We start from the raw sequence: 57,671 nt of genomic DNA, 5'->3' as shown, positions 1-57,671 counted from the left end.
AGTACTCCCAGGTCACCAGGTCGTCGGACACGTGGTGCAGGATGTGCCGCTCGTGGCCCGGCCAGCGGTCCGGCACGCCGGTGATGTAGCTGACGAACATGTGGAACCGGCCCTCGGCGAACACGACCTCAGGCGCCCAGAGGGTGTTCCGGCCCTCACCAGGGTCCAGTCCGTCGACGATCCCCCGGTGCGTCCAGGTCAGCCCGCCGTCGTCACTCGTCGCGACCGCGATGTCCGTCCCGTGCACCCAGGTCACGCCGGGGCCGTCGTCGTCGACCCGCCGCTGCGTCGCGAACAGCCACCAGGTCCCGTCGGGCCCCTCGACCAGGGTCGGGTCGGTGGGCGCGCCGAGGGGGTCGCTGAACAGCGGATCGGGCGCGATGCGGACGTCCGCACTCGTGCGGGCAGGAACCCCCTCGAGTGCGGACGTTGCGAGAGAAGGGTGGGTTGCGTCCGCACTCGTGCGGGTCGGAACCCCCTCGAGTGCGGACGTGGGGACGTGGTGGGTCATGCCGGCGTCGGGCGGAGATCTTCGATGCCGTGCAGGAAGCCGTTGCGGAGCTCGCTGCCGGGGGCCAGGTCGGCCTTGGTGACCGGGCGGCCCAGGGAGGCCGACGCGTAGATCGCGGTGACCAGCTCGAGCGAGCGGTGCGGCTCGGCGGCGACGGGGGGCAGCGGCTCGCCCGCGCGCAGCGCCGCGTAGACCGCGCGGAGCAACGGGGTGTGGCCGGACGGCTCGTCGTCGGCGGGCAGGGTCCACGACGACGGAGCCTCCGACGGCTCTCCGCCGGTCCGATCAGGCGCGGGGGTGAGCCGCCACGCGCGGGCGTCGTGCCCGTACAGGTGCTCGACCTCGACCGTGCCGAGCGTCGTGTCGACCCGCACGTAGCTGGTCTGCCGGGGGGCGAGCGCGGTGGTCAGCACCGACACGATCGCGTCGTTGGCGAAGCGGATCACCGCCGTCGACGTGTCCTCGGTCTCCAGGTCCCGGTCCAGGCGGAAGGCGCGGGCGTCGACCTCGGCCCACTCGCCGAGCAGGAACCCGAGCAGGTCGAGCTGGTGGATGCCCAGCCCGAGCAGCGGCCCGCCGCCCTCCGTCGCCCACTTCCCGCGCCACGGCACCGCGTAGTAGTCCTCCTGCTTGCGGTACCAGAGCGTGTGGCAGACGCCGACGAGCGGGCGCCCGAGCGTGCCGTCCGCCAGCAGCTTCTGCACGTGACCGACGGCCGTCCCGGTGCGCTGCTGGAACACCACCGCGTACTCGCGACCGACCTCCCGGGCGACCTCGAGCACCGCGTCCAGGTCCGCCAGCGACAGGACCGGCGGCTTCTCGCAGACCACGTGGGCCCCGGCGCGCAGGGCGGCGATCGCCTGGTCCTTGTGCAGGCCGGGCGGGGTGCACAGGTGCACGACGTCGACCGACTCGGCCGCGAGCAGGTCGTCGAGGCTGTCGTACCGGCCGGGCACCTCGAACTTGTCGGCGAACGCGTCCCGGACGGCGGGGCTGGGGTCGGCGACGGCGACGACCGACGCCAGCGGGTCGGCGGCGAGCACCGTGGCGTGCGCGTGCGCGATCGCCCCCGTCCCGACGATGGCGACCTTCATCCGGCCCTGCGACGACTCCGTCACGTCAGCTCCTTTGCGTGGTGAGGCTGCCACGGTAAGCGCTTGCCTGCCGATCCGTCCATCACCCGCCGGCTGCGTCGTCGCCGGCCGTCGGTCGAGATCGTGACTTTGCGTCGAAGTCGGCAGCTGCAACTCACGATCTCGGCGGAGACTGCCGATCTCGGCGCGGCGAGCGGGAGGCCGCCGTCAGGCCGACGGGTCCGACGAGCCGCGGACGACCAGCTCCGGCTGGAACTGGACGCGCTGGTGCAGGAACGACGCGCCCTCCGACCGCTGCCGCAGGAGCAGGTCCGCGGCGGTCCAGCCCAGCTGGTGGGTCGGCTGCCGGACGGACGTCAGGGGCACGGTGAGCATCGACGCGAAGACGACGTCGTCGTAGCCGACCACCGCCATCTCGCCGGGGATGGCCACGCCGTGGGCCCGGAGCGCGCGCAGGGCGCCCAGTGCGGTGAGGTCGTTGACGCAGAACAGCGCGGTCGGGCGGTCGCCGGGCAGCGCGAACAGCTCGTTGATGCCGGCCTCGCCGCCGTCGGCGTTCAGCGACCCGATCGTGATCTCGACGAGCGCCTCGGCGGGCTCCAGGCCGGCGTCCGCCAGCGCGGAGAGCACGCCTTCCCGGCGGTCCTGGCACTGCTTGATGGTGAGCGGACCGTTGATGAACGCGATCCGGGTGTGCCCGAGGCTGACCAGGTGCTCGATCGCGAGCGCGCCGCCCCGGACGTCGTCGACCGCGACCGACGAGATGTCGTCGACCGGGGACGTGGTGTCGAGCAGGACGACGTCGATCCCGCGGTCGCGCAGGGCCAGCAGGGTGTCCAGCGAGCCCGCCGACGGGGTGACCATGACGCCCTGCACGCCATGCTCCTCGAACAGCCGCAGGTACCGGGCCTCGCGCTCGGGGTCCTCGTCGGACGAGCTGAGCATGAGGGTGTACTCGTCGGCGGCCAGCCGGTCCTCGACCCCGCGCGCGACCTCCGTGAAGAACGGGTTCGCGATGTCGAGCACGATGGCGCCGACCGTCTGGATCGTCCCGGCACGCAGCTGCCGCGCCGAGGCGTTGCGGACGAACTGGAGCTCCTCGATGGCCACCAGGACGCGGTCGCGCGTGGCGTCGCTGACCTGGTCGGGGCGGTTGAGCACGTTGGACACCGTGCCGACCGAGACTCCTGCCCGTTTGGCGACGTCCGTGATGGACGGGCGCCGCTCCGCGCGTCCCCGTGTCGTCGTCGACATCGACCGTCCCTCCCTGGCGCACCGAGTGTGCGGCCCGATGCTAGTTGCCCCCGCCGGGGTCGTCGTGGTGCCTCGCTGCATCACGATGCCGTCACGACTCTTGTGGGCTGGAAGCCGGACGCGTACCGTGCAGCGTAGTGAATCGATTCACAGACCTCAAGGGAGAGGCCGTGCCCGAATCGCACCCCACGCTCGTCGTCCACGGGCTCGTCAAGCACTTCGGCCCGGTGATCGCCCTCGCCCGCGCGGAGCTCGAGGTCCGCCCCGGCGAGATCCATGCTCTCGTCGGGGAGAACGGCGCCGGCAAGTCGACGCTGGTCAAGCTCCTGGCGGGCGTCTACCAGCCGACCGCCGGCGAGATGATCCTCGACCGGCAGCCGTTCGAGCCGCGCACCCCGGCCGACGCCCGCGACGCCGGCATCGCGGTGATCTACCAGGAGCCGACCCTCTTCCCGGACCTGTCCGTGGCGGAGAACGTGTTCATGGGCCGCCTGCTCACCGGCCGGGGCGGTCTGGTGTCCCGCAGGGCGATGCGCGACCGGACCCGGGAGCTGCTGGCCACGCTCGGCGTCGAGATCGACCCCGACCGGCCGGCCCTCGGGCTGTCGATCGCGGACCAGCAGCTGGTGGAGATCGTCAAGGCCGTGAGCCTGGACGCCAAGCTGCTGGTGATGGACGAGCCGACGGCCGCCCTGTCCGGGGTCGAGGTGGACCGGCTGTTCGCGGTGGCCCGCCAGCTGCGGGACCGGGGCGCCGCGGTGGTGTTCATCTCGCACCGGTTCGACGAGATCTTCGCGCTCTGCGACCGGATCACGGTGATGCGCGACGGCGAGCACGTGAGCACGCAGGACACCGCCGCCACGGACGTGGGCACGATCGTCAAGCAGATGGTCGGGCGGTCCGTCGACACGATGTTCCCGCACACCGACCGGACGCCCGGCGACGTGGTGCTCGAGGTCGAGGGGCTCACGCGCGCCGGCACGTTCGACGGCATCGACCTGCACGTACGCGCGGGCGAGATCCTCGGGATCGCCGGACTGGTCGGCTCGGGCCGCAGCGAGGTGGTCCGGGCGGTGTTCGGCATCGACCCCTACGACTCGGGGAGCGTGCGGATCGACGGGCGGGTCCTGCACGCCGGTGACCCCGAGGCCGCCATGCGCCGGGGCCTCGCGCTCGTGCCGGAGGACCGCCGGAAGCAGGGGCTGCACACCGACCTCTCGGTGGCGCGGAACATCGCGCTGACCCTGCGACGACGGCTGTCCCGCGGTGGCATCCTCACCAGCTCGGCCGAGTACGGCGTCGCGCACGAGTGGGCGGCGATCCTCCAGGTCAAGGCGCGGGACCTGGACACGGTCGCGGGGACCCTGTCCGGCGGCAACCAGCAGAAGGTCGTGCTGGCCAAGTGGCTGTCCACCAGGCCGCGCGTGCTCATCATCGACGAGCCCACCCGCGGCATCGACGTCGGCACCAAGGCAGAGGTGCACCGGCTCTTGGACCGGCTGGCCGACGAGGGCGTCGCGGTCGTGATGATCAGCTCGGAGCTGCCCGAGGTGCTGGGCATGAGCGACCGGGTGCTGGTGATGCACGAGGGCCGGGTGACCGCGGTGCTCGACCGCGCCGACGCCGACGCGGAGACCGTGATGGCCGCGGCGACCGGTTCATCGGGGGTGGTCGCATGATCGGGCGCCTGCTCCGTCGTCGCGAGACCAGCATCGCGCTCGCGCTCGTGCTGGTGATCGTCGTCGCGACCGCCAAGAACGACAGCTTCCTGCTGAGCACCGACGGCTTCCGCGACCTGCTGCTGGCGCCGTCGCTGCTGGTCCTGCTGGCGGTCGGGCAGGCCGCGGTGATCATCACGCGGAACGTCGACCTGTCGGTGAGCAGCACGCTCGGGCTGGTGGCGTTCGCGACGGGGTCGATGTTCGTCGCCGGGCTGCCCGTCCCGGTGGTCATCGTGCTGGGGATCGGCCTCGGCGCGGTGCTCGGGGCGGTCAACGGCGTGCTGGTCACCAGCGCGCGGGTGCCGTCGCTGGTCATCACGCTGGGCACCCTCTACGCCTTCCGCGGCATCACCGTGATCTGGGCGGGCAGCGACCGGATCAACGCCGGGGACATGCCGCGCAGCTTCCTGGCGCTGGGCACCGCCCGCTGGGGCGGCATCCCGGTGCTGGCGATCGTCGCGCTGCTGGTGGTCGTCGGCGTCGGCGTGTACCTCGGCTACGCGCGGTCCGGCCGGGAGTTCTACGCGATCGGCTCCGAGCCCGACGCGGCCCTGCTCAGCGGGCTGTCCGTCGGCCGTCGCGTGTTCTTCGCGTTCGTCCTGTCCGGCACCCTCGCCGGCCTCGCCGGCGTCCTGTTCGCCGCCCGCTACGCGACGATCGCGTCCAACGCCGGCACGGGTCTCGAGCTGCAAGCGGTGGCCGCCGCGGTGATCGGCGGCGTGGCCATCTTCGGCGGCAGCGGCACGGTCGCAGGGGCGGCCCTGGGCGCGATCCTGCTGGCGACGATCGACCGGGCGCTGCCCATCCTCGGCATCCCCGACTTCTGGCAGCAGGCCGTGGTCGGCGTGCTGATCATCGGTGCGATCGTCCTCGACCGGGTGCTGGCCCTGCGCACCGCGAGACGGCTGCGGTCCACCGGCGTCGCGGAGATCGTCAGACCCTTGCCTCCCGAGCGGGTGATCGCGTCATGACCGTCGACCAGGTCCGGACCGTCCCGGCCGCACCCACGACGCAGGCCCGCCTGCGCAAGCTCCTGCTGGGTCGCGACGCCGCGATCATCGGACTCTTCCTCGTCGTCGTGCTCGTCGCGTCCTTCTCGGTCGACAACTTCTCGACGTCGACCACCTGGTACTTCCTGTTCCTCGACGTGTTCCCGATCCTGCTCATCGCCCTGCCGATGACCCTCATCATCATCGCGGCGCAGATCGACCTGTCGGTGGCCAGCATGCTGGGGCTGAGCAGCGTCCTGGTCGGGGCGCTGTACGAGCAGGGCTGGTCGCTGGGCGCGGCCGCGCTGGCTGCGCTGGTGGTCGGGGCGCTCGGCGGGGCGCTCAACGGGTTCCTGGTCACGGTGGTCGGGCTGCCGTCGCTGGCGGTCACCATCGGCACGCTCGCCCTGTTCCGCGGGCTCGCGGTCGGCATCCTGGGCACCCGGGCCGTGACGGGCTTCCCCTCGGGCGCACAGGACCTGGTCAGCGCGCGGTTCGCCGGCACCGGCATCCCCGTCGTCATGGCCGTGTTCGTCGTCGCCGCGCTGGGGTTCGGCGTCGTGCTGCACGCCACCGCGACCGGCCGCCTCGTCTACGCCGCGGGGCTGAACGCCGAGGCTGCCCGGTTCGCCGGGGGCCGCGTGAACCGCCTGACGTTCTGGCTGTTCGTCGCCAGCGGCGTGATGTCCGCGCTGGCGGGCGTGTACTGGACGCTGCGCTACGGCTCGGCCCGCGGCGACAACGCGGTCGGCCTGGAGCTGTCGGTCGTGGCGGCCGTGCTGGTCGGCGGCGTCTCCATCTTCGGCGGCCGCGGCGCTCTGCCCGGCGTGATCGCCGGGGTCCTGCTCATCGGGGCGCTGCGCAGCGCCCTGCGCCTCGCGGACGTGTCGTCCGACGTGATCAACGTCGTCACGGGCGTCCTGCTCATCGCGACCGTGGTCGGTCCCGGCCTCGTCGCCCGCGCCCGGGGGGCCACCCGCCGCCCGGGCACCCGCTCGTCGGTCGGCGCCGTCGACTGACACCCGTGCACCGCCTCGAAAGGAGCCCCACGATGACGTGGTTCTCGCGTCGTTCCCTCCGTACGGCCACCGCCGCCACGGCCCTGGTCCTCGCCCTCGCCGCCTGCACGTCCGGCTCCCCGGACGACTCCGGCACCTCCGACGCCGCCGGGGGAGACGACGGGGGCGACCTCTCGATCACGTTCCTGCCCAAGAACCTCGGCAACCCGTACTTCGACACCTCCAGCAAGGGCGGCGCCGCGGCCGTCGAGGAGCTGGGCGGCACGTTCAAGGAGGTCGGCCCGACGGAGCCCACCGCCGACGGCCAGGTGAGCTTCATCAACACGCTCACGCAGCAGGGCGTGAGCGCGATCGTGCTCTCCGCCAACGACACGTCGGCGCTGTGCAGCTCGCTCGACTCGGCCCGCGAGGCGGACATCAAGATCGTCACGTTCGACTCGGACGTCGACGCCGAGTGCCGCGACCTGTTCATCAACCAGGCCACGGCCGAGGGCATCGCCAAGGTGCAGATCGACCTGATCGCGGAGCAGATCGGCGACGCCGGCCAGATCGCCATCCTGTCCGCGACGGCCAACGCCACCAACCAGAACGCGTGGATCGAGATGATGAAGGAGGACCTGGCGGCCAACCACCCGAACATCGAGCTGGTGGACACGGTGTACGGCGACGACGACGACCAGACGTCGTTCGACAAGACCGCCGCGCTGCTCCAGTCGTACCCGGAGCTCAAGGGCATCATCTCGCCGACCACCGTCGGCATCGCCGCCGCGGCCCGGTACCTGTCGACGTCGACGTTCAAGGGCAAGGTCGCGCTCACCGGCCTGGGCACCCCGAACGACATGCGCGACTACGTGGAGGACGGCACGGTCACGGCGTTCGCGCTCTGGAACCCGGAGGACCTGGGCTACCTGGCCGCGTACGCGGCGGCCGCCATGGTCGACGGCACGATCACGGGCGCCGAGGGGGACACGTTCGAGGCCGGCAAGCTCGGCGACTACACCGTGGATGCTGACGCGACCGTGCTGCTCGGAGACCCGTACGTGTTCGACGCGGACAACATCGGCGACTTCGACTTCTGAGATGTCGGAGACCGGGCGTGCGCGCACGCCCGGTCTCTTGACACACTGGTAAACGCTTACATAGAGTGCGTGAATCGTTTCAAAGGCGATGCGACGAAAGGCAGCCGCATGACCCGTGTGTGCTTCATCTCCCGCGTCCGGCCGGACCGGCTGGACGAGTACCGGTCCCGGCACGCCGCCGTGTGGCCCGAGATGCTCGAGGCGCTGCGCGACACCGGCTGGCGTGACTACTCGCTGTTCCTCGCCCCGGACGGGCTGCTCGTCGGCTACCTCGAGACCGACGACTACGCCGCCGCCCAGGACGCCATGACCCGCACGGCGGTCAACCCGCGCTGGCAGGCCGAGATGAGCGAGTTCTTCGTCGCCGACGGCAGCCCCGACGAGGGCTTCCACGTCCTCGACGAGGTGTTCCACCTGGAGGACCAGCTGAGCGCAGCCGGCCTCCCCACCCACCCACAGGAGCTCCGCGCATGACCATCTTCGACCAGCTGGCGCAGCAGACCATCGAGCTCCCCTCGTGGGCGTTCGGGAACTCGGGCACCCGGTTCAAGGTGTTCGCGCAGCAGGGCGTCCCCCGCGACCCGTACGAGAAGATCGCCGACGCCGCACAGGTGCACCGCTACACGGGCGTCGCACCGCGGGTGAGCCTGCACATCCCGTGGGACCTGGTCGACGACTACGACGCCCTGGCCGCGCACGCCGCCGGGCTCGGGGTGTCCATCGGGGCGATCAACTCGAACCTGTTCCAGGACGACGACTACATGCTTGGCTCGCTGACGCACCCGTCGGCGGACGTGCGCAAGAAGGCGATCGCGCACCACCTCCAGTGCGTCGACGTCATGCGCGCCACGGGGTCGACGGACCTGAAGATCTGGCTGCCCGACGGCCTGAACTACCCCGGCCAGGACTCGCTGCGCGCCCGCCAGGACCGGCTCGCCGACTCGCTGGCCGAGATCTACGCGGCCCTGGATCCGAACCACCGGCTGATCCTCGAGTACAAGTTCTTCGAGCCCGCGTTCTACTCGATGGACATCCCCGACTGGGGCACGTCCCTGCTGCACTGCCTCGCGCTGGGTGACCGCGCGTTCGTCGTGCTGGACACCGGGCACCACGCGCCGGGCACCAACATCGAGTTCATCGTCGCGCAGCTGCTGCGCGCCGGACGCCTGGGCGCGTTCGACTTCAACTCCCGGTTCTACGCCGACGACGACCTCATGGTCGGCTCGGCGGACCCGTTCCAGCTGTTCCGGATCATGCACGAGATCGTGCAGTCGGGGGCCCTGGCGCCGGACTCGGGCGTGAACTTCATGCTCGACCAGTGCCACAACATCGAGCCGAAGATCCCGGGGCAGATCCGCTCGGTCATGAACGTGCAGGAGGCCACCGCCAAGGCGCTGCTGGTCGACGCCGACGCCCTGCTCGAGGCGCAGACGGCCGGTGACGTGCTCGGCGCCAACGGCCTGGTCATGGACGCGTACAACACCGACGTGCGGCCGCTCCTGGCCGAGCTGCGGGAGTCGCAGGGGCTCGACCCCGACCCGATCCGGGCGTACAAGGCCTCGGGCTACGCGGAGACGATCGTCGCCGAGCGAGTCGGCGGCACCCAGGCGGGGTGGGGAGCATGAGCACGGTGGCGCAGGAGCTGGTCGCACGGTCGAACCGGTTGGGTGCGGATCCGCGCACGACGAACTACGCGGGTGGGAACACCTCGGCCAAGGGCACCGCGACCGACCCGGTGACGGGTGAGGACGTGGAGCTGCTGTGGGTGAAGGGGTCCGGGGGTGATCTGGGCACGTTGACGCAGAAGAACCTCGCGGTGCTGCGCCTGGACCGCCTGCGCGCGCTGGTCGACGTCTACCCGGGCGTGGAGCGTGAGGACGAGATGGTCGCCGCGTTCGACTACTGCCTGCACGGCAAGGGCGGGGCGGCGCCGTCGATCGACACGGCGATGCACGCGCTGGTCGACGCTGCGCACGTGGACCACCTGCACCCGGACTCGGGGATCGCGTTCGCGACGGCCGCGGACGGTGAGGCGCTGACGCGTGAGGTGTTCGGGGACTCGGTGGTGTGGGTGCCGTGGCGTCGGCCCGGGTTCCAGCTGGGGCTGGACATCGCCGCGATCAAGGGCGCGAACCCGCAGGCCATCGGCTGCATCCTGGGCGGGCACGGCATCACGGCCTGGGGTTCTACCTCGGCCGAGGCGGAGGAGCGGTCGCTGCAGATCGTCCGGACCGCCGAGGAGTTCATCGCGTCCCACACAGGTCCGCACCCGTTCGGTGACGTGGTGCAGAGCCCGCTTCCCGACGACGAGCGTCGCGCCCGCGCGGCCGCGCTCGCGCCGGTGATCCGCGGGCTGGCCTCGACGGACAAGCCGCAGGTCGGCCACTACACCGACTCGGACGTGGTGCTGGACTTCGTGTCCCGCGCGGAGCTGGGCCGCCTGGCGGAGCTGGGCACGTCGTGCCCGGACCACTTCCTGCGCACGAAGGTCAAGCCTCTGGTGGTGGACCTGCCCGCCGACGCGCCGCTCGAGGAGGTCGTGGGCCGGCTCAAGGAGCTGCACGCGCTGTACCGCGCCGACTACCAGGGCTACTACGACCGCAACGCCACCCCGGACAGCCCGCCGATCCGTGGTGCCGACCCGGCGATCGTTCTGGTCCCGGGCGTGGGGATGTTCTCGTTCGGCAAGGACAAGCAGACCGCCCGTGTCGCGGGGGAGTTCTACGTCAACGCGATCAACGTGATGCGCGGCGCCGAGGCGATCAGCACGTACGTGCCGATCGACGAGGCGGAGAAGTTCCGCATCGAGTACTGGGCGCTGGAGGAGGCCAAGCTCTCGCGCATGCCCAAGCCCAAGCCGCTGGCCACCCGGGTCGCCCTGGTCACCGGGGCCGGGTCGGGCATCGGCCGGGCGATCGCCGAGCGCCTCGCCGCCGAGGGCGCGTGCGTGGTGATCGCGGACCTCAACCTCGAAGGCGCTCAGGAGGTTGCCGACAGCCTGGGCGGTCCGGACGTGGCGATCGCGGTCAAGGCGGACGTGACCTCCGAGGAGGACATCGCCCGGCTGATCGCCGAGACGGTGCTCGCGTTCGGCGGGATCGACCTGGTGGTGAACAACGCCGGGCTGTCGATCTCCAAGCCGCTGCTGGAGACCACCGCGCGCGACTGGGACCTGCAGCACGACGTGATGGCCCGCGGGTCGTTCCTGGTCGCCCGCGAGGCGGCCCGGGCGATGATCGCCCAGGACATGGGCGGCGACATCGTGTACATCGCGTCGAAGAACTCCCTGTTCGCCGGTCCGAACAACATCGCCTACTCGGCGACCAAGGCCGACCAGGCCCACCAGGTGCGCCTCCTGGCCGCCGAGCTGGGCGCGCACGGGATCCGGGTCAACGGGGTCAACCCCGACGGCGTCGTGCGCGGCTCGGGCATCTTCGCCGGCGGCTGGGGCGCCCAGCGCGCCGCCACCTACGGCGTGCCCGAGTCCGAGCTGGGTGCGTACTACGCCCAGCGCACCCTGCTCAAGCGCGAGGTCCTGCCCGAGCACGTGGCCGCGGCGGTGTTCGCCCTGACCGGCCCCGACCTCGTGCAGACCACCGGCCTGCACATCCCGGTCGACTCCGGCGTCGCCGCAGCCTTCCTGCGATGACGCACCCGGTCGGGTGGGGCCGGCGATGAGCGCGTTCGCCGCCGTCGACCTCGGAGCCTCGTCGGGACGGGTGATCGTCGGGACCATCGAGGGTGGAGGCGACGCCCACGTCGACCTGCACGAGGTCAACCGGTTCCCCAACGGGCCGGTCCGGGTGGGCGGCGCGCTGCACTGGGACGTGCTCGGCCTGTACCGGGGGATCCTCGACGGGCTGCGCGCGGCCACGCGTGAGGTCGGGGCGCTGGACGGCGTCGGCATCGACTCGTGGGCGGTCGACTACGGGCTGCTCGACGCCGACGGCGAGCTGCTCGGGAACCCGTTCCACTACCGGGACGCGCGGACCGACGGGGTGCCGGACAAGGTCTTCGCGACGATCCCCGCACCCGACCTCTACGCCCGCACGGGCCTTCAGGTGCAGCCGTTCAACACCGTGTTCCAGCTGGTCGCCGCGCAGGGCACGGCTGCGCTGGCGTCGGCCCGCGGGCTGCTGCTGATCCCGGACCTGCTCGGGTACTGGCTGACCGGCGTGCGGGCGGCCGAGGTGACCAACGCGTCGACCACCGGCCTGCTCGATGCGACCACCCGGGAGTGGGCCCTCGACGTGGCGGCTGCCCTCGGCATCTCGGAGGGCCTGCTGCCCCCGCTGCGCGACGCCGGTGAGCTGCTGGGACACACGACGCTGCTCGGGGAGGTCCCGGTCTGGACGGTGGGCTCGCACGACACCGCGTCGGCCGTCGTCGCCGTCCCCGCGACCGGCACGGACTTCGCGTACATCTCCTGCGGCACCTGGTCGCTGGTCGGCCTGGAGCTGGACCGTCCGGTGCTCACCGAGCAGAGCCGCGCGGCGAACTTCACCAACGAGGCCGGCGTCGACGGCACGGTCCGGTACCTGCGCAACGTCATGGGCCTGTGGGTGCTCCAGGAGTCGATCCGCACGTGGAACGACGCCGGTCTGCCCGCCGACCTCCCGGACCTGCTCGCGGCCGCCGCCCGCGTCCCGGCGCTGACCACGGTGGTCGACCTCGACGGACCCGCGTTCCTGCCGCCCGGCGACATGCCCTCCCGCATCGCGGCCGAGGCCGCCCGGACGGGTCAGACGCCCCCGCAGTCCCAGGCCGAGACCGTGCGCTGCATCCTCGACTCGCTCGCGCTGGCGTACCGGCGGGCGGTCCGGCAGGCGGCCGACCTGTCGGGGCGGTCCGTCGACGTGGTGCACGTGGTCGGCGGGGGAGTCCGCAACGAGCTGCTCTGCCAGCTCACCGCCGACGCGACCGGGCTGCCGGTGGTCGCGGGCCCGGTCGAGGGCGCCGCGCTGGGCAACGTCCTGGTGCAGGCGCGGGCCGCGGGCGTGCTGTCCGGGAGCCTCGCGGACCTGCGGGCGGTGGGCGCCCGGGGGCTGGATCTGCGGCGCTACGAGCCGGGCGCCACCGGGGGTCCGAGCGACCGCCAGTGGGCTGCGGCCGAGGGCAGGGTCGACGGTCCGTAGTCGCGCGACCCGGCCTCAGAGGTTGAGAGCGGCGCACACGGCGTCGGCGTCGGGCATGGCGGCGATCTCGTCGCGGACCCGCTCGGCCGCCGCCCGGAACGCCGTGTCGTGGGTGACGGCCGCGACGGCCGCCGCGATCGACTCCACCGCGTACTCGTCCGGGGCGACGACGGTCCCGGCGCCCGCACGCTCCAGCAGCGCGGCGTTCTCCGGCTGGTCGGTCCCGCGCGGGAGGGCGACCTGGGGCACGCCGTGCTCGAGCCCGCCGAGCATCGTGCCCGACCCGCAGTGGGAGACCAGCAGGTCGACCCGATCGAGCAGGGAGGCTTGAGGCACGAACTCGGCGACCATCGCGTTCGTGGGTATCGGTCCCAGGGCGTCGCGATCGAGCTGGCGTCCTGTGGTGGCCACCACCAGACCGTCGTACTCGGACAGGGCCTGCAGCCCGATCCTGAAGTCAGAGGCGTCGTCGTTCTTGACGGTGCCCAGGGTGAAGTAGGCGACGGGCTGGTCGGTGGCGAGCACCTCGGCCAGGGCGGGCGGCAGCGGTTGGCGTTCGCCGGCACTCGGCCGCAGCGGGGTGGTGTCGGACCAGGGTGACGGGCCTGACGGCTGCAACGAGGGTGGGCAGAGGTCCAGCGCGTGCTCGGTGGAGGCCTGCGCCCAGAGCTGGGGCTCGCCGATGACCGCGCCGGCGGCGTCGATGAGCGGGGCGTAGAACGGGAACATCGGGCCGATGCCGTGAACGACGCCGGGGACCCCAAGCTGGTGGGCCAACAGCGATCCGGCTTCCTCCAGGACCTCGTGGACGACGAGGTCGGGGCGCCACGTCGAGGTCATCGCGACCAGGTCGTCGAGGCGGTGGAGCGCGGGAGTGCCGAACAGCGCGACGACGCCGTCCATCATCTTCCGCTCCTCCGGCGCGTCCGGGTTCGCCCACGCGGCTTCGTGCGCGGACCACGCCGCGTCCCAGCTGGGCCCTACGGCGTGGACGTCCAGTCCGCGACTGGCCAGGACGCGCGCCAGGTCCGGGCCCGTGGCGACCCGCACGTCGTGGCCGGCGCGCTCCGCCGCACGGATCATGGGCAGCATCGGCAGGGCGTGTCCGTACGCGGGGCACGAGGTGAACAGGACGTTGGCCACTGCTCCATCTGACACCCGCCTCCGCCGACCGTCCAGACTGGTGATGCGGGGAGTGCCAGTGTCGGCGCGCGGGACCGCTGCGGACGAGCCCGCGCGCCGACATCCGCCATCGTCCAGTGCGCGTTCGTCGGCACGCGGGGACCAAGGTCCCTCGCCGCGGAGGGTCGGTCACGGAATCCTGATGAAAGGATTCAATCGATCAGTGGAGAGGGTGTCATGAGCATCGACACGTCAGTCCGTTCGCTCGCGAGCGTGCAGCTGCGAGAGGAGATCCTCTACTACTGCCGCGAGTCTGTCCGCTGCGGACTGAACTTCAACACGCAGGGCAACATCAGCGTGCGGATCACCGCCGACGACGGCACCGAGGCGATCGTCATCACCCCGTCCGACGTGCGCTACGACGTGCTGCGGCCCGAGGACATGCTCGTCGTCGCCATGGACGGCACGGTGCTCGAGGGCGACCTGCTCCCGTCCACCGAGCTGCCGGTGCACCTGGCCCACTACCGCCGCCGCCCCGACGCCCGCGCGATCGTGCACACCGAGTCGACGTTCGTGAACGTCCTCGGCGTCCTGGGCAAGCAGATCGACCCGGTCCTGCTCAACATGGTCCTGTACGCCAAGGGCACCATCCCGGTCATGCCGTTCGAGTTCTCCACCAACGCCGACTTCGGCCGGCGCAGCGCCGAGCTGATGGGCGACGCCGTCAACGCGGTCGTCTGGGCCAACCACGGCCTGCTCGCGGTGGGCGTCTCGCTCAAGCTCGCGTTCAAGGTGGCCGTCGCGGTCGAGGAGAACGCCGAGGTGCTCCACCACGCGACCCTGTCGGGCGGCGTGCCGAACGTGCTGGCCTACGACCGCATCGAGATCCCCGAGGGCGCGCGCCTGCCCTGACGGTCAGCCGAGCGTGCCCGCGACGACCAGCAGCACGGGCACGCACAGGATCGTGGTGATCAGCCCGGCGTCGCGCGCGAGCGCCTCGCCGTGCCGGTACTGCATCGCGTAGACGAGGACGTTCTGCGCGGTCGGCAGCGCCGCCATCGCGACGACCGCGAGCAGCGCGTGCGCGGGCAGGCCGAGCGCGGTGCCTAGCCCCCACGCGAGCAGCGGGTGCGCCACCGTGCGCAGGCCGACGGCGAGCGCGAGGTCCCGGCGGGGGGCCGCCGAGTCCACGGTGCGGGGGACGGCGAGCGACATGCCGAAGGTCAGCAGCGCGAGCGGCGCCGCGGCGGCACCGATCAGGCGGAACGGCTCGTAGACGACCTCGGGCAGGTCCCACGGCAGCGCGGCCAGGACCAGGCCGACGAGCGTGCCGACGATGATCGGGTTGCTCAGGGTGCGGCGCACGACGGCCCGCCCCTGCAACGGTCCCGATCGCGCGTCGAGCACCGCGAACGCGACCGGCGCGAGGACCAGCAGCTGGAACAGGAGCGTCGGGACCACCGCGACCGCGTCGTCGAGCAGGTACACCGCCAGCGGCAGCCCGATGTTGCCGGCGTTCACGTACGAGGAGGCCAACGTGCCGACCGTGACGTCCGCGGCCGGCCGGCGCCAAGCGAGCCGCAGGACGAGGATCGCGACGAGGGCGATCACCGCCGTGGACGTCCAGGTGACGACCGCCGTCCGCGAGAGCAGCAGGTGCAGGTCGGCGTGCGCGACCGTGGTGACCAGCAGCGCGGGCGTCGCGACGGTGAACACCACGCGGGCGAGCACGGAGGCCGCACGCTCCCCGAGCACCTGGCGCCGGGCGAGCAGCCAGCCGAGCGCGACGACGACCCCCATGGTGCCGAGCGCGGTGACGACGGCACCCATCAGGCCACCGGCGGGCGTCGGGAGATCACGGGCCTGATCCTCGCACGGGGGGCGAGCGCCGGAAAGCGCTTGCCCTCAACGCCGTGCGCATGGCACGATCGAGTCCAGAACGCGCGTCCCGCACACGGAAGTAGGCAACGATGCCCGCAGTCGCACTGGTCACCGGGGGTAATCGAGGGATCGGCCTCGGCATCACGCAGCGGCTGCTCGCCGACGGGTTCGCGGTGTCGATCCTGGCCACCCGCGAGGAGCCGACCGAGCTGCTGGAGTCGCTCGACGCCCCCGGCCGGGTCCGCTACGTGCGCGGCTCGGTGGCCGACCTCGACGACCACGCCCGGTTCGTCGACGACGCCGTCCAGGCCTGGGGTCGCCTCGACCTGCTGGTGAACAACGCCGGGGTCGCGCCGAGCGTGCGGGCCGACCTGCTCGAGGCCGGAGCCGAGAGCTTCGACCGCGTGCTCGGCATCAACCTGCGCGGGCCGTACTTCCTCACGCAGACCTTCGCCAACCGCGTGATCTCCCTGGGCAGTGACACCCTCCCGCGGGCCACGGTCATCAACGTCTCCTCCATCTCCGCCACCGCCGTCTCCACCAACCGCGGCGAGTACTGCGTCTCCAAGGCCGGGGTCGCCATGGCCACCCAGCTGTTCGCGGTCCGCCTGGCCCCCGAGGGGATCGTCGTCTACGAGGTCCGCCCGGGCGTCATCGCGACCGACATGACCGCGGGCGTGACCGAGAAGTACGACGCGCTCATCGCCGACGGGCTCGCGCCCATCAACCGGTGGGGCCGACCGTCCGACGTCGCCGGCGCGGTGTCGATCCTGGCCTCCGGTCAGACCCCGTACTCCACCGGCGAGGTCTTCCACGTCGACGGTGGCATGCACATCCCGGTGCTCTGATGACGTTCCTGCAGGGTGTCCCCGTCGTCACCGTGAACACCGTGGTCGTCGGCACCGGCTCCGCCGGGTTCTGCGCCGCCGACCGGCTGTGGGAGCTCGGCCAGACAGATGTCGTCATGGTCGCCGACAAGGTCAACGCCGGCTCGTCGCGCAATGCGGGCTCCGACAAGCAGACCTACTACAAGCTGACGCTCTCGGGCGGCGACGGCGACTCCGTGCGGGAGATGGCCCAGACGCTCTACTCCGGCGGCGCGATGGACGGCGACAACGCGCTGGCCGAGGCCGCCCTGAGCGCCCGCGGGTTCCTGCGCCTGTGCGACCTGGGCGTGCCGTTCCCGCAGAACCGGTACGGGGAGTTCATCGGCTACAAGACCGACCACGACCCTCGTCGTCGCGCCACGTCCGTGGGCCCGTACACCAGCCGGTCGATGGTCGAGCAGCTGGAGAAGAAGGTCCACCGCAACGGCACGACGATCTACGACGAGTGCCGCGTGGTCGACGTGATCGTCGAGGACGGCGCGGTCGCGGGGCTGCTGGTCCTGCGCACCGACGTGCCGCACGACGGCGCCGAGTCCCCGTTCCTGCTGTTCCGCTGCACCAACCTCGTCTACGCGACCGGCGGTCCGGCCGGGATGTACGCGACGCGCGTGTTCCCCCACGGGCAGTGGGGGGCGTCCGGGGCGGCCTACCGCGCCGGCGTGCACGGCAAGAACCTCACCGAGTGGCAGTTCGGGCTGGCCTCGACGCACCCGCGCTGGAACGTGTCGGGGACGTACATGCAGGTCATCCCGACGTTCATCTCGACGGACGCCTCTGGCGAGGACCCGCGGGAGTTCCTGACCGAGGCCCTGGGTGACTACGGGCAGCTCATGTCGCTGGTGTTCCTCAAGGGCTACCAGTGGCCGTTCGACATCCGGAAGGCGCTCGACGGCTCGTCGCTGATCGACCTGCTGGTCTACCGCGAGACGGTGCTTCGCGGGCGGCGGGTGTTCCTCGACTTCCGTCGCAACCCGGTCCAGGAGTCCTTCGACCCCTCCGCGCTGAGCCCCGAGGCGTACGAGTACCTCGATCGGGCGGGCGTCCTGTTCGGCACGCCCATCGAGCGGCTGCGGCGCATGAACGAGCCCGCGTACCAGTTCTACCTGGGCAAGAACCCGTACGTGGACCTCGAGACGACGATGCTCGAGGTGGACGTGTGCGCCCAGCACAACAACGGCGGGCTCGTGGTCGACGCCTGGTGGCAGTCGAACGTCGAGGGCTTCTTCCCGGTCGGCGAGGCCGGCGGAGCGCACGGGGTCTACCGGCCCGGTGGCGCGGCGCTGAACAGCGGGCAGGTGGGCGCGACGAGGGCGGCGCAGTTCATCGCGGCGCGACGAACCGGGGATCCGCGTCCCTTCGAGTCGTCGGCAACCCGCGTGGTGGACGCCGCGCTCGCGCTGGTCGCGGCGGCATCGGCGCGGGCCGCATCCGGCATCCCCGACAACACCGGCGACCTCCTCGACGAGGTGCAGGTGCTCATGAGCGCCAAGGCGGGCCCGGTGCGCTCGGCGCAGTCGATCGAGGAGGCCCTGGAGCAGGTGCACGCGTGGCTGGCGTCGTACGAGGCGACCGTCTCCGCCGACGCCTCGTCGCGCCGCTCCATCAACCGCACGTTCCTGGTGCGCGACATCCTCACCAGCGCGTACGTGTACCTGTCCGCGATGGCCGACTACGTCGGGCACGGCGGCCGGTCCCGCGGGTCGGTGCTCTACACCGACCCGGCCGGTGCGATCCCGCACGGCCTCACGGAGCTGCCCGACGTCTTCAGGTTCACGCTGGACGGCGGCGCGCTGGACGACGAGGTGCAGGAGACCTCCTGGGAGCCGTCCGGCGACGACCCCGCCGGCCGGATGAGCTTCCGCTGGCGCCCGCGCCGGCCGATCCCCGAGGACGACGACTTCTTCGAGAACGTCTGGCGCGAGTTCCGCGAGACCGGGAACGTCTTCTGATGCGTCTGGACCTGCCGGATCCGCGAGTGGAGATCCGCGGGGCCTCGTGGCTGGAGGACGGGCTCCCGCACCGTCTCCCCGCGTGGACGCGGCCGCAGTTCCCCGACGACTTCATGGCGATGGTCGAGGCGCAGCCGTCCGGCGTCCGGTTGCGGCTGCGGACCGCCGCGCGCTCGGTGCGGCTCGACGTCCAGGTGCTCCGCGTCGCCGTCGACCCGGCACCGCCGGCGGAACCGCAGCCGTACGACGTGCTCGTCGACGGGGTCGTCGTGCCGCAGCCGTCGGCCGTGGCCTCCGCGGCCGGTGTCTTCCTGCTCGAGCCCCTCACCGGGACGACCGCCACGAAGCCCGGTCCCGCCGGCGTCGTGGACCTCGCGCTCGGCGGCGACGGCACCGTCGAGCGGGACGTCGAGATCTGGCTGCCGCCGGGGGAGACCACCCGGCTCGTCGCGCTCACCACCGACGCCCCCGTGTCCGCACCCGTGCCGGTCCGAGAACCGCGCTGGGTGCACCACGGCTCGTCGATCAGCCACGGCGCCGGTGCCGCATCCGCCCTCGGTGCCTGGCCGATGGTGGCCGCGCGCGCGGCCGGGCTCGACCTGGTCAACCTCGGGTTCTCCGGCAACGCGGTGCTCGACCCGTTCGTCGCCCGCGCCGTCCGCGACCAGCCCGCCGACGTCATCACGCTCAAGCTCGGCATCAACGTGGTGAACCACGACGCGATCCACCTGCGCGCGTTCGCCCCCGCGGTGCACGGCTTCCTCGACACCGTCCGCGACGGCCACCCGACCACGCCGCTCGTCGTCATCTCGCCGCTCCTGTGCCCGTTGGTCGAGACCACCCCCGGGCCGACGTCCCTCGATCCGGCCGACCCGTCGGTGTTCCGTACCACCGGGCAGCCCTCCGAGGTCGCCGACGGCAAGCTGACCCTGACGGTCATCCGGTCCGCGCTGCGCTCGATCGTCGAGGCCCGCGGGGACAGCGCCCTGACCTACGTCGACGGCACGACCCTCTACGGCTGGCCCGACTGGGACGACCTGCCGATGCGCGACCAGATGCACCCGGACGCGGACGCCCACCGGCTGATCGGGACCCGGTTCGCGGCGGTGCTACGGGCCCTCCAGCGCGGCTAGCTGCTCCCGCCAGAGGGCGTCCATCGCGGTGTGGTCGCGCATCAGCTCGACGGACACCAGCAGTCGACGCGGGGTGAGCGCGAGCGACCACGACCCGCCGACCGGGACGACCTCGGTGACACACCGGCCCCGCGCGGAGCTCGCCCCGATCCACGGCGGCAGCCAGTGCGGTCGGTAGCCGCGGATGGCCTCCGACGACTCCGGGTGCTGGCCCTGCACCCAGCGGACCTGTTCCTCCCGCACGCCGCGGTACAGATCAGCCAGCGCCGAGCCCGGTGGCGGCGCGACGGGGCTGGCCGGAGCGGACTCGACGAGCAGGCGCCACCAGCCGTCCCAGTCCTCGTCGGGTACGCGGGTCTGGATCGCCCTCGTCGTGATCGTCGGCGCCAGCGCCGGGATGTGGGTCCAGGCCGGGAGGCCGAAGCGGTCACGGAGGTAGAGGGCGCCCGCGAAACCGACCCCGTCCGACAGCTCGACGACGAGGTGTCGCTCCTGACCCGGGCCGACCATGGTGCGAGTCAGACCTCGCCCAGGATGCGCTGCCGCAGCTCGCCCAGCTCGTCGGTGGTGATCAGTCCGCGCTGGTGCAGGTCGATGGCCTCGGCGAGCCGCGTCTCGGCCGACCGCGGCGGCGCGAGCAGCTGGCTCTGGTGCGCCTGTGCCAGCACCTGGGACGTCGCGGTCGCCGGGTCGAGCCCGGCCTCGCGGAGCACGCTCCGGTTGCGGGACGCCCGCACTGCCGACGCGATGATGAGCACCACGATGGTGACGGTGACGAGGAAGAACACCACGCCGAACGCCGTGTCGGACGCGGCCGGCGCCAAGGGGTCAGGCATGGCCGTCACGCTAGCGCTGGCGGCGTGCGCCCGTCAGAGGAACGGCTGCACCAACCGGAGGTAGCGCTCGGCGAGCGTCGCCACCGTCTCGTCGCCGGGGGTGTCCCAGATCGTCTCGTTGAAGATCTCCACCTCGACGTCCCCGGTGTAGCCGGTCTCGGCCACCCAGCGCGTGATCGTCGCGAAGTCGATGTAGCCGTCGCCCACGTGCCCGCGTGAGAGGAGCGGGTCGGCGGCCAGCGGGAGGATCCAGTCGCACACCTGGTAGCTCGCGATCCTTCCCGCGGCGCCGGCGCGGGCGATCTGACGCTGCAGGTCCGGGTCCCACCACACGTGATAGGTGTCGATGACGACGCCGACGACGTCCGCGGGGAACGGCTCGGCGATGTCCAGCGACTGGCCGAGCGTCGAGATCACCGCGCGGTCGGCGGCGAAGATCGGGTGCAGCGGCTCGAGCACGAGCCGGACGCCGTGCCCGGCCGCGAACGGCGCGAGCTCGCCGATCCGGTCGGCAACCCGCTGCCGGGCGCCGACGAGGTCGCGGCCCGTGGTGCCCGTTCTTGCAGGGCCGCCCGGTGCGGTCGCCGCGGGCAGCCCGCCGACGACCATGATCAGCTCGCGCGTGCCGAGCGTGGCGGCCTCGACGATCGCGCGGCGGTTGTCGTCGAGCGCCGCCGTGGCGTCACCCTCGTCCTCCGCCGTGAGGAACCCGCCGCGGCACAGGGACGAGACGCGCAGGCCGGCGTCGGCGACGATCTTCGCGGCCTCGGCGACGCCGGCCTCCTGGACGCGGTCGCGCCAGACGCCGATCGCGGGCAGCCCCGCTCGGACGGCTCCGTCGACCGCCTCCTGGAGGGTCCAGCGCTTGGTCGTCGCGGTGTTCAGCGACAGCCGGTCGAGGCTCACAGCGCGATCGTCGGGACGTCGAGACGTCGGCCCTCCGCCGACGAGCGCAGGCCCAGCTCGGCCAGCTGCACGCCGCGCGCGGCCGACAGCAGGTCGAACCGGTGGGTGCGCCCGGCGACGACGTCGCGCAGGAACTCCTCCCACTGCAGCTTGAAGCCGTTGTCCAGGTCACCGTTGGCGGGGACCTCGAGCCACTGGTCGCGGAACGACTCGGTGACGGGCAGGTCCGGGTTCCACACGGGCTTCGGGGTGTGCGCGCGCTGCTGGGCGACGCACTTGTTCAGCCCCGCGACCGCCGAGCCGTGCGTGCCGTCGATCTGGAACTCGACCAGCTCGTCGCGGTAGACCCGGACCGTCCAGGACGAGTTGATCTGCGCGACGACGGGGTCGCCACCGGGGGTCTCGATCTCGAAGATGCCGTAGGCGGCGTCGTCGGCCGTGGCGTCGTACGCCGTGCCCTGCTCGTCCCAGCGCGTCGGGATGTGCGTCGCGGTCTGCGCGTTCACCGTCTTGACCGTGCCGAGGATGCCCTCCAGCACGTAGTTCCAGTGGCAGAACATGTCGACGACGATGCCGCCGCCGTCCTCCTTGCGGTAGTTCCAGCTGGGGCGCTGGGCCTCCTGGCCGTCGCCCTCGAACACCCAGTAGCCGAACTCGCCGCGCAGCGACAGGATCCGGCCGAAGAAGCCCTCGTCCACCAGGCGGCGCAGCTTGACCAGGCCCGGCAGGTACAGCTTGTCGTGCACGACGCCCGCCGTGACGCCCGTGCTCTCGCGCAGCCGGGCCAGGTCGATCGCCTCGGCAAGCGTCTCGGCCGTCGGCTTCTCGGTGAAGATGTGCTTGCCGGCCTTCATCGCCGCGGTGAGCGCGCTGTAGCGGCGGCTGGTCACCTGGGCGTCGAAGTAGATGTCGACCGTCGGGTCGTTGATGACCGCGTCCGCGTCCGTGGTCCAGTGCTCGATCCCGTGCAGCTCCGCCAGCTCGCGCACCTTGTCGGCGTTGCGGCCGACGAGGATCGGCTCCACCTGGACGCGGGTGCCGTCCTCGAGCGTGACGCCGCCCTGGTCGCGGATCGACAGGATCGAACGGACCAGGTGCTGGCGGTAGCCCATCCGGCCGGTGATGCCGTTCATCCCGATGCGCAGGGTGCGAGTCGTCATGAGTGCTCCGAGTGTTCTGGACCGCGGTGTCGGTCGGAGTGGGAATGCGCTTTCCACTGTAGCGCATGGCGCTGCGTCCTAGTCAAGACTCAGGCACCCGGCGCTCTGACCCGCTCGACCCCGCTGTGCCCCTTCGCGCTGCCGACGCGGATCTCCACGCCGGCGATGTGCGAAGAGTTCGTTACGCCGGGTGCAACAAAGTCGTCACGCGAGCGGTCCTCGGGCCGGCGGCGCAACGACTGGTTCGTCTGCGCGCGTCAGTGCCGACCGCCGCGAGACGACGCGTCGTCAGACCCGCGCGGTCACCAGGCTCGCGACGGCGGCGCGCACGGCGGACCGGAACGCGGCCGAGTCGGGCAGGTCGTCCCCGAACACCGCGCCGACGTCGAGCATCCGGTCCGCGAGCGTGTCGAGCGGCCCGGCGGCGGCGGCGGCCAGAGCGGGCGCGAGCGGATCGTCCAGGGCGATCCGGCGACCGTCCACCACGAGCTCGCCCTGGGTCGTCGCGCGCACGTACGCGATCCACGCGGCCACGGTCAGGGCGGCGGCGGTCGGGGCGGCGCCCTCCGCGAGCCGGTCGCGGACCGTGCCGAGCAGGCGCGGCGAGAGCTTCTGCGACCCGTCCATCGCGACCTGCACGGTGGTGTGCCCGGTGTTCGGGTTGGCGAACCGCGCCAGGACGTCGTCCCGGTATCGCGCCAGGTCCATGCCGTCCGGCGCGATCAGGGTGGGCAGCACGTCCTCGTCGACCAGTGCCCGCACCGCGGCGGCCAGGTCCGGGTCGGCCACCGCCTGGGCGATCGTGGCGTGCCCGCGCAGCGCGCCCAGGTAGGCGAGCGTCGAGTGGCTGGCGTTGAGGACCCGCAGCTTGGCGCGCTCGTACGGTGCGACGTCGGACGTCAGGGTCGCGCCGGCGCACTCCCACGCGGGCCGCGGACCGGCGAAGTCGTCCTCGATGACCCACTGCGTGAAGGGCTCGCCCACCACCAGTCCGGCGTCCGTCAGCCCGAGGAGCGCAGCCGCCTCGGCCCGGTGGGCGTCCGCGGTGGCGGGCACGATCCGGTCGACCATCGTCCCCGGGAAGCGGACCGAGGCGTCGATCCACTCCCGCAGCCGCGCGCCGTCGGGCACCGCGTCGAGGGCGGCCCCGACGAGCGCTGCCAGGACGGCGCCGTTGTTCGCCAGGTTGTCGCAGCAGACGACCGTGAGGGGTCCCGCGTCAGCCCGCTCGCGCGCGGCGAGCCCGCGCAGCAGCAGCCCGAGCGGGGAGCGTGCGGGTGCGTCGGCCCGGCCGCCGCGCACCTCGACGGCCAGGGCGCCCAGGTCGGTGGCCAGGTCGGGATCGGTCAGGTCCGGGCCGCCGTCAGCTCCGCGGCGATAGCCCTTCTCCGTGACGGTGAGGGTCACGACGTGGGTGGTCGGTGCCGCCATCGTGGTGAGCACCCGCGCCGTGTCGGTCCCGGGGAACGCGACGTCCCGCAGGGATCCGACGAGCCGGAGCGACGTCTCGTCCGTGCCCTTGGTCAGCACGCCGTAGAGGCCGTCCTGCGGCGCCAGCTGCTCGACCACGCGCGCGCTGCGCTGCGTCACGCCGAGGATGCCCCAGCCGTTCTCGCCGGTCGCCGCGGCGGCGTCCTCGGTGAAGACCGCCTGGTGCGCCCGGTGGAATGCCCCGAGGCCGAGGTGCACCAGGCCCACGGTGACGTCCGCCGGATCCACGGCCGGCAGCCGGACAGGCGAACCGGCCGGGTCGAGGCCTGCGAGGGTCGTGCGCGAGAGCCGGTTGCCCGTCATCCGTCGGCCACCGACGCCTGCGCGCTGGCCACGCCGGTGGACGCGCGGACCACCAGCTCGACTCCGATGAGGACCGACGGAGGCGTCCCCGAGCCCGCGTCGAGCCCGCCGTCCGCCGCGCTCAGGGCCGTGGCCAGCGCGGACTCGGTCGGCGTCGGCACCGGGCCGGCCTCGACGAGCAGGTCCACGGCCGCGCGGCCCAGCCGGGCCAGCGGGACGGTGACGGTGGTGAGGGCCGGCGACACGAGCGTCGCGGCCGGGATGTCGTCGTACCCGACGACCGAGACGTCCTCCGGCACCCGCACGCCCCGCGCGCGCAGCCTGCTGAGGATGCCGAGCGCGAGCAGGTCGTTGTGCGCCAGCACTGCGGTGACCCCGCTGGCTGCCACGAGGTCTCCGGCAGCGACGCCGCCGCCGAACAGGGGAGGGAAGTGCCCGAGGTCGGTCACCTCGACGTTGCGCAACCCGTGCGACGCGTGCTCGAGCCCGTACCGCCGCTGGGTGTCCGACCACGAGCCGACCGGGCCGCCGGCGTACCCGATGCGGCGGTGCCCGAGCGCGTACAGGTGCCGGACGGCCTGGCGGATGCCGTCGGCGTTGTCGATCACCACGGACGGCAGGCCGCCGTGCCGCCGGTTGACGAGGACGAGGGGGACGTCCTCGTCGAGGACGTCCCGGCTGAGGCGGTCGAGCTCGACGTCGGACATCCGCGGCGACGACAGGATGACCCCGTCCACCTGCGCGCCCAGGTGTCCGACCAGCTCGGCCTCCAGGCGGGGGTCCTCCTCGGCGTCGGCGACCAGGAGCGCGAACCCGAGGGCGCGGGCGCGCGCCTGCACGCCCTTGGCGACCGCCGCGAAGAACGGGCTCTCCAGGTCCGGCACCACCAGGCACAGGTTCCCCGTGCGGCCGGTGATGAGCTCCCGCGCGGCGCGGTTGGGCCGGTACCCGAGCTCCCGAGCGACCTGCTGGACGAGCTCACGCCGCGCCGGTGCCACGAGGTCGGGCGCGCTGAGCGCACGGGACGCGGTGGCCGGGGAGACGCCGGCGGCGCGCGCGACGTCGCGCAGGGTGACCACCACGATCCCTCCCTGGTCGACTCGGCGTGCGGATGAATGCGATTTCAGCACGTGCGGTCCGGTGCTGGCAACAGCCGTCCCGGGATGCGGGACGACGCGCCGACGGCCCTTGTGGTCGGCGCGATCACCTGGTTGGCTGCGATGAATGCGTTTGCACCGCGGGTCATCCTGTGCCCGGTGGGCGCCGAGGAGGTTCCGATGGTGAGCGAGACCGGGTGGTCGTTGCACCCTGACCGGGCGTTGCCCAGCGACCCCGGCGTGCGGCCGATCGCGCGGGAGATCCTGGGGGCGACGGCGACGCTCCCGATCGTCTCCATGCACGGGCACGTGGACGCCGGGGTGCTGGCGCGTGACGAGCCGTTCCCGGACCCCGCCTCGCTGCTGGTCACCCCCGACCACTACCTGGTGCGGATGCTGGTGTCCCAGGGCGTGCCGCACGACGCCCTCGGGGTGCCGCGCGCCGACCGCCCGGGAGTCACCGCCGATCCGCGCGAGGTCTGGCGCACGTTCGCCACGCACTGGCCGCTGTTCCGGGGGACGCCCACGCGCTACTGGCTCGAGCACGTGCTGGTCGAGGTGTTCGGGCTGGACGAGCGCCCGTCCGCCGACTCCGCCGACCGCCTGTACGACCTGCTCGCCGAGCGCCTGGAGAAGCCGGCGTTCCGGCCGCTGGCGCTGTTCGACACGTTCGGGATCGAGATCCTGGCCACCACCGACGCGGCGACCGCGACCCTCGCCGACCACGCGGACCTGGCCGACCGGGGCTGGCGCGACCGGATCGTGCCGACGTTCCGCCCCGACGCCCTCCTGCACGTCGACCGCCCCGGCTGGCGCGCGGACGTCGCCCTGCTCGAGCAGCGGTCGGGGGTCGCGGTCGCGGGGTACCGCGACCTGCTGCGCGCGCTCGAGGAGCGGAGGCGCGTGTTCATCGAGGCGGGCGCGCGGGCGACCGACCACGGGCACCTCTCCGCGGACACCACGCCGCTGAGCGAGCCGGAGGCGGAGCGGATCGTCTCGGCAGCGCTGCGCGGCCAGGTCGACCCGGCGGACGCGCAGGCGTTCTCGGGTCACATGCTGTTCGAGATGGCGCGCATGTCCGCCGAGGACGGCCTGGTCATGCAGCTGCACCCGGGCGTCCTGCGCGACCACGACCCGGCGGTCGCGGCCCTGCGCGGTCCGGACGTCGGCTACGACATCCCGGTGCCGACCGAGTACGTGCGCGGGCTCCGCCCGGTGCTGGAGGCCTTCGGTCACCACCCGGGCCTGCGGCTCGTGCTCTTCACCGTCGACGAGGACACGTTCAGCCGCGAGCTCGCCCCGATCGCCGGCGTCTACCCGTCCGTGCGGCTGGGTGCTCCGTGGTGGTTCCTGGACACCCCGGACGGCATGCGACGGTTCCGTGAGGCGGTGACGGACACCGCCGGGTTCGCCAACACCACGGGCTTCGTCGACGACACCCGCGCCTTCTGCTCCATCCCCGCGCGGCACGACCTGGCCCGGCGGGTCGACGCCGGCTTCCTCGCGCGCCTGGTCGCCGAGCACCGGCTCGACCTCGACGAGGCGATCGACACCGCGGTGGATCTCGCGTACCGCCTCCCGCGTGAGGCGTATGCTCCTCCGAAGTCGGCAAACGCTTTCCCGCCCAGCGGCGGGAACGAGCACGGTGCGAAGGAGCACGAGTGAGCGACATCCTGCAGCGCCTCGCGGCGCACCGCCTGGTCCCCGTGGTGGTCATCGACGACGCGGCCCACGCGGACGCGCTGGCCCAGGCTCTGGTCGACGGGGGGCTCCCCGTCGCCGAGGTCACCTTCCGGACCGCCGCCGCGGCGGAAGCGATCCGGGTGATCGCTGCGCGCGGTGACGTCCTCGTCGGCGCCGGCACCGTGCTCACCCCCCAGCAGGTCGACCAGGCCGTCGCGGCCGGAGCGTCCTACGTCGTCTCGCCCGGGCTGAGCCGGGCTGTCGTCGAGCGCTGCCAGGAGCACGGCGTCCTCGCGCTGCCCGGCGCGGTCACGGCCACCGAGGTGCAGGCCGCGCTGGAGCTGGGCCTGACCACCGTGAAGTTCTTCCCCGCCGGCACGTCCGGCGGCGCCAAGGCGGTGGCGGCCCTCGCAGCACCGTTCGGCGACGTCGGCTTCGTCCCGACGGGCGGCATCGGCCCGGGCAACCTCGCCGAGTACCTCGCCCTGCCCTCCGTCCGGGCGGTCGGCGGGTCCTGGATGGTGCCCCGCGACCTCATCCGCGGCGGGGACCTCGATGCCGTCCGCGACCTCACGGCCGAGGCCGTCAGCCTCGTCGCGCACCCCTGACCCCGAGCTCGAAGGAGCGCCTCCCATGTCCGACCTGGTCATCCGCCCTGCGAGCGAGACGCGCTACGACGCCGTGTCGCTCGGCGAGGTCATGCTCCGGCTCGACCCCGGCGAGGGTCGCATCCGGACCGCCCGCTCGTTCCGCGTGTGGGAGGGCGGCGGGGAGTACAACGTCGCGCGTGGCCTGCGTCGGGCGTTCGGCCTGCGGACCGCGATCGTCACCGCGCTCGCGGACAACGAGGTCGGCCGGCTGGTGGAGGACTGCATCTTCACGGGTGGCGTCGACACCTCGTTCCTGCGCTGGGTGCCCTACGACGGTGTCGGCCGGGCGGTGCGGAACGGACTGAACTTCACCGAGCGCGGGTTCGGCGTGCGCGGGGCCGTCGGGGTGAGCGACCGCGGCCACACCGCTGCGGCGCAGCTGGCGCCCGGGGACGTCGACTGGGAGCACCTGTTCGGCGAGCTCGGGGTGCGCTGGTTCCACACTGGCGGCATCTTCGCGGCCCTGTCCGACAGCGCGGCCGAGACCGTGATCGAGGCGGTGACGGTCGCCCGCAAGCACGGGACGATCGTCAGCTACGACCTCAACTACCGGCCGAGCCTGTGGAAGGCGGTCGGCGGCCAGGCCCGCGCGCAGGAGGTCAACCGGACCATCGCGCCGCAGATCGACGTCATGATCGGCAACGAGGAGGACTTCACGGCCTCGCTCGGCTTCGAGGTGGAGGGCGTCGACGAGAACCTGTCCGCCCTGGAGCTCGACTCGTTCGCCGCCATGATCGACCGCGTCGCGGAGGCGTACCCGAACTTCCAGGTGATCGCCACGACGCTGCGCACCGTGCACTCCGCGACGGTCAACGACTGGGGCGCGATCGCCTGGTCGAAGGGCACCGGGCTGGTCAGCGCGACGCACCGGGAGCGTCTCGAGATCCTGGACCGGGTCGGTGGCGGGGACTCGTTCGCGTCCGGGCTGGCCTACGGCCTGCTCGCCGGGGAGGACCTGCAGACGGCCGTCGAGTACGGGGCCGCGCACGGCGCTCTCGCGATGACGACGCCGGGCGACACGACGATGGTCAGCACGGCCGAGGTGCTCAAGCTCGCGGGAGGCGGCGGCGCGCGGGTGGACCGCTGACCCGCGTCCGGCAGGCGCGGCCGGCCCCCGACGTGGTGCACTGAGCACTGAACCCCGCACCGTCTGCACCACCCCGGAGGTCCCCGCCGTGAGCCACTCGATGTTGCCGTCCGCGATGCCTGGCGCGTCACTCGAGCTGGACCCCGAGGGGCGGCTGTTCTGCCCGGCCTGCCGGGCGACCTCCCTCGACGTGTCAGGGACTCAGCAGGTGGACGGCATGCCGTGGGTCAACCACTCGCTGGTGTGCCGCGCGTGCGGCACGACCTCGCGCCTCGCCCTCGTGGGCGCGTTCGGCCAGACCGTCCTGCGCTGGCTCGACGACTGAGCGCGAACGGGTCAGGTCGAACGCGTCAGGTCACCGCGCCCAGCTGCCAGGGCACGAACTCGTCGGACCCCAGGTCCAGCTCCTCGGACACGGTCTGCCGCCCGGACGCGACGGCGATGATCAGCTCGAACAGCTCCTCGCCGACCGACGTGACGGTCGCGGTGCCGTCGACGATCCGCCCGGCGTTGAGGTCCATGTCCTCGGTCATCCGCAGGTAGGTCGCGGTGTTCGTCGCCACCTTGATGGACGGCGTCGGCTTGCAGCCGAGCACGGACCCGCGGCCGGTGGTGAACACGACGACGGTCGCGCCGCCGGCGACGAGGCCGGTGACGGAGACGGGGTCGTAGCCGGGGGTGTCCATGAACGTGAACCCGCGGGCGGTCACCTTCTCGGCGTACTCGTAGACCTCGACCAGCTCGGCGGTGCCTCCCTTGGCCACGGCGCCGAGCGACTTCTCGAGGATCGTGGTCAGCCCGCCCGCCTTGTTGCCGGGCGACGGGTTGTTGTCCATGGTGCCGCCGCCGGCCGCGGTGTAGCCCTTCCACCAGTCGAGCCGGTCGAGCAGCTTCTGCCCCACGGAGCGGGACACGGCCCGGCGCAGCAGGAGGTGCTCGGCGCCGAACACCTCGGGGGTCTCGGCGAGGATCGAGGTGCCGCCACGGGCCACCAGCAGGTCGGACGCGTGCCCGAGCGCGGGGTTGGCCGTGATGCCGGAGTACCCGTCGGACCCGCCGCAGTTGAGGCCGAGGACCAGCTCGGAGACGGGCGCGGGGGACCGGCGCAGGGCGTCGATGCCCGGGAGCATCGCCTCGATGGCCGCCACCCCGGCGCGCACGGTGGCCCGGATGCCGCCGGTCTCCTGGATGACGAGCGTGGTCACGGGCTTGTCGGCGGGCAGGTCGAGCCCGTCCAGCAGCGTCTGCGCGGGGAGCATCTCGCACCCGAGCCCGAGGACCAGCAGGCCCGCGACGTTCGGGTGGTCGGCGTACCCGCGCAGGGTCCGCCGGGTGATCTGGGCGCCCTCGCTGGTGGGGACCAGGCCGCAGCCGGTGTCGTGGGTCAGGGCGACGACCCCGTCGACGTGCGGGTACGCGTCCAGCACGCGGCCGCGGAACTGGTCGGCGATCAGCCGGGCGGTCGACGCAGAGCAGTTCACGGACGTGACGATGCCGACGTAGTTGCGAGTGCCCCACCGGCCGTCGCTCCGCCGGTACCCGTCGAAGGTGCGGACCGGCCCCTCGGGGACGGGCAAGGTCACCCGCGAGGTGCCGAACTCGTAGGCGCGCTCGTCGTCGTCCATGCCCAGGTTGTGCGAGTGCACGTGGTCGCCGACGGCGATGTCCCGCGTGGCACGACCGATCGACTGCCCGTACTTGCGCACCGGTGCGCCCTGCGGCACCGCCCGGACCGCGAGCTTGTGGCCGCGGGGCACGCTCTGGGTCACGACGACCGACCCCAGCACCGTCCCGGACTGCAGGTCCCGCGTCGCCACGCCGACGTCGTCGTCGGGGCGCAGCACCAGGACGGCCTCGGCCAGGGCGAGCGTCGTCGTCACACGGCCAGGATACCGCTTTCCGCACCAATCCACCGGCGTGCCCGCCCCGAACGTGCCGCGCACCACCGGCAAGCGCCTACCCTCCAGACATGGCCGCCTCCGTGACCCTCAGCGACGTCGCACGCGAAGCAGGCGTCTCGCTCGCCACCGCCTCCCGCGCGATCAACGGCAGCGCCAACCGCACCGTCCGCGCCGACCTGCGCGACCGCGTGCTCGCCGCGGCGGCCCTGCTGCGCTACACCCCGGACGCCAACGCGCAGGCCATGGCGCGGGGCCGGACGACGTCCCTCGGCCTGGTGGTGCACGACATCGCCGACCCGTACTTCTCCTCGATCGCCGCCGGCGTCACCCGGGCCGCCGACCGCGCCGGCCTCCAGGTGACCCTCGCGAGCACCCAGCACGACCCCAGCCGGGAGAGCGGGCTGGTCGACCTGCTCAAGCGCCAGCGCGCTCGCGCCATCGTCATCGCCGGTGGCCGCCTGGACGACGAGGCCACGAACGACGAGCTGCGCGCGGCGCTCGCCGACTACCGCGCGGTCGGCGGATCGGTGGCGCTGATCGGTCAGCCGATCCTCGGGGTCGACAGCGTGGTCGTGGACAACGCGCAGGGCGCCGGCGACCTGGCGAAGGCCCTGCACGCCCGCGGCTACCGCCGGTTCGCGGTGCTCGCCGGCCCCGCCGACCACCTGACCGCGCGCGAGCGCAGCGAGTCCTTCCGCGGTGCGCTGGCCGAGCTCGGCAGCCCGGTCCCGGACGACGCGGTGATCACGAGCGCGTTCACGCACGAGGGCGGCGAGGACGCCATGCGTGCCCTGCTGCGCGGCGGCGAGCTGCCGGAGCTGGTGTTCGCGGTCAACGACGTCATGGCGCTCGGGGCGCTGGCCGCCGGGCGCGAGGCGGGCGTCCGGGTGCCGGAGGACATCGCGCTCGCCGGTTTCGACGACATCTCCACCCTGCGTGACGTGGTCCCGGCACTGACCACCGTGCGCATCCCGCTGGTCGACGTCGGCATCGCCGCCACCGAGCTCGCCCTCGCCGACGCCTCCGACGAGCCGCGCCTCACGCACGTGCCGACCCAGGTCGTCCTGCGCGCCTCGACGCCCGGACGCTAGCTGTCCCAGGGCGCCTGCGCGCCCGTGGCCGAGTCCTCGAGCCCGAGCAGGTGCGTGGCCATCCGCAGGCGCGCGCGGTCGGGGTCGCGGGCGGCGACGGCGGCCAGGATCGCCTCGTGCTCGACGAAGGTCCGGTCCTCGGCGCCCACGTCGCTGAGCCCCCGCCAGAGCCGCGTCCGCGACGCCCGGCCGGCCAGGCCCTCGATGAGCGCGGCGAGCACCGGGTTGGCGGACGCGCGCGCGACCTCCTCGTGGAAGGCCAGGTCGGCGTCGACCAGCCGCTCGTGGTCGAGCGGGACCTGCACCAGCGCGCGGGCCGTCTCGTCGAGCGCGACGCGCAGGCGTGCGAGCCCGTCGTCGTCGATGTGCAGGGCGGCGAGTCCCGCGGCCTCGGTCTCCAGGAGCCTGCGCACGGCGTGGAACGCGGAGGCGTCGTCCTGGAGGTCGGCGATGAACCCGACGGGGGCCAGCAGGAGCGCGGGGTCGAGCGTCGTCACGTAGGTGCCGTCGCCGTGCCGGGAGTCGAGGATGCCGAGCGTGCCCAGCGCGCGGACGCCCTCCCGCAGGGAGCCGCGCGAGACGCCGAGGGTGGCGGCCAGCTCCTTCTCCGCGGGGAGCCGTTCGCCTGCGTGGAGCCGTCCGTCGAGGATCATCTGCTTGACCCCGTCGACGACGTCGTCGGATCGTGACACGGAGCGAACCTAGCGCCCGCGCGCTCAGAACGAGTCGAACGGGAGCCCGTACACCTGCGTGGCGGTGCCACCGAGCACCGCCGCCCGGTCGTCGTCGGACAGCTGGTCGACCGTGGAGCGCAGGCCGTGCCACACCTGCGCGTACGAGTCGCCCTCCAGCAGGGCGTACGGCCAGTCGCTGCCGAGCATGAGCCGGTCGGGGCCGAACACCTCGAGCGCGCGGTCCACGGCCGGGCGCAGGTGGTCGGGGGTCCAGCCCGCGCCGGCCGCGGTGGTCAGCCCGGAGAGCTTGGCGACGACGTTGGGCTGCTGCGCGACCGCCCCGAGCAGGGCCGACCAGCGCGCCCAGCCGTCCCGCGCCCCGGCGCGCAGGGCGGCGAGCGGGGGAGCACCCAGGTGGTCGAGCACGATCGTCAGCTTCGGGTGGCTCTCCGCCAGGGTCGCGACGTGCGCCAGGGCGGCCGGGGTGTGCGCGGTGAGGTCCAGGGTGAGCCGGCGCTCGGTGAGGAGCGTGAGGCTCTCGTCGACGGCGGAGTCGAGGAGCCAGTCGGGGTCGTGCTCGTCGTGCCCCCGGTGGCCGATGCCGACGATCGGCTCACGCCGCCACTTGTCCAGCTGGGTGGCCGCGTCGTCGGGGGCGTCGAGCGGGACCCACGCCACGACCCCGGCGACACGCGGCGACGACAGGGCCTGGAAGAGCATGAGCTCGGAGTCCGCGCGGTTGTCGGCGGCCTGCACGAGGACCACCCACGAGACGCCCTCGTCGGCGAGCTGGTCCTCGATGTCCGGCACCCGGAACGGTCGGTGCACCGCCGCGTTCTCCGCGGTCATCCAGGGGTAGTGCACCGCGTCCGGGTTCCACACCTGAAGGTGGGCATCCACGACATTGGGCATGCGGGCGACGCTAGCAGTGGTCCGATCTCTCGGCCCCGTCGCGACCGGATCCCTCATCGAACCCTCATCGACGAGTCAATTCATCGGAGGACTTGCGACGAAGGCGCCGTCGACCAGCTCGGGCACCAGCGCGCACGCGTCGACCTCGGCCGCGATGTGCACGTCGGCCGCGAAACCGGCGCCCACGAGCTCGCGCCCGCTGGCGCAGTCGAGGAGCGCCGCACGGACGGCACCGGCGGGGGCGGCCGTCCGCGCGGTCGCCGCCTCGGGAGACAGGTCGTCGGAGTCGACCGCACGCAGGATCGCGCCCACCGCCCAGAGGTCCTCGACACCCGGTCGCAGGCCGCCGTCCGGCCAGCGCTCCCCGCACGCGACCACCACCACCCGGCTGTCGTCGCCGCCCGCGAGGAACGAGGCCGCCACCCGTCCGACCGCGGAGGCGTTCCGCAGGCAGCCGACGACCACCCGCGTGCCGTGACCCGCGAGCCGGAGGGACGTCGTCGCGCCGTTGGGCGACGAGACGACGACCCGACCGGGGGGCGCGCCGCGCATCGACGCGACCGACAGGCTCGGGGCGTCGACCGTGCGGACCGGGGCCAGCGTCGCACCGACGGTCGCCGCGAACAGCGCGGCCTCGGAGCCCCGCCGCGCGGTCGGGTAGACGGTGACCCCCGACTCGGCCGCGACGGTCACGGTCGTCGAGAAGGACAGGACGTCGACCACGACCGCGAGGGTCGGCTCGGGCCCGACCACCACGGCGGCCTCGTCGGGACCCCACGCGAACGCCACCCGGAACCCCGCCTGCCGGGCGAAGGACGTCACCGACCCACCGCGTAGCCCTGCATCCCCCGGGGGTTGGCCGCCGCCACGAGCAGGCCGTCCGCCCGGACGCCCGCCGCGCTCAGCCGCCCGAGCTCCCACGGCCCGACGGTCTCCACGGCGTGCCCGCGCTCCGCGAGCGCGTCGAGCACGTCAGCCCCGAGCCGCGACTCGGCGACCAGCCCCTTCGGCGTGTGGGTGCGCGGGTAGAACGAGCCAGGCACGTGCGACGAGTGCCACATGGGGGCGTCGATCGCGGCTTGGAGGTCGTCGCCGCCGAGCAGGTGCCGCAGCAGGAACGGCACGGTCCACTGGTCCTGCTGGTCGCCGCCCGGCGTGCCGAACGCGACCCCGGTCCCGTCGTCGTCGAGCAGCAGGCCGGGGCTGAGGGTGGTCCGTGGCCGTGTGCCGGGCGCGAGGCTGTTGGGCAGCCCGGGCTCCAGCCAGAACATCTGCGCGCGCGTCGGCAGCGCGAACCCGAGGCCGGGCACCACGGGGCTGGACTGGAGCCAGCCGCCCGACGGGGTGGCCGAGACCCGGTTGCCCCAGCGGTCGACGACGTCCACGTGGCAGGTGTCGCCAGGGCTGAGCCCGACGGGGGAGACCGTGGGTTCCCCGAGACCGGGGGCGGATCCCGCGCGGGCGCCCCACAGGCTCGCGGCGACGCGCGGCACGCGACCGTCGGGGGATCCGGGCAGCAGACCCTCGGCGGCGTCCGGACCGACGAGCGCCGCCCGCGCCGCCGTGTACCCGGCGGAGAGGAGGGTCTCGAGCGGGACGTCGGGGGTGTCTCCGTACCAGGCCTCCCGGTCCGCGAACGCGAGCTTGGCCACCTCGACGACGGTGTGCACCAGCTCGACCGTGTCGTGGGACCGCACCAGCGAGCGCACGTCGAGCGCCTCGAGCATCGCGAGCTGCTGGAGGAGCACCGGTCCCTGCCCCCACGCGCGGGTCTTGTGGACGGTCCGGCCGGCGAACCGGACCGACGCCGTGGGCTCCTCCGTGGCGTGCCAGGAGGCGAGGTCGGACGCGCGCAGCAGCCCGGTGTGGCGTCGGCCCGACGAGTCCTGGACCGCGACGCCGGACTGGAACGCGTCGACGGCCTCGGCGACGAAGCCCTCGTAGAACGCCCGTCGCGCGGACTCGATCTGCTCCTCGCGGGTGGTGCCGCCGGCCGCGAGCAGCCGCTCGAACGTGTCCGCCAGCGCGGGGTTGCTGAACCGGGCGCCCGCGGCCGGGACCTGGCCGTGCGGCAGGTAGACCGCCGCGGAGGTCGGCCAGTGCTCGCTGAACATCTCGGCGACCGTCGCGATCGTGCGGGACGCGGCCCGGACCAGCGGGTAGCCGTCGCGGGCGTAGCCGATCGCCGGTGCGAGCACGTCGGCCAGGGGGAACGTGCCGTAGCGGGCGAGGAGGTCGAGCCACGCACCGAACGCGCCCGGCACCACGGCGGCCAGGTGTCCGGTGCCGGGCACGAGGTCGAGGCCGAGGTCGCGGTACGCCTCGATGGTCGCGGCGGCGGGCGCCGTGCCCTGCCCGCAGACGACGAACGTGTGCCCGTCGGACGCGCGGTACCCGAGGATCGGCGCGTCACCGCCCGGACCGTTCAGGTGCGGCTCGACCACGGAGAGCGTGAACCCGGCGGCCACGGCCGCGTCGAACGCGTTCCCGCCTGCCTCGAGCATCCGCATCCCGACGGACGACGCCAGCCAGTGGGTCGAGGCGACCATGCCGAAAGAACCGGTGAGCTCGGGGCGCGTGGTGAACACCCGTCGATCCTGCCCCACGGCACCCGCGCTGTCCGAAACGTCCCGGTTCCGGGACCTTCGGATCTACTGACCGGCCGTCCGGCGGGGCTTGCCTGGGTGTCGCAGGGAAGACCCGAGGAGCACCCATGAGCACCGACGCTCGCCCACCCGCCATGGTCGTCACGCGACGGACCGTCCTCAAGGCCGCCGGGGCGGGCCTGGGACTCTACTTCGTCACGTCGGCCGGGGGCAGACCCTTCGCGATCGAGGCCGCCGCGGACGACTCCGCGTCGCTCCTCGACCCGCTGTCCGTGCCGAAGTACCTGACACCGCTGCTGGTGCCACCCGTCATGCCCCGCGCCGGGACGGCCGTCCTGCGCGGCGGCAAGAACGCCGACGTCTACGAGGTCTCGGTGCGGCAGGTCGTCCAGCAGGTGCTGCCGGCCCCGTTGCCCGCCACGACGGTCTGGGCGTACGGGCCGACAGCGGCGGCGGCACGCAAGGCCGTGCTGCTGCACCACTCGCCGAGCCTCACGATCGAGGCGGACTGGCGTCGGCCCGTCCGAGTCCGCTGGGTCAACGAGCTGACGGACGACGCCGGGGGCTATCTACCGCACCTGCTCCCCGTGGACCCGACGCTGCACTGGGCGAACCCGCCGGGCGGTGCGACGGGCCGCGACGGCCGGCCGACGTTCACCGAGGTGCCCGGCCCGTACCTGGGGCCGGTGCCGCTCACGACGCACGTGCACGGCGCGGTCGGCGTGGGCGACGAGAGCGACGGCTATCCCGAGGCCTGGTACCTCCCGGCCGCGGTGGACGTGCCCGCCGACCACGCGACGCACGGCACCTGGTACGAGTTCTTCCGCGCCAAGGCGGCTGCACGGTTCGGTCTCGAGTGGAGTCCGGGGTCGGCCACGTTCCAGTACCCCAACGACCACCGGGCGTCGACGCTCTGGTTCCACGACCACACCCTCGGCATGACGCGCGTCAACGTCTACGCGGGCCCGGCGGGCTTCTACCTCGTGCGCGGCGGCCCCGAGGGTGACGACGCGGTGCTCGACGCCCGGACCGCCACCCGGGCCGTCCTGCCCGGGCCGGCACCGCGGGCCACCGACCCCCGGCCGCGCCCCTACCGGGAGATCCCGCTGGCGATCCAGGACCGCACGTTCACGGCCGACGGCGCGCTGTTCTACCCCGACACCCGCGCGTACTTCGACGGGACGGTGGGGCCCTACGTTCCGGAGGGCGACGTCCCACCGATCTGGAACCCGGAGTTCTTCGGCAACGCGATCATGGTCAACGGCCACACCTGGCCGTACCTCGACGTCGAGCAGCGGCGGTACCGTCTCCGGCTGCTCAACGGGTGCAACTCGCGCTTCCTCATCCTCGACTTCAGCGCGATCCCGGGCGCCGACGTCTGGCAGATCGGCACCGAGGGCGGGTTCCTCGCCGCTCCGGTCCACGTCAGCGGCACCCTGGGCGGTCACCTGCTGCTGGCTCCGGCCGAGCGTGCCGACCTCGTCGTGGACCTCACCGGCGTGCCGGCCGGCTCGTGGGTGCTGCGGAACCTCGGGCCGGACGAGCCGTTCGGCGGCGGCGAGCCCGACGAGGACTTCGACGTGGCCGACCCGGACACCACCGGGCAGATCCTGCAGCTGCGCGTGGTGGCGGCGACCTCGCCCGACACGACGACGCCGCCGCAGTTCCTCGTGCTGCCCGCGGTGGCGCCGCTGGTCCCGACGGTCGCCCGGCGCGTGGCGCTGGTGGAGGAGATGTCGACGGCGCCCGAGCTGGCGGAGGACCCGCCGCCCGTCGCCGCGATGCTCGGCACCGTCGACGCGGCGGGGCACTGGTCGACGGCGGCGTGGAGCGAGGCCGTGACCGAGGCGCCCGCCGTGGGGACGACCGAGCTCTGGGAGATCTACAACACCACGGCCGACGCGCACCCCATCCACGTCCACGACGTCCACTTCCAGGTCGTCGAGCGCGGGCCGGTCGTCATCGACGAGGAGGCGCAGACCGTCCTGCCCGCCGGCGGCACCCGGCAGCCGGAGCCCAACGAGCGGGGGTGGAAGGACACCGTGATCGCCTACCCGGGGGAGGTCACCCGGATCCGGATGAGGTTCGGCCAGCCGGGCCAGTTCGTCTGGCACTGCCACATCGTCGAGCACGAGGACAACGAGATGATGCGCCCGATGCGCGTCGGCCCGCCCCAGCCGGGCGAGCCCGTCGCCGGCCACACCGGGGGCTGAGCGACTCGAGGGGTGCGCGTGGTTCGGGGGGAATGCCCCTTGCGGATCCCTTCCTTACGGTCATAGGGTCCTGCGACTGGGTTGACACGTGTCAACACTGGCGCGGGGTCACCCTCCCCGCGTCGTCGTGCACGAGGTGAGGAGCAGGTCGATGAGGACCAGCAAGAGGTTGATCGGGGCGCTCAGCGCGCTCGCGGTCGCGGTGACGACGGCGGTCGTCGGAGCCGCAACAGGAGCGCAGGCGGTGGGCCCCGACCGGCTGCCGCTGACGATCACCAACTCCAGCGGTCGCGGCGAGGCGGTCTACGTCTACGTGCTGGGCACCAACCTGACCACCGGCCGACTCGGGTATGTGAACGCGGGCGGCACGTTCACCGCGTGGCCCGCGGGCGCCAACCCGCCGTCGCCGGCGCCGGACGTCGCCATCGCCGGACCCGGCAACGGCGGCAGCACCACCATCCAGGTGCCGCGCGGCATCTCCGGCCGCGTCTACTTCTCCCTCGGCGAGAAGCTGAAGTTCTTCCTCACGCCTGACGGGCTGGTGCAGCCGGCGCCGTGGGCCAGCGGCGACGCCAACCACAACATCCTGTTCGACTGGAGCGAGTTCACCTACAACGACGCCGGCATCTGGCTGAACAGCTCGCAGGTGGACATGTTCGCCCTGCCGCACGCCGTGACGGTCACCGGCGCGTCCGGCACCCGGCGGACCGGGGACCTCGTCGCCAACGGACGGACCAACACGATCAACCAGATCGCCGCGCAGCCCGGCTGGGCGAACACGGTGGTCAAGCGCGCCGACGGCACGGTCCTGCGGGTGCTCGCCCCCGGCAAGGCGGCGGGCGCGGGCCTGCTGAGCACCACCTACCTCGACCCGTACATCGCCTCCGCATGGGGCGCCTACGCGGGCAAGACGCTGACGGTCGTGCCGTTCGGTGACCAGCCGAACCTCAGGTACTTCGGCCGCACGTCGGGCACCACGATGACGTTCACCAACGGCTCGGGCCAGCAGGTGGCGTCCTTCGCCCGGCCCAGCAGCGCGGACGTCTGGGGCTGCGACGGCGCCCTGCACGCCCCGAACGACCAGGTCGTCGGCCCCATCGCCCGGACCCTGTGCGCCGCCCTCAACCGCGGCACGCTCGGCACGGTCGACACCCAGCCCAGCACCGACGCGTCGGCCTTCTACAAGAGCAACCCCACCAACCAGTACGCGCGGATCGTGCACGCCAACATGGCCGACGGGAAGGCGTACGCGTTCGCGTTCGACGACGTCGGCGCCTTCGAGTCCCTGGTGCACGACGGCTCGCCGTCCGCGGCCGGCCTGATCATCCAGCCGTTCACCGGTGGCGGGACGACGAACCCGCCGCCCACCGGCAGCGGCAGCGCGCTCGTCAACGCCAACGGCATGTGCCTGGACAACAGCGCGCAGAACACCGCCAACGGCAACAAGGTCCAGATCTGGGGCTGCAACGGCACGGTCGCCCAGAAGTGGACCTACGTGCAGGCCGGCACCACGCTGCGAGTCCAGGGCAAGTGCCTCGACATCGCCGGCGGCGGCACGGCCAACGGCACCAAGGTGCAGCTCTGGGACTGCAACGGCACAGGCGCGCAGGTCTGGATCGCGCGGACCGAAGGTGCCTACAACAGCTACTACAACCCGCAGTCCAACCGCTGCCTCGACAACCCCGGCCACTCCACCACGCCCGGCACCCAGGTCCACATCTGGGACTGCAACGGCGCCAACGCCCAGAAGTGGAAGCTGGGCTAGGACTGCCGGCTAGACCCCGCCCTCGAAGCCCAGCTGTCGCCACGCCTCGTACGTGGCGACAGCTGCGGCGTTCGAGAGGTTCATCGACCGGCGTCCCGGGAGCATCGGGATCCGCACCTGGGCCGTGATGCGGGGATGCGCGAGGACCTCCGACGGCAGCCCCGTGGGCTCCGGGCCGAACAGGAGCACGTCGTCGGCGCGGTAGGCGAGGTCGGTGTGGTGCTGGGTGGCGTGGGTGGTGAACGCGAACACCCGGCCCGGCACCGCCGCCAGCAGGGCCTCGAGGTTCGGGTGCACCACCACGTGCGCGAGGTCGTGGTAGTCCAGGCCCGCGCGGCGCAGCTTGGCCTCGGACAGGTCGAAGCCCAGCGGCTCCACCAGGTGCAGCGTCGAGCCCGTGCCGGCCGCGAGCCGGATGGCGCTGCCGGTGTTGCCGGGGATGCGGGGCTCGAAGAACGCGACGTGCAGCACGGGGCGATCCTACGGATACGGTGCAGGCATGCCCTCTGCGCCTTTCGCGGCTGACGCCGCCCGCTACGACTCCATGACCTACCGCCGGACCGGTCGCAGCGGGCTGGACCTGCCCGCCCTGTCGCTGGGTCTGTGGCACAACTTCGGCGACACCACCCCGCTGGACACCCAGCGCGCGGTCCTGCGGCGGGCGTTCGACCTGGGCATCACGCACATCGACCTGGCCAACAACTACGGCCCGCCGTACGGCTCGGCGGAGGAGAACTTCGGCCGGATCCTGGCCTCCGACCTGCGCCCGTACCGCGACGAGCTCGTGATCTCCTCGAAGGCCGGCTACGACATGTGGCCCGGCCCGTACGGCGACGGCGGCTCGCGCAAGTACCTGCTGTCCTCGCTGGACCAGTCCCTGGCGCGGATCGGCGTGGACTACGTCGACATCTTCTACTCCCACCGCCCCGACCCCTCGGTGCCGATCGAGGAGACGATGGGCGCCCTGCACACCGCGGTGACCAGCGGGAAGGCCCTGTACGCCGGCATCTCCAACTACTCCCCGGCGCAGACCCGGACCGCGCAGCAGGTGCTGGCCGACCTGGGCACGCCGCTGCTGATCCACCAGCCCAGCTACTCGATGTTCAACCGGCACATCGAGAACGTCGCCGAGGGGCAGAGCGAGAACCTGCTTGACGTCATCGGCGACCTGGGGATCGGCTCCATCGTGTTCTCCCCGCTGGCGCAGGGGCTGCTCACCGGTCGCTACCTGTCGGGCGAGGTCCCGAAGGACTCGCGCGCGGCCGTCGGCCACTTCCTCAAGCCGACCGCCCTGTCCGAGACCTACCTGTCCCGCGCGCGGGCGCTGAACGAGATCGCCGCCGGCCGAAGCCAGTCGCTCGCGCAGCTGGCCCTGAGCTGGGTGCTCCGCGACGACCGCATCACCTCGGCCCTCGTCGGCGCCAGCTCGGTCGCCCAGCTGGAGGACAACGTGGCGGCACTCAGCGCACCCGCCCTCACCGAGGACGAGATCGCCGCTATCGAGCCGCACGCGGTCGACGGCACCGGCCGCTGAGCGAGGTGCGGCGCTCGCGCGCGCGCGAGATCGTGACTTTCCGTCGAGATCGGTAGCTCGAACTCACGATCTCGACCGAAAGTCACGATCTCGTCGTGACGCGAGGTCGGGGGCGGGCGCCAGGCAGCCGGTCCGCCAGCCAGCCCAGCTGGCGGGCCGTGTGGAACGCCTCACCGCCCTCGTGGTGGTTGTGCGGGTAGACCGCGATCTCGCGCTCGCCGCCGTACACGTTGTGGGCCGCGAAGACCGTCGACGGCGGGCAGATCGTGTCGCGCAGGCCGGTCGCGAACAGCGCCGGGGCGGTCGCCCGGGCGGCGAAGTGCACGCCGTCCAGGTACGAGAGCGTCCGCAGCACCCGCTCGGAGGCGTCGCGGTGGACCGCGAGGTACCGGACGATCTCGCCGTACGGGTCGTCGTCGGTCAGTGCCAGGGCGCGCGGCACGTCGCAGAGGAACGGTGCGCTGACCAGCACCCCTGCAAGGTCCGGCACCAGCCCCGAGACGGCCAGCGCGATGCCTCCGCCCTGGCTGTTCCCGACCACCGCGACGCCGAGCACGCCCGGCAGCGATCGCACGGCGTCGACCGCCCGCACCGCGTCGGTGAACACGCGGCGGTAGTACGACGTCGTGGGATCGAGGATGCCGCGCGTGACGAAGCCGGGCGCGGCCGGTCCGGAGCCGACGGGGTCGGGGGTGTCGCCGCCGGACCCGTACTGGCTGCCCTGCCCGCGGGTGTCCATGAGCAGGTGGGCGTACCCGGCGGCGGCCCAGGTGAGCCGCTCCTGCGGCAGCCCGCGACCGCGGCCGTAGCCGAGGTACTCGACGACGGCCGGCAGGTCGGCGGACACCCCGGCGGGTCGGGTGTACCAGGCGCGCACCGGCTGACCCTCGAACCCGGCGAACGTCACGTCCCAGGTGTCGACGAGGGTCAGACCGGTGTCGACCGGGACGACGTCGAGCAGCACGTCGTGCCGCCGGGCGTCCGCGAGCGTGGAGGCCCAGAGCTCGTCGAAGTCGGCGGGCACCGGGACGTCGGACAGGTACCGCTCGAGCTGCTCGAGGGGGAGGTCGAAGGCCGCCATCACACGGCGGCCGGCGGCGCGGTGCTCTCGCGGATCACCAGCTCGGTGGCCAGGTCGATCCGCGGGTTGGTGGGCGCCTCGCCGCGGGCCATGGCCAGCACCATCCGGGTGGCCGTCGCGGCCATCTCCTGGAGCGGCTGGTGGATGGTGGTCAGCGGGGGGCCGATCCACTCCGTGAGCGGCAGGTCGTCGTAACCGACGATCGACAGGTCCTCGGGCACCCGCAGGCCCAGCTCGCGCGCCGCACGCATGACGCCGAGCGCCTGGAAGTCCGAGCCGGCGAAGATCGCGGTCGGGCGGTCCGGCCGGTCCAGCAGGTCGAGCCCGTGCGTGTAGCCGCCGCCGACGAAGAAGTCGCCGTACCGGATCAGCGAGGGGTCGACGGCGACGCCGGCCTCGTCGAGCGCGGTGCGGTAGCCGTCGATCCGGGCGCGGCTGCACAGGACGTCGACCGGACCGGAGATGACCGCTACCCGACGGTGCCCGAGCCCCAGCAGGTGCCGGGTGGCCGCGAGGCCGCCCGCCCAGTTGGCGGACCCGACGGTCGGGACGCCGGGGGGCTGCTCGCCGGCGGTGTCGACGACGACGAACGGGATCGACCGGGTCTCCAGCTGCCGCCGCTGCGCGGGGTCCAGGTCGGACAGGACGAGGATGACGCCGCGCGGCCGGCGGGCGAGCACGTCGTCGAGCCACTCCTGCCGCGGCCGGTGCGCGCCGCCCAGCTCCGAGAGCACGACGCCCATCCGCTCGGGGCCGGCGACGGACTCGACGCCCTTGATGATCTGCACGGCCCAGCCGGCGTCGAGCTCGTGGAAGACGAGGTCCAGGAGGCCCGGTCCGGTCTGCGAGCGGCCCCGGCGGCGGCGGTACTGGTGGCGGTCGATGACCTGCTCGACGCGGGCGCGCGTGACGGCGGCGACGTCGGTCCGGCCGTTGAGCACCTTGGAGACGGTGGGGATGGAGACCCCCGCCTCGGCCGCGATGAGGGCGATGGTCGCGGTGGTCCCGGGGTGCTCGGGGGTCTCGACGTCGTCGTCGGGACCGGCGGCGGCGCCGTTCGCGCTGGTGGTGGTCATGAGGGTGGTCCGGTCTGCTCGTCGCAACTATCGGCCGAACGTAGCACCGACCGTGGGGACCGCCCAGGGCCAGCGGCGGAAGTCACCCGGCACTGCGCGGATCGATGATGAGAAACGTTTGCCAAAATTCCCACGTGGATTGCCATGCCGCCGCGGAGCGCCTAGCGTCCGACACCGGCAGATATCGACACCGCAGTCGATACTTTCGATTCTCACAGGGCCGTGAGACCGGGGAGGGCAGCATGACCCACGACGCACAGCAGGACCGGGTCGACGACCTCGTCACCGGCATGACGCTCGACGAGAAGCTCTCGCAGCTGGTCGGCCTCTGGGTCGGTGCAGACGCCACGGGTGCCGGGGTCGCGCCGCACCAGTCGGAGATGACCGCCGACGGGCTCGGCTGGTCCGAGGTCATCCGCGGCGGGCTCGGTCAGCTCACGCGTCCCTACGGCTCCGCCCCCGTCGACCCGGCCGCCGGCGCTCGGTCGCTCGCCGCCTCGCAGGCGCAGATCGTCGCGGCCAACCGCTTCGGCATCCCGGCCTTGGTGCACGAGGAGTGCCTCGCGGGGTTCGCCGCCTGGGGCGCCACCGCGTACCCGGTCCCGCTGTCCTGGGGCGCCAGCTTCGACCCCGACCTCGTCGAGGCGATGGCCGCCCGGATCGGCGCGTCGATGCGCTCCGCGGGCGTGCACCAGGGCCTCGCCCCGGTGCTCGACGTGACCCGCGACTACCGCTGGGGCCGCACCGAGGAGACCATCGGCGAGGACCCGTACCTCGTCGGCACCGTCGGCACGGCCTACGTCCGCGGCCTCGAGGGCTCCGGCGTCGTCGCCACCCTGAAGCACTTCGCGGGCTACTCGGCCAGCCGCGCCGGCCGCAACCTGGCACCCGTGTCGATCGGCCGGCGCGAGCTGGCGGACGTCGTCCTGCCGCCGTTCGAGATGGCGGTCCGCGACGGCGGCGCGCGGTCGGTCATGCACTCCTACGCCGAGCTCGACGGGGTGCCGTCGGCCGCCGACGCCGGCCTGCTCACCACCCTGCTGCGCGACACGTGGGGCTTCACCGGGACGGTCGTCGCGGACTACTTCGGCATCCGGTTCCTCCAGACGCTGCACGGTGTGGCGGGGTCCGAGGCCGAGGCGGCCGCGCTGGCGCTCGCGGCCGGTGTGGACGTCGAGCTGCCGAGCGTGCACTGCTACGGCCTGCCGCTGCGGGACGCACTGGCTCGGGGCGAGGTCGACGAGGCGCTCGTGGACAGGGCGCTGCGCCGCGTCCTGACCCAGAAGGCCGAGCTCGGCCTGCTCGACCCGGACTGGTCCCCGCAGGCGCACGCCGAGCCGGTCCTCGACGACGAGCAGAGCCGGGACCTGGCGCTCCGGCTGGCTCGCGAGGCGATCGTCCTGCTCAGCAACCCGACCGGAGCCCTGCCGCTGCGACCCGGTGCGAGGGTCGCCCTCGTCGGACCGCTCGCCGACGACCCGATGGCGATGCTCGGCTGCTACTCGTTCCCCGCGCACGTCGGCGTGCACCACCCCGAGGCCGGGCTGGGCATCGAGATCCCGACCGTGCTCGACGGGCTGCGCGCCGCCGGGCTCGACGTGACCCACGCCCGCGGCTGCGACGTCACCGACCAGGACCGCGACGGGTTCGCCGAGGCCGTCGCCGCAGCGCGGGACGCCGACGTGTGCGTGGTCGCGGTCGGCGACCGGGCCGGCCTGTTCGGTCGGGGCACGTCCGGCGAGGGCTGCGACGCCACCGACCTGCACCTGCCGGGCGTGCAGGCCGACCTGGTCCGCGCGCTGCTCGGCACGGGCACCCCGGTCGTCCTCCTGCTGCTCACGGGTCGTCCGTACGCGATCGCTCCGCTGGCCGCCGACGCGGCCGCCGTGGTGCAGACGTTCTTCCCCGGCCAGCGGGGCGGGCAGGCGATCGCCGACGTGCTGACGGGGGTCGTCAACCCGTCCGGCCGCCTGCCGGTGAGCATCCCCGCGGACGCCTCCGGCCAGCCGGGCACCTACCTGTCCGCACCGCTGGGCCGGCGCTCGGGGGTCTCGTCGGTGGACCCGACGGCCGCGTTCCCGTTCGGCCACGGCCTGTCGTACACGTCGTTCTCGTGGTCGGCGCGTGCGACGAGCGAGGTGTGGCCCACCGACGGCGACGCGACCGTCGAGGTGCTGGTCACCAACACGGGGGAGCGGGCCGGCGCCGACGTCGTGCAGCTCTACCTGCACGACCCGGTGGCACAGGTGACCCGGCCGGTGGTGCGGCTCGTCGGCTACGCGCGGGTGGAGCTGGAACCCGGCGACTCCGCGCTGGTCACGTTCACCGTCCCCGCCGACGTCACCGCGTTCACCGGGCTGTCGGGCACGCGGATCGTCGAGCCCGGGGACGTGGAGCTCCGGGTCGCACGGTCCAGCGCGGACGGCAGCGACGCGCTCGAGCTGCGGCTCACCGGGGAGCTCCGGGAGGTCGACCACACGCGTCGGCTGACCACCGGGGTGGCCGTGACGGCGCTGCACGCGATGGAGGTGACCGCATGACCCTCCAGGAACCGGCCGTGGCCGATCCCGTCTCGCCCCCGGCGCCCCTGGTACCGGTGGCCCCGAAGAAGCGCAGGACCCGCAAGGAGTCGTGGATCGCGCACGACGGCACGGTCATCCCCGCCGCGCACCAGACCTGGCGGACGGCGCTGCGCAAGGACTGGCGGCTCTACTCGTTCCTGGTGCTGCCGCTGGTCTTCCTGATCATCTTCCGGTACGTGCCGATCCTCGGGAACGTCGTCGCGTTCCGCAGGTTCCGGCCGGGCGGCAGCATGTTCGGCGACGAGTGGGTGGGCCTCTACTACGTCCGCATGTTCATCAACGACCAGCAGTTCTGGCACGCGTTCACCAACACGGTGGTCCTCGGGTTCCTCACGCTGCTGGTGGTGTTCCCGCTGCCGATCATCCTGGCCCTGATGCTCAACGAGGTCCGGTCGCGCAGGTTCAAGCGGAGCATCCAGACCATCTCCTACCTGCCGCACTTCATGTCGGTCGTGATCGTCGCGGGCATCGTGTTCCAGCTGACCTCCGTCAACGGCACCGTGAACCAGATCATCGAGGCGGCCGGCGGGTCGGCGATCACCTTCATGCAGGAACCGTCCTGGTTCCGCACCATCTACCTGTCGTCGGAGGTCTGGCAGACGGTCGGCTGGGGCACGATCCTCTACCTCGCGGCCCTGACGACGATCGACGACCAGCTGTACGAGGCGTCCCGGATCGACGGCGCCAACCGCTGGCAGCAGACGTGGCACATCACCCTGCCGGGCATCCGCCCGACGATGATCGTGCTGCTCATCCTCAACGTCGGCACGTTCATGGCGGTCGGCTTCGAGAAGATCCTGCTGCTGTCCAACCCGCTGATCTACTCCACGGCCGACGTGATCTCCACCTACCTGTACCGCGTCGGGATCGTGTCCAACTCGATCAGCTACGCGACGGCGATCGGCCTGTTCGAGGCGATCATCGGCGTGACTCTGATCCTGTCCGCCAACGCGATCTCCCGGAAGACCGTGGGGGCGAGCCTGTGGTGACCACCGACCTCGCACGCACGCGCTCCACCGGCGTGGCGGACGGCCGCGGCTACCGGGCGTTCCGCCTGGTCAACGGCGCGATCCTCATCCTGGTGTCGGCGCTCGTCCTGTACCCGTTCGTCAACATCGTCGCCCAGGCGTTCAGCTCCGAGGGCTACATCACGTCGGGGCAGGTCAACCTGATCCCGCGCGGGTTCAACCTCACCACGTTCCAGGTCGTGTTCGGCGACGACATGTTCTGGCGCAACTACCGCAACACGATCCAGTACACGGTGGTCGCCACAGCCATCGCGATGGCCCTGACCACCACGTACGCGTACGCCCTGTCCAAGCAGCACCTCAAGGGCCGCAAGTTCTTCATCGGCGTGGCCGTCGCCACCATGTTCTTCAACGGCGGGCTGATCCCCAACTACATCCTCATCAGCCAGCTCGGCTTCCGGAACACCCTGTGGGCGATCGTCCTGCCCAACGCCATCAGCGTGTTCAACCTGCTGGTGATGAAGTCGTTCTTCGAGAACTTCCCGAGCGAGCTCGAGGAGGCCGCCTCGATCGACGGCATGAGCACCTACGGCGTGTTCTTCAAGGTGGTGCTCCCGCTGAGCAAGGCCGTGGTGGCGACGATGCTGCTCTTCTACTCGGTCTCGTTCTGGAACAGCTGGTTCGGCGCCTTCCTCTACATGGACGACCCGAACCTCTACCCGGTGACCGTGTACCTGCGGAACCTCATGGCCGGCGTCACCGGCGGGACGTCGATCCAGGGCGGCGGCACGGACAACCTCAGCCAGATCGGCGCCAACGTGCAGTCCGTGACGATGCTCCTCACGGTGCTGCCCATCATCTGCCTCTACCCGTTCCTGCAGAGGTACTTCGTGTCGGGCGTGATGCTCGGCGCGGTCAAGCAGTGATCTTCCACCCACCCAGTTCTCAACGAGGAGAATCATGAGGACCACCAGAAAGCGCGCAGCCGTCGCCGCGTCGGTCGCGGTACTCGCACTCACGCTCACCGCGGCGTGCTCGTCGGACGGCGGCTCGACGGACGAGCCGTCGGCCAGCGCCAGCGGCATCCCTGACGCCCAGCGCGTCGGCGCGATGGACGACTTCGAGGTCGGCACCGACTTCGTCGCGACGGAACCTGTCACGTTCAGCGTCCTGTACCGCGACCACCCCAACTACCCGCTGAACAAGGACTGGCTGTTCTTCTCGCAGCTCGAGGAGGCCAACAAGGTCTCGTTCGACCTCACCAGCGCGCCCCTGTCCGACTGGGACGCGAAGAAGTCGCTGATCATCAGCGCGGGCGACGCCCCCGACCTCATCCCGGTGACCTACCCGGGCCAGGAGACGCAGTTCGTGTCCGGCGGCGCGCTGCTGCCCCTCAGCGACTACGTGCAGTACATGCCGAACTTCCAGCAGAAGGTCGAGGAGTGGGAGCTGCAACCCGCCATCGACAACCTCAAGCAGGCCGACGGCAAGTACTACATGCTCCCGGGCCTGTACCAGTCGCCCCAGCCGCAGTACTCCATCGCGGTCCGCCAGGACCTGTGGGAGAAGGCGGGGATCACCGACGACCCGCAGACGTGGGACGACCTGCGTGACGACCTCGACACGCTCAAGAAGGCGAACCCCGGCGTCTGGCCGATGTCGGACCGCTGGTCCACGACGAACAACAGCCCGCTCGGGGCCACCCTCCAGCTCGCGGCGCCGAACTTCGGCACGGTCGCCGGCTGGGGCTTCGGCAACGGCCTCGCGTACGACCAGGACTCGAAGACGTTCTCGTACGCCGCGTCGACCGACGGCTACAAGGACCTGGTCTCGTACTTCGCCTCGCTGGTGGAGGACGGCCTGCTCGACCCGGAGTCGGTCACGCAGGACGACGACACCGCCAAGCAGAAGTTCGGCAGCGGCCAGTCGCTGGCGATCTCCGGCAACACCCAGGAGATCACCACGTACGCCAAGACGTTCACCGACGCGGGCAACACCGACGCCAAGGTGCACCTGATCCGCGTGCCCGAGGGCCCCGCGGGTGACAACGTCGCGTCCGGCAGCCGGGTCGCGTCGGGTTTCATGCTCTCCTCGAAGGCCGCCGAGCAGCCGAACTTCCTCGCGCTGCTCCAGTTCGCGGACTGGCTGTACTACTCCGACAACGGCCTGGAGTTCGCCAAGTACGGCGTCGAGGGCACCACGTTCACCAAGGACGGCGAGACCCGGACGCTGGCGGCCGACGTCGACTGGAACGGGGTCAACCCGGCCGGCACCAAGAAGCTGAACGCCGACTTCGGGTTCAGCAACGGCGTGTGGATGCTGGCCAACGGCACGACGGACGAGCTGATCCGCGGCCTGAACACCGAGGCGACCAACGAGTTCGTGGACGCCATGGCGGACAAGACCGAGCTGCCGCTGACCCCGTCGGCACCGCTGGACGAGCTGCAGCAGGAGCAGATCACGCTCTGGCAGGCCGCGCTCAACGACTCGGTCACGCAGAACACGGCCGCGTTCATCCTCGGTCAGCGCCCGATGTCCGAGTGGGACGCGTGGCAGACCGAGCTCAAGGGCCTCAACGTCGACCAGTACGTGGAGACCTTCAACACCGCTCTCGCCGCCAAGGGCTGAGCACGCCGGCCGGCCCCGCGCACCGCGCGGGGCCGGCCTGTCCCTGGAGGACCATGAGCAACCAGATCCTGTACGGCGGCGACTACAACCCCGAGCAGTGGCCACGTGAGGTGTGGGACCAGGACTACCCGGCCTTCGACCTGGCGGGCCTCACCACGGTGACGCTCGGGGTCTTCGCGTGGGCCCACCTGCAGCCCGCCGAGGAGCGGTACGACTTCTCGACGCTCGACGCGATCGTCGAGCGGGCCACAGCCGAGGGCCGCTCGATCGTGCTGGCGACGCCGAGCGGGGCCATGCCGCCGTGGCTGGCCCGCGCCTACCCGGACGCGTGCCGGGTCGACTTCGAGGGTCGACGCCACGTGTACGGCCAGCGGCACAACCACTGCCCGTCCTCGCCGGCGTTCCAGCGGCTGTCCGTCGCGCTGGCCAGCCGGCTCGCGCAGCGTTACGGGGACAACCCGGCGATCGTCGCGTGGCACGTCGGCAACGAGTACGGGGGCGCCTGCTACTGCTCGTCGTGCGCGGCCGCGTTCCGGGTCTGGCTCCGCGAGCGGTACACCACGCTCGACCGGCTGAACGAGGCGTGGAACGCGACGTTCTGGTCGCACACCTTCACCGACTGGGCGCAGATCCAGCCGCCGAGCATGCTCTCCGAGCACTGGCGCGGCCCGAACCACACCGCGTTCCAGAGCATCACGCTCGACTACCGCCGGTTCCTGTCGGACGCGCTGCTCGGCGGGTTCCTCGCGGAGAAGGCAGCCATCCGCGCGCACGTGCCGGACACTCCGGTGACCACCAACCTCATGGGCCTCTACCAGCCGGTCGACTACCACCGCTGGGCCGAGCACCTGGACCTCGCGACGTGGGACAACTACCCGCCCGAGGACGCCTCGCCGATCCGCACGGCCGCTCGGATGGCGCTCGCGCACGGCGCGATGCGGGGGCTGCGCGGGGGAGCCCCGTTCTGGGTCATGGAGCAGACGCCGTCGACGACCGCGAGCCGCGACGTCAACGCGGTCAAGCGCCCGGGCGTCCTCGGGCTGTGGACCTGGCAGTCCGTGGCGCACGGCGCCGACGCCACCCTGTTCTTCCAGCTGCGCCAGTCGCGCGGCGCGTGCGAGAAGTACCACGGCGCCGTCCTCGACCACGCCGGCCGCACGGACACCCGGGTGTTCCGCGAGGTCGCCGCGCTGGGCGCGCAGCTCGCGTCGCTCGGTGACGCGACGCTCGGCGCCCGGACGCCCGCGCGGGTGGCGCTGCTGCTCGACTGGGACTCGTGGTGGGCGGCCGAGATGTCCGACGGCCCCAACCGCAACGTGCGCTACCTCGACGTGCTGGGCGGCTACCACCGGGCGCTCTGGCACCTCAACGCGTTGGTCGACGTCGTTCCGGTGACCGCGGACCTCACGTCCTACGACGTCGTGGTCGCGCCGCTGCTGCACCTGGTCAAGGGCGACCTCGCCGCCCGGGTGCGCGCGGTCGTCGAGCGCGGCGGCACGTTCCTGACCACGTTCCTGTCCGGCCGGGTCGACGAGGACGACAACGCCTTCCTCGCCGACGCCCCTGGCCCGTTCCGCGACCTGCTGGGTCTGCGCGTCGAGGAGACCGACGCGCAGCAGCCGTCCGTGGTGAACCCGGTGACGCTCGACGGGGTCGTGCACGAGGCGCGGCACGTGTTCGAGGTCGTCGTGCCGGACGAGGGGACGACCGTGCTGGCCACCTACGGCGCCGACTTCTACGCGGGCACCCCGGCGGTCACGCGTGCGTCGGTCGGTGACGGCGAGGCCTGGTACGTGGCGACGATGCTCGACGACGGCGGGGTCGCCGCCGTGGTCCGACGCGTGCTCGCGCGGCACGGGCTCGTCGGCCCGCACGCGGACGACGCGGGTGTCGAGGTGGTGGACCGGGTCTCGCCGGACGGCGTCCTCCACCGTTTCGTCCTGCACCACGGAGCCGAGCCGATCACCGTGACGTCGCAGGTGGCGGGAACGGATCTGCTGACCGGCCGCGTCCTGGCGGTCGGTGACCCCCTGACCCTCTCCACGACCGAGGTGCTCGTCCTGTCATGAACCGTGTCCTCGTCCCTTCGTCACCCGTCGGCCCCTTGCCGTCCGCCTGGCGCGAGTGCGTCGGCACCGGCCGGATGAACCTCGCCCTGCGCGCGGACTACCAGGAGTCCGCCGCGCTGGTGCAGCAGGAGATCGGGTTCCGGTACGTCCGCGGCCACGGCCTGCTGTCCGACGACCTGGGCGTGCTGCGCGAGTCGCAGGGCGTCACCCGGTACACGTTCACGTACGTGGACCAGGTGGTGGACTCCTGGCTGCGGATCGGGCTCAAGCCGTTCCTCGAGCTGGGCTTCATGCCCTCGGCGCTGGCGTCGGGGAACCAGACGGTGTTCTGGTGGCAGGGCAACGTCACGCCGCCGCGCTCGCACGACGACTGGGCGGCGCTGGTGCGGGCGGTGCTGCGGCACCTGATCGACCGGTACGGGCTCGAGGAGGTCCGCACCTGGCCGATCGAGGTGTGGAACGAGCCCAACCTCACGCAGTTCTGGCAGGGCGCCGACCGGGCCGCGTACTTCCGGCTGTACGAGGCGACGGCGCGAGCGGTGAAGGACGTCGACGCGTCGCTCCAGGTGGGCGGGCCGGTCCTGTCTCCCGGGGCGGACGACTGGTGGGCTCCGTTCGCCGACTTCGTCGCGAGCCGGGACGTGCCGGTCGACTTCGTCAGCCGCCACGCGTACTCGTCGGGACCCGCCCAGCACGTCCCCTTCGGCGTCTACCAGACGTTCGAGCCGCCGCAGGCGCTGCTCGACCAGTTCGACGCCCCCCGTCGCCACCTCGCCGGCACCGCGCTCGCGGGCTTGCCGGTGCACATCAGCGAGTTCAACACCTCCTACCGGCCCGACAACCCGATCCACGACACCGCGTGGAACGCCGCCTACCTGGCCCCGGTGCTGGCCGGCGGCGGGGACCTGGTCGACTCCTTCTCCTACTGGACCTTCTGCGACGTGTTCGAGGAGGAGAACATCCCGACGTCGCTGTTCCACGGCGGCTTCGGGCTGCTCACCCACCGCCAGGTGCGCAAGCCGACGTTCCACCTGTACGCGTTCATGGCCCGGATGGGCGCGTCCGTGCTCGCCCGCGGCGACGACCACCTCGTCTGCCGCGACGACGACGGGCGCGTGACGGTGCTCGCCTGGCAGCCGCTCGGGGGTTCCGACGACGGCCCCTACGGCTCGGCACCCGCCACGCACGAGGTCCGCCTGCGGATCCCGGTCCCGTCGGACGTGGCGGTCGTCCGGCGGTCCGTGAGCGAGACCGAGGGCAACGCGTGGACCGCGTGGCGCGAGCTCGGCCGGCCGCGGAACCCGTCCGCGCGCGTGCTCGACCTGCTGCACGACGCCTCGGTGCCCGCGCTGCGGCACTCCGCTCTCGTCGCCGTCGACGGCCACGTGGACCTCGACCTGGTGCTCGGCCGGCACGAGGTCACCCTCGTCGAGCTGCTGCCGGTGACGCCCGACGAGCACCCGGGGCTCGACGACGCTCGGCTCCTCGGCCAGGGCGTGGTGGGATGACGGCCATGGCCACGAAGCCCGACGACGAGATCGGCGCCGGTGCGCTCCCGCGCTGGTCGGCGGTCGTCTACTGGTTCGTCGTGATCGAGGCGATGCTCGTCCTCACCGCGGCCCCCGGCCTCGTGCTCCTTGCACTGCTCGACCGCGACGCCAGCAACCTCCCGCTCCTCGCGCTGGCGTGCGTGCCGTTCGGCCCGTCGGTCGCGGCCGCCGTGTTCGCGTGGCGGGTGTTCGCACGCGACCGTGACCTGTCGCCGGCACGGCACTTCTGGCGCGGCTACCGGCTCGACGTCCTCGACGTGTTGCGCTGGTGGGTGCCGACCCTCGGCGTCCTCGGCATCATCGCCGTGAACCTGACGCACCTGGGCGCCGCGGGCCTCCCCCCGGTGCTCGGCTGGGCGCTCGGCGGGGTCGCGCTCCTGCTCGTGCTCTGGTCCGGTCACGCCCTGGTGCTCAGCGCGCTCTTCTCGTTCCGCACCCGCGACGTCGCCCGGCTCGGCGCGTACTTCGTCGCGGGCAAGCCCCTGGTCACGCTCGGCTTCGTCTCGGTCCTCGTCCTGACCGCTGCCGTCGCCTACCTCTCGGACTGGCTGGTGGTCCTGCTCGCGGCGCCCCTGACCTACCTCTACGCGCGCACCGCCGCGCCCGTGGTGGCCGCCGCGGAGGAGCGCTTCACAGCCTGACCAGGGTCTTGCCGGTGGTCTGGCCGCGCATCATCGCCAGGAACGCGTCGACGGCGTGGTCCAGACCGTCGACCACGGTCTCGTCGTAGGCGATCTGCCCGCTGGTGAACCACCCGGTCATGTCGGCGAGGAACGCGGGGTAGTGCTGCGTGTGGAACGGGACGGTGAACCCGCGCAAGGTGAGGCCCTGCTGGATGATCCGGGCCATGTTCCGCGGTCCGGGCTGCGCCTGCTCGTCGTTGTACCCGGAGATCGCACCGCACACGGCGACCCGACCGTCCCGTCGCAGCGACCCGAGGGCCGCCTCGAGGTGCACGCCGCCGACGTTGTCGAAGTACACGTCGATCCCGTCCGGGGCGGCGGCCCGGAGCTGCCGGAAGACGTGGCCGTCCTTGTAGTCGAACGCGGCGTCGAAGCCGTACCGCTCCTGGACCAGGGCCGCCTTCTCGGGCGACCCGGCCGACCCGATCACCCGAGAGGCGCCCTTGAGCTTCGCGATCTGCCCGACCATCGACCCGACCGCACCCGCCGCCCCGGACACGAACACGACCTCGCCCGGCTGCATCCGCGCGATCTGGAGGAGCCCGAGGTGGGCGGTGAACGCGGTCATGCCCAGGACCCCGAGGTACGCCGACAGCGGCACCCCGTCGTCGACCACCCGGAACTGCGCGGCGTCGCCCTGCGCGACGTCCCGCCACCCGAGGTCGTGCGTGACGGCGGAGCCGACGGGGACGTCCGCCGACGTCGACTCCACGACCCTGCAGACAGAGCCGCCGGTCATCGTCGCGTCCAGGGCGAACGGCGCGACGTACGACTCCGCATCGTTCATCCGCCCGCGCATGTACGGGTCCACCGACAGGAACGCGTTGGCGACGCGCACCTGGTCCGGCCCGAGCTCGGGCAGCTCGACGGCCACGGTGCGGAAGTCCTCGGGCACGGGCCACCCCTGCGGCCGGCGGACGAGCTGGACCTGGGTGCTGATCGCCATGGCCACGAGTCTGCGCCACCTCAGTAGATGGTGCGGCCCGTCGCGTCCGCGATGCCCGAGCGGCGGAAGAAGGCGCTGCGGAGCTGGTCGCGCCACTCGCGGGCGCTGCGCTCCTGCTCGGCCAGCCGCTGCGTGACGCGGTCGAAGAACGCCTGCGGCACCCGCCCCTCGATCGAGGACCACGCCGACGCCATGCGGACGACCTCGTCGTACCCGTCGGCGTGCGTGTCGTACAGGTGCTGGATGACGGTCGTCCCGCTGTGCAGCACGTGCGTGTACGGGACGTGGTGGAAGAACAGGAGCAGCTCGTCGGGGCACGTCTCCACCGACTCGTACACGTCCCGCCACGGCGCCGCGTACTGGCCGGTGAACCCCGTCCCGGTGGCGCGCGTCCGGTCGACGCCGATGCCGTCGCGGTCGGCGAAGTGGTAGGTGCCCCAGGGGGTGTACTCGTAGCCGTCGACGTCGGGGCCGTAGTGGTGACCGGGGCGGACCATGAAGCCCACGCCGAGCGGGGCGGTGTACCTCTCGTAGGTGCGCCAGGAGTCGTCGAGCACGGCGTGCACCGTGGCCCGTACGGCGGGGTCGTCGCCCAGGGTCAACCCGATCCACTCGTCGAGGACCGCGTCCGGGTCCTCCTCGCCCCAGGCCAGCCGCGCGAACGCGTACAGGTTGGCCTGCGCCAGGGGGTGGCCGGTCCAGAACTCGTCGTCACCCACGCTGGAGACCGCGACCAACCCTCCGGCCGGCGGGACCGGGTCGTCCCCGCGGTGCACCGTCCCCACGGGCAGCCCGGCCGCCAGGTACCCGACCGTGCGGCCGTCCTCCGCCAGCGGGAACCGCAGGATCTCGTCCCACTGCGGCCCCAGGTAGACGGCGTGCTGCTGCTGACCCGTGTACTCCTGCGTCACCTGGAGCTCGACGGCCAGCCGGGTCCGCGGCATCGCGGCGATCACGGGGGAGACCGGCTCACGGGTCTGGAAGTCCATCGGCCCGTACTTGACCTGGAGCACGACGTTGTCGTCGAACCGGCCGTCCAGCGGGGTGAAGTGGTCGTGCGCCGCCCGCGCGCGGTCGGTGGACCGGTCGCGCCAGTCCTGGTGGTGGTCGTACACGAACGCACGCCAGAACACCGTCCCGCTGAAGGGAGCGAGCGCCCGGGCCAGAAGATTCGCGCCGTCGGCGTGGTCGCGGCCGTAGGCGAACGGTCCCGGCTGCCCCTCCGAGTCGGCCTTGACGACGAACCCGCCGAAGTCAGGGACGGTCTCGTAGACCCGTCGGACCGCCGACGCCCACCAGTCCTGCACGCCGGGGTCCAGCGGGTCCGCGGTCGGCAGGCCGCCGACGGTCAGGGGCGACGCGAAGCTCACCGACAGGTACACGCGGATCCCGTGCGGCCGGAATACGTCAGCCAGCCGCGCGACGTCGTCCAGGTGGTCGGTGAGCAGCCGCGCCTCGGCCGCGTGCACGTTCACGTTGTTGAGCCCGACCGCGTTGATCCCGACCGAGCCGAGCAGCCGCGCGTACTGCGCGACGCGCGTGAGGTCGTCGCGCACCCGGCCGTCCGACCAGAAGATCGACCCGCCCGCGTACCCTCGCTCGACCTGGCCCATGACCGGGTGGACGACGGTGTTGTCCCAGTGGTCGAGCATCCGGACCTGGTGGACGGGCAGGTCCCACACGACGTCGTCAGGGCATGTGAGGGCGGGCGCGCCGCGGCGGACGAGCTCGTGCAGACCGTAGAGAAGACCGGCGGCATCGCCGGCGACGACGACGGTCCTGCCGTCGTGTCGGGCGAGGCCGAACATGCCGGGACTCATCGGCGCGCCCCGGCCGAGGACGAGCAGCCCGTCGACGACCGCCTGCACGGCGGGCACGTACGAGTCGGTCCGCGGTAGGTAGCCCGCAGGAGGCGGCTGGGTGGCGGACGCCGTCCCCACCTGTCCGGCGCTGCCGACGATCGCGAGCACGACGTCGCACGCCAGGGCGTCCTCGGGCGTCACCGGGCCGGTCACCAGAACCCCGCCGAACCGCGAGGTCGCCGCCGCGACCTCGTCGACCACGGTCTGCGCCACGGGCCCGTCGTCCGGCCCGACCGCCACGAGCACGCGCCGCGAGCCGAGCGGTCGGAGCGCCTCGTCGGGAAGCCACATCGGGTGCGCTGGTCGGGCGAGCCGCCTGGTCACCAGTCGTGCACCGTGCCGTCCTTGAGCCGGTTGAACGGCAGGTACGCCGCTTGGTACGGGTACCGCGCGGCCGCGTCGTCGTCGTACTCGACGCCCAGGCCGACCGACGAGCCCGGGTGCAGGTACCCGTCCTCGAACGTGAACGACTGCCGGAACACCTCGCCGGTGCGCGCGCCGTGCTGCATGTACTCCTGGATGCCGAAGTTGTGGATGGCCAGG

48 protein-coding genes and 1 pseudogene (1 of these 49 running past the window's edge) are annotated in these 57,671 nt (G+C 72.5%); 27 read left to right on the top strand and 22 right to left on the bottom strand.

Annotated elements, in window-relative coordinates; all coding sequences use genetic code 11:
* From HP550_RS01900 to HP550_RS01890, 3 genes are all read right to left on the bottom strand, one after another.
* Positions 1–511 carry the 5' end (the start) of a glycoside hydrolase family protein gene (locus tag HP550_RS01900; RefSeq protein WP_246280410.1) on the bottom strand. The gene continues 527 nt to the left of window position 1, outside the view, so the window shows 511 of its 1,038 coding nt (coding positions 1–511); its start codon is at positions 509–511; the stop codon falls past the left edge of the window.
* The gene (locus tag HP550_RS01895) at positions 508–1,629 is read right to left on the bottom strand and encodes a Gfo/Idh/MocA family protein (protein ID WP_343047936.1); all 1,122 of its coding nucleotides are present in this window, start codon (positions 1,627–1,629) and stop codon (positions 508–510) included. The genes HP550_RS01900 and HP550_RS01895 overlap by 4 nt, the downstream gene beginning before the upstream one ends.
* 183 nt (positions 1,630–1,812) lie before the next feature.
* Positions 1,813–2,859 carry a LacI family DNA-binding transcriptional regulator gene (locus HP550_RS01890; protein ID WP_175345905.1) on the bottom strand — a complete coding sequence of 349 codons (1,047 nt, stop codon included), beginning with the start codon at positions 2,857–2,859 and terminating at the stop codon, positions 1,813–1,815.
* Positions 2,860–3,029: 170 nt separating this feature from the next.
* Here HP550_RS01890 and HP550_RS01885 point away from each other — a divergent pair, with 170 nt between their 5' ends.
* The 8 genes from HP550_RS01885 to HP550_RS01850 all read left to right on the top strand — a co-directional run bounded on the left by HP550_RS01885 (position 3,030) and on the right by HP550_RS01850 (position 12,802).
* A complete protein-coding gene (locus HP550_RS01885; protein WP_175345904.1) occupies positions 3,030–4,538 on the top strand; it encodes an ATP-binding cassette domain-containing protein in 1,509 nt (502 codons plus the stop codon).
* Complete coding sequence (locus HP550_RS01880; protein ID WP_175345903.1) at positions 4,535–5,551, top strand: ABC transporter permease; 1,017 nt, start codon at positions 4,535–4,537, stop codon at positions 5,549–5,551. The genes HP550_RS01885 and HP550_RS01880 overlap by 4 nt, the downstream gene beginning before the upstream one ends.
* The gene (locus tag HP550_RS01875) at positions 5,548–6,588 is read left to right on the top strand and encodes an ABC transporter permease (protein WP_175345902.1); all 1,041 of its coding nucleotides are present in this window, start codon (positions 5,548–5,550) and stop codon (positions 6,586–6,588) included. The genes HP550_RS01880 and HP550_RS01875 overlap by 4 nt, the downstream gene beginning before the upstream one ends.
* Before the next feature lie 32 nt (positions 6,589–6,620).
* Positions 6,621–7,667 carry a rhamnose ABC transporter substrate-binding protein gene (gene rhaS, locus HP550_RS01870; protein ID WP_175345901.1) on the top strand — a complete coding sequence of 349 codons (1,047 nt, stop codon included), beginning with the start codon at positions 6,621–6,623 and terminating at the stop codon, positions 7,665–7,667.
* A 108-nt stretch (positions 7,668–7,775) separates the two neighbouring features.
* Positions 7,776–8,141: an L-rhamnose mutarotase gene (locus HP550_RS01865; RefSeq protein WP_175345900.1), complete on the top strand. Its 366-nt coding sequence runs from the start codon at positions 7,776–7,778 to the stop codon at positions 8,139–8,141.
* Entirely contained in the window at positions 8,138–9,292 is a 1,155-nt protein-coding gene (rhaI, locus tag HP550_RS01860; RefSeq protein WP_175345899.1) for an L-rhamnose isomerase, read from the top strand. Before HP550_RS01865 ends, rhaI begins: the two co-directional genes overlap by 4 nt.
* Positions 9,289–11,316 (top strand): bifunctional aldolase/short-chain dehydrogenase, encoded by a 2,028-nt coding sequence (locus tag HP550_RS01855; protein WP_175345898.1) that lies wholly within the window; start codon positions 9,289–9,291, stop codon positions 11,314–11,316. Before rhaI ends, HP550_RS01855 begins: the two co-directional genes overlap by 4 nt.
* A gap of 25 nt (positions 11,317–11,341) precedes the next feature.
* Complete coding sequence (locus tag HP550_RS01850; protein WP_175345897.1) at positions 11,342–12,802, top strand: rhamnulokinase; 1,461 nt, start codon at positions 11,342–11,344, stop codon at positions 12,800–12,802.
* A gap of 15 nt (positions 12,803–12,817) precedes the next feature.
* Here HP550_RS01850 and HP550_RS22885 read toward each other — a convergent pair whose 3' ends face one another.
* Complete coding sequence (locus HP550_RS22885; RefSeq protein ID WP_175345896.1) at positions 12,818–13,960, bottom strand: nucleotide disphospho-sugar-binding domain-containing protein; 1,143 nt, start codon at positions 13,958–13,960, stop codon at positions 12,818–12,820.
* Between the two features lie 201 nt (positions 13,961–14,161).
* Here HP550_RS22885 and HP550_RS01840 point away from each other — a divergent pair, with 201 nt between their 5' ends.
* Entirely contained in the window at positions 14,162–14,836 is a 675-nt protein-coding gene (locus HP550_RS01840) for a class II aldolase/adducin family protein (protein WP_175345895.1), read from the top strand.
* A gap of 3 nt (positions 14,837–14,839) precedes the next feature.
* On the opposite strand, the gene HP550_RS01835 is transcribed toward HP550_RS01840, so the two are convergent.
* Positions 14,840–15,754, bottom strand: coding sequence for an AEC family transporter (locus HP550_RS01835; protein ID WP_175345894.1), 915 nt, complete (start codon positions 15,752–15,754; stop codon positions 14,840–14,842).
* Between the two features lie 140 nt (positions 15,755–15,894).
* On the opposite strand from HP550_RS01835, the gene HP550_RS01830 reads away from it, so the two are divergent.
* From HP550_RS01830 to HP550_RS01820, 3 genes are read left to right on the top strand one after another with little or no spacing between them, the layout of a single operon-like run.
* Positions 15,895–16,653 carry a 3-ketoacyl-ACP reductase gene (locus HP550_RS01830; RefSeq protein WP_175345893.1) on the top strand — a complete coding sequence of 253 codons (759 nt, stop codon included), beginning with the start codon at positions 15,895–15,897 and terminating at the stop codon, positions 16,651–16,653.
* On the top strand, positions 16,653–18,641 hold the full coding sequence (locus tag HP550_RS01825; RefSeq protein ID WP_175345892.1) for an FAD-dependent oxidoreductase: 1,989 nt from the start codon (positions 16,653–16,655) through the stop codon (positions 18,639–18,641). Before HP550_RS01830 ends, HP550_RS01825 begins: the two co-directional genes overlap by 1 nt.
* Positions 18,641–19,774, top strand: a complete 1,134-nt coding sequence (locus HP550_RS01820) for an SGNH/GDSL hydrolase family protein (protein WP_175345891.1) — start codon at positions 18,641–18,643, stop codon at positions 19,772–19,774. Before HP550_RS01825 ends, HP550_RS01820 begins: the two co-directional genes overlap by 1 nt.
* Here HP550_RS01820 and HP550_RS01815 read toward each other — a convergent pair.
* The 6 genes from HP550_RS01815 to HP550_RS01790 form a co-directional block, all read right to left on the bottom strand.
* Entirely contained in the window at positions 19,751–20,284 is a 534-nt protein-coding gene (locus HP550_RS01815) for a hypothetical protein (RefSeq protein ID WP_175345890.1), read from the bottom strand. The genes HP550_RS01820 and HP550_RS01815 overlap by 24 nt on opposite strands.
* 8 nt (positions 20,285–20,292) lie before the next feature.
* Complete coding sequence (locus HP550_RS01810) at positions 20,293–20,610, bottom strand: SHOCT domain-containing protein (protein ID WP_175345889.1); 318 nt, start codon at positions 20,608–20,610, stop codon at positions 20,293–20,295.
* A 33-nt stretch (positions 20,611–20,643) separates the two neighbouring features.
* Entirely contained in the window at positions 20,644–21,516 is an 873-nt protein-coding gene (locus HP550_RS01805) for a TIM barrel protein (protein WP_175345888.1), read from the bottom strand.
* Complete coding sequence (locus HP550_RS01800; protein WP_175345887.1) at positions 21,513–22,676, bottom strand: Gfo/Idh/MocA family protein; 1,164 nt, start codon at positions 22,674–22,676, stop codon at positions 21,513–21,515. Before HP550_RS01800 ends, HP550_RS01805 begins: the two co-directional genes overlap by 4 nt.
* Positions 22,677–22,964: 288 nt before the next feature.
* Positions 22,965–24,470 (bottom strand): mannitol dehydrogenase family protein, encoded by a 1,506-nt coding sequence (locus tag HP550_RS01795; RefSeq protein ID WP_175345886.1) that lies wholly within the window; start codon positions 24,468–24,470, stop codon positions 22,965–22,967.
* Positions 24,467–25,552 carry a substrate-binding domain-containing protein gene (locus tag HP550_RS01790; RefSeq protein WP_175345885.1) on the bottom strand — a complete coding sequence of 362 codons (1,086 nt, stop codon included), beginning with the start codon at positions 25,550–25,552 and terminating at the stop codon, positions 24,467–24,469. The genes HP550_RS01795 and HP550_RS01790 overlap by 4 nt, the downstream gene beginning before the upstream one ends.
* 195 nt (positions 25,553–25,747) lie before the next feature.
* Here HP550_RS01790 and uxaC point away from each other — a divergent pair, with 195 nt between their 5' ends.
* The 4 genes from uxaC (at position 25,748) to HP550_RS01770 (ending at position 29,312) form a co-directional block, all read left to right on the top strand.
* Positions 25,748–27,232 carry a glucuronate isomerase gene (gene uxaC / locus HP550_RS01785; protein ID WP_175345884.1) on the top strand — a complete coding sequence of 495 codons (1,485 nt, stop codon included), beginning with the start codon at positions 25,748–25,750 and terminating at the stop codon, positions 27,230–27,232.
* Positions 27,229–27,858 (top strand): bifunctional 4-hydroxy-2-oxoglutarate aldolase/2-dehydro-3-deoxy-phosphogluconate aldolase, encoded by a 630-nt coding sequence (gene eda, locus HP550_RS01780; RefSeq protein ID WP_175345883.1) that lies wholly within the window; start codon positions 27,229–27,231, stop codon positions 27,856–27,858. Before uxaC ends, eda begins: the two co-directional genes overlap by 4 nt.
* Positions 27,859–27,883: 25 nt before the next feature.
* Complete coding sequence (locus tag HP550_RS01775; RefSeq protein WP_175345882.1) at positions 27,884–28,987, top strand: sugar kinase; 1,104 nt, start codon at positions 27,884–27,886, stop codon at positions 28,985–28,987.
* A gap of 88 nt (positions 28,988–29,075) precedes the next feature.
* Positions 29,076–29,312, top strand: coding sequence for a hypothetical protein (locus tag HP550_RS01770; RefSeq protein ID WP_175345881.1), 237 nt, complete (start codon positions 29,076–29,078; stop codon positions 29,310–29,312).
* A gap of 25 nt (positions 29,313–29,337) precedes the next feature.
* Here the strand turns inward: HP550_RS01770 and HP550_RS01765 are convergent, their stop codons facing one another.
* Complete coding sequence (locus tag HP550_RS01765) at positions 29,338–30,867, bottom strand: UxaA family hydrolase (RefSeq protein ID WP_175345880.1); 1,530 nt, start codon at positions 30,865–30,867, stop codon at positions 29,338–29,340.
* Positions 30,868–30,956: 89 nt separating this feature from the next.
* On the opposite strand from HP550_RS01765, the gene HP550_RS01760 reads away from it, so the two are divergent.
* Positions 30,957–31,979, top strand: coding sequence for a LacI family DNA-binding transcriptional regulator (locus HP550_RS01760; RefSeq protein WP_175345879.1), 1,023 nt, complete (start codon positions 30,957–30,959; stop codon positions 31,977–31,979).
* On the opposite strand, the gene HP550_RS01755 is transcribed toward HP550_RS01760, so the two are convergent.
* From HP550_RS01755 to HP550_RS01740, 4 genes are all read right to left on the bottom strand, one after another.
* On the bottom strand, positions 31,976–32,671 hold the full coding sequence (locus tag HP550_RS01755; RefSeq protein ID WP_175345878.1) for an FCD domain-containing protein: 696 nt from the start codon (positions 32,669–32,671) through the stop codon (positions 31,976–31,978). The genes HP550_RS01760 and HP550_RS01755 overlap by 4 nt on opposite strands.
* A gap of 24 nt (positions 32,672–32,695) precedes the next feature.
* Positions 32,696–33,565 carry an amidohydrolase family protein gene (locus HP550_RS01750; protein WP_175345877.1) on the bottom strand — a complete coding sequence of 290 codons (870 nt, stop codon included), beginning with the start codon at positions 33,563–33,565 and terminating at the stop codon, positions 32,696–32,698.
* Positions 33,566–33,640: 75 nt separating this feature from the next.
* Entirely contained in the window at positions 33,641–34,387 is a 747-nt protein-coding gene (locus tag HP550_RS22880) for a 2-phosphosulfolactate phosphatase (RefSeq protein ID WP_175345876.1), read from the bottom strand.
* Positions 34,384–36,114 carry a gamma-glutamyltransferase family protein gene (locus tag HP550_RS01740; protein ID WP_175345915.1) on the bottom strand — a complete coding sequence of 577 codons (1,731 nt, stop codon included), beginning with the start codon at positions 36,112–36,114 and terminating at the stop codon, positions 34,384–34,386. The genes HP550_RS22880 and HP550_RS01740 overlap by 4 nt, the downstream gene beginning before the upstream one ends.
* A 164-nt stretch (positions 36,115–36,278) precedes the next feature.
* Between HP550_RS01740 and HP550_RS01735 the strand changes: the two genes are divergently transcribed.
* Positions 36,279–38,384, top strand: a complete 2,106-nt coding sequence (locus tag HP550_RS01735; RefSeq protein WP_246280408.1) for a multicopper oxidase family protein — start codon at positions 36,279–36,281, stop codon at positions 38,382–38,384.
* Between the two features lie 151 nt (positions 38,385–38,535).
* Positions 38,536–40,149, top strand: a complete 1,614-nt coding sequence (locus tag HP550_RS01730; protein ID WP_175345875.1) for a beta-1,3-glucanase family protein — start codon at positions 38,536–38,538, stop codon at positions 40,147–40,149.
* A gap of 9 nt (positions 40,150–40,158) precedes the next feature.
* On the opposite strand, the gene HP550_RS01725 is transcribed toward HP550_RS01730, so the two are convergent.
* Complete coding sequence (locus HP550_RS01725) at positions 40,159–40,620, bottom strand: TrmH family RNA methyltransferase (RefSeq protein ID WP_175345874.1); 462 nt, start codon at positions 40,618–40,620, stop codon at positions 40,159–40,161.
* 28 nt (positions 40,621–40,648) lie between these two features.
* Between HP550_RS01725 and mgrA the strand changes: the two genes are divergently transcribed.
* Complete coding sequence (gene mgrA, locus HP550_RS01720; RefSeq protein WP_175345873.1) at positions 40,649–41,683, top strand: L-glyceraldehyde 3-phosphate reductase; 1,035 nt, start codon at positions 40,649–40,651, stop codon at positions 41,681–41,683.
* An 82-nt stretch (positions 41,684–41,765) separates the two neighbouring features.
* Here mgrA and HP550_RS01715 read toward each other — a convergent pair whose 3' ends face one another.
* Both HP550_RS01715 and HP550_RS01710 read right to left on the bottom strand, forming a co-directional pair.
* A complete protein-coding gene (locus HP550_RS01715) occupies positions 41,766–42,764 on the bottom strand; it encodes an acetylxylan esterase (protein ID WP_175345872.1) in 999 nt (332 codons plus the stop codon).
* A complete protein-coding gene (locus HP550_RS01710) occupies positions 42,764–43,840 on the bottom strand; it encodes a LacI family DNA-binding transcriptional regulator (protein WP_246280406.1) in 1,077 nt (358 codons plus the stop codon). Before HP550_RS01710 ends, HP550_RS01715 begins: the two co-directional genes overlap by 1 nt.
* Positions 43,841–44,082: 242 nt before the next feature.
* Between HP550_RS01710 and HP550_RS01705 the strand changes: the two genes are divergently transcribed.
* Genes HP550_RS01705 through HP550_RS01675 form a run of 7 tightly spaced genes read left to right on the top strand, consistent with a single transcriptional unit; the run spans position 44,083 to position 54,278 of the window.
* Complete coding sequence (locus tag HP550_RS01705) at positions 44,083–46,380, top strand: beta-xylosidase/alpha-l-arabinosidase (RefSeq protein ID WP_175345871.1); 2,298 nt, start codon at positions 44,083–44,085, stop codon at positions 46,378–46,380.
* On the top strand, positions 46,377–47,411 hold the full coding sequence (locus HP550_RS01700) for an ABC transporter permease (protein ID WP_175345870.1): 1,035 nt from the start codon (positions 46,377–46,379) through the stop codon (positions 47,409–47,411). The genes HP550_RS01705 and HP550_RS01700 overlap by 4 nt, the downstream gene beginning before the upstream one ends.
* Positions 47,405–48,316, top strand: a complete 912-nt coding sequence (locus HP550_RS01695; RefSeq protein WP_175345869.1) for an ABC transporter permease subunit — start codon at positions 47,405–47,407, stop codon at positions 48,314–48,316. The genes HP550_RS01700 and HP550_RS01695 overlap by 7 nt, the downstream gene beginning before the upstream one ends.
* Before the next feature lie 34 nt (positions 48,317–48,350).
* Positions 48,351–50,018 (top strand): ABC transporter substrate-binding protein, encoded by a 1,668-nt coding sequence (locus tag HP550_RS01690; protein ID WP_175345868.1) that lies wholly within the window; start codon positions 48,351–48,353, stop codon positions 50,016–50,018.
* A gap of 53 nt (positions 50,019–50,071) precedes the next feature.
* Positions 50,072–52,087 carry a beta-galactosidase gene (locus tag HP550_RS01685; protein WP_175345867.1) on the top strand — a complete coding sequence of 672 codons (2,016 nt, stop codon included), beginning with the start codon at positions 50,072–50,074 and terminating at the stop codon, positions 52,085–52,087.
* Positions 52,084–53,595 (top strand): GH39 family glycosyl hydrolase, encoded by a 1,512-nt coding sequence (locus HP550_RS01680; RefSeq protein ID WP_175345866.1) that lies wholly within the window; start codon positions 52,084–52,086, stop codon positions 53,593–53,595. Before HP550_RS01685 ends, HP550_RS01680 begins: the two co-directional genes overlap by 4 nt.
* Before the next feature lie 5 nt (positions 53,596–53,600).
* Complete coding sequence (locus HP550_RS01675) at positions 53,601–54,278, top strand: DUF624 domain-containing protein (protein WP_175345865.1); 678 nt, start codon at positions 53,601–53,603, stop codon at positions 54,276–54,278.
* On the opposite strand, the gene HP550_RS01670 is transcribed toward HP550_RS01675, so the two are convergent.
* From HP550_RS01670 to HP550_RS01660, 3 genes and pseudogenes are all read right to left on the bottom strand, one after another.
* Entirely contained in the window at positions 54,268–55,266 is a 999-nt protein-coding gene (locus HP550_RS01670) for an NADP-dependent oxidoreductase (protein WP_175345864.1), read from the bottom strand. The two genes, HP550_RS01675 and HP550_RS01670, sit on opposite strands and share 11 nt — an antisense overlap.
* Before the next feature lie 20 nt (positions 55,267–55,286).
* Complete coding sequence (locus HP550_RS01665) at positions 55,287–57,452, bottom strand: alpha-glucuronidase (RefSeq protein ID WP_425484410.1); 2,166 nt, start codon at positions 57,450–57,452, stop codon at positions 55,287–55,289.
* A pseudogene (locus tag HP550_RS01660) lies at positions 57,449–57,671 on the bottom strand (bifunctional D-altronate/D-mannonate dehydratase); the annotation flags it as partial. The gene HP550_RS01665 and the pseudogene HP550_RS01660, both read right to left, overlap by 4 nt.

The organism is Cellulomonas humilata (assembly GCF_013359775.1).
Classification (GTDB): Bacteria; Actinomycetota; Actinomycetes; order Actinomycetales; family Cellulomonadaceae; genus Cellulomonas; species Cellulomonas humilata.
The sequence above is the reverse complement of the archived record's forward strand: the minus strand, read 5'-3'. Positions and strand labels throughout refer to the sequence as shown.

Excerpts from the sequence above, each read along its gene's own strand:
- HP550_RS01705 (WP_175345871.1), top strand. The coding sequence starts at position 44,083 with ATGACCCACGACGCACAGCAGGACCGGGTCGACGACCTCGTCACCGGC.
- HP550_RS01865 (WP_175345900.1), top strand. The coding sequence starts at position 7,776 with ATGACCCGTGTGTGCTTCATCTCCCGCGTCCGGCCGGACCGGCTGGAC.
- HP550_RS01835 (WP_175345894.1), bottom strand. The coding sequence starts at position 15,754 with ATGGGTGCCGTCGTCACCGCGCTCGGCACCATGGGGGTCGTCGTCGCG.
- HP550_RS01775 (WP_175345882.1), top strand. The coding sequence starts at position 27,884 with ATGTCCGACCTGGTCATCCGCCCTGCGAGCGAGACGCGCTACGACGCC.
- mgrA (WP_175345873.1), top strand. The coding sequence starts at position 40,649 with ATGCCCTCTGCGCCTTTCGCGGCTGACGCCGCCCGCTACGACTCCATG.
- HP550_RS01815 (WP_175345890.1), bottom strand. The coding sequence starts at position 20,284 with ATGGTCGGCCCGGGTCAGGAGCGACACCTCGTCGTCGAGCTGTCGGAC.
- HP550_RS01820 (WP_175345891.1), top strand. The coding sequence starts at position 18,641 with ATGCGTCTGGACCTGCCGGATCCGCGAGTGGAGATCCGCGGGGCCTCG.
- HP550_RS01810 (WP_175345889.1), bottom strand. The coding sequence starts at position 20,610 with ATGCCTGACCCCTTGGCGCCGGCCGCGTCCGACACGGCGTTCGGCGTG.
- HP550_RS01890 (WP_175345905.1), bottom strand. The coding sequence starts at position 2,859 with ATGTCGACGACGACACGGGGACGCGCGGAGCGGCGCCCGTCCATCACG.
- HP550_RS01680 (WP_175345866.1), top strand. The coding sequence starts at position 52,084 with ATGAACCGTGTCCTCGTCCCTTCGTCACCCGTCGGCCCCTTGCCGTCC.
- HP550_RS01825 (WP_175345892.1), top strand. The coding sequence starts at position 16,653 with ATGACGTTCCTGCAGGGTGTCCCCGTCGTCACCGTGAACACCGTGGTC.
- HP550_RS01750 (WP_175345877.1), bottom strand. The coding sequence starts at position 33,565 with ATGCCCAATGTCGTGGATGCCCACCTTCAGGTGTGGAACCCGGACGCG.
- HP550_RS01730 (WP_175345875.1), top strand. The coding sequence starts at position 38,536 with ATGAGGACCAGCAAGAGGTTGATCGGGGCGCTCAGCGCGCTCGCGGTC.
- HP550_RS01880 (WP_175345903.1), top strand. The coding sequence starts at position 4,535 with ATGATCGGGCGCCTGCTCCGTCGTCGCGAGACCAGCATCGCGCTCGCG.
- HP550_RS01685 (WP_175345867.1), top strand. The coding sequence starts at position 50,072 with ATGAGCAACCAGATCCTGTACGGCGGCGACTACAACCCCGAGCAGTGG.
- uxaC (WP_175345884.1), top strand. The coding sequence starts at position 25,748 with ATGGTGAGCGAGACCGGGTGGTCGTTGCACCCTGACCGGGCGTTGCCC.
- HP550_RS01760 (WP_175345879.1), top strand. The coding sequence starts at position 30,957 with ATGGCCGCCTCCGTGACCCTCAGCGACGTCGCACGCGAAGCAGGCGTC.
- rhaS (WP_175345901.1), top strand. The coding sequence starts at position 6,621 with ATGACGTGGTTCTCGCGTCGTTCCCTCCGTACGGCCACCGCCGCCACG.
- HP550_RS01840 (WP_175345895.1), top strand. The coding sequence starts at position 14,162 with ATGAGCATCGACACGTCAGTCCGTTCGCTCGCGAGCGTGCAGCTGCGA.
- rhaI (WP_175345899.1), top strand. The coding sequence starts at position 8,138 with ATGACCATCTTCGACCAGCTGGCGCAGCAGACCATCGAGCTCCCCTCG.
- HP550_RS01740 (WP_175345915.1), bottom strand. The coding sequence starts at position 36,114 with ATGGTCGCCTCGACCCACTGGCTGGCGTCGTCCGTCGGGATGCGGATG.
- HP550_RS01675 (WP_175345865.1), top strand. The coding sequence starts at position 53,601 with ATGGCCACGAAGCCCGACGACGAGATCGGCGCCGGTGCGCTCCCGCGC.
- HP550_RS01850 (WP_175345897.1), top strand. The coding sequence starts at position 11,342 with ATGAGCGCGTTCGCCGCCGTCGACCTCGGAGCCTCGTCGGGACGGGTG.
- HP550_RS01875 (WP_175345902.1), top strand. The coding sequence starts at position 5,548 with ATGACCGTCGACCAGGTCCGGACCGTCCCGGCCGCACCCACGACGCAG.
- HP550_RS01700 (WP_175345870.1), top strand. The coding sequence starts at position 46,377 with ATGACCCTCCAGGAACCGGCCGTGGCCGATCCCGTCTCGCCCCCGGCG.
- HP550_RS01690 (WP_175345868.1), top strand. The coding sequence starts at position 48,351 with ATGAGGACCACCAGAAAGCGCGCAGCCGTCGCCGCGTCGGTCGCGGTA.
- HP550_RS01670 (WP_175345864.1), bottom strand. The coding sequence starts at position 55,266 with ATGGCGATCAGCACCCAGGTCCAGCTCGTCCGCCGGCCGCAGGGGTGG.
- HP550_RS01830 (WP_175345893.1), top strand. The coding sequence starts at position 15,895 with ATGCCCGCAGTCGCACTGGTCACCGGGGGTAATCGAGGGATCGGCCTC.
- HP550_RS01795 (WP_175345886.1), bottom strand. The coding sequence starts at position 24,470 with ATGACGGGCAACCGGCTCTCGCGCACGACCCTCGCAGGCCTCGACCCG.
- HP550_RS01855 (WP_175345898.1), top strand. The coding sequence starts at position 9,289 with ATGAGCACGGTGGCGCAGGAGCTGGTCGCACGGTCGAACCGGTTGGGT.
- HP550_RS01735 (WP_246280408.1), top strand. The coding sequence starts at position 36,279 with ATGAGCACCGACGCTCGCCCACCCGCCATGGTCGTCACGCGACGGACC.
- HP550_RS01710 (WP_246280406.1), bottom strand. The coding sequence starts at position 43,840 with ATGACCACCACCAGCGCGAACGGCGCCGCCGCCGGTCCCGACGACGAC.
- HP550_RS01715 (WP_175345872.1), bottom strand. The coding sequence starts at position 42,764 with ATGGCGGCCTTCGACCTCCCCCTCGAGCAGCTCGAGCGGTACCTGTCC.
- HP550_RS01800 (WP_175345887.1), bottom strand. The coding sequence starts at position 22,676 with ATGACGACTCGCACCCTGCGCATCGGGATGAACGGCATCACCGGCCGG.